The organism is Nitratireductor sp. B36, assembly GCF_020833685.1.
GTDB lineage: Bacteria > Pseudomonadota > Alphaproteobacteria > Rhizobiales > Rhizobiaceae > Nitratireductor.
The window spans coordinates 713,993-770,709 of the sequence record NZ_JACKZY010000003.1 but is presented as its reverse complement, the minus strand read 5'-3'; the positions used below and the strand labels follow the sequence as shown (position 1 = coordinate 770,709).

Here is a 56,717-nt window from a genome sequence, read left to right as displayed (position 1 = left end):
CCCACCGGGCTATTGGAGCCGGTGCCCGGCTTCTCCGCCGCCCTGCGCCAAAACAATTTCCGTAATTGCGATCAGTGTGTCCGCCCGGGTTTTCAGATCGGGTGCTTCCAGCAGCGCTTGTTTTTCGGCCGGTCCATAGGGCACCATCATCGACAGCGCATTCACAAGACTTGCATCTTCCGCTTGATGTACACTGTCCCAATCCGCTTCCAGATTGTTGGCATCGAGATAAGCGCGCAATGCCTTCAAAAGTGCGCTGCGGTCCACCTCTGGTTCATCCGGTCCATCATGCAGATCGGCCTCGAAAGGCAGTATGCGGCACTGGCGGAACGGCGTCTTGACCTTCAATTCCTCCAACACCCTGAAACGGCAGATCCCGATCAGCGTTATGAGATACCTTCCATCACCGGTTTCCGAAACCGAGCCGAGGCGCCCGACGCATCCCACATCACAGAGTTCAGGTTCACCATCCGCCTTTTTCGCCCCGTCGAGACGCGGCTGAACCATTCCGATCAGCCGCGATCCGGAGAGCGCGTGGTCGGTCATCGCGAGATAGCGCGGTTCAAAAATGTTCAGCGGTAATCGCCCACCCGGCAAGAGTAGGGCCGCCGACAGTGGAAACACAGGGATCACACTGTCGATATCCCGCCCACTGCGGTACGAGCTATTGCCTGCCTTCACATGATGTCTCCCGATCTTTCCCCGATATCTGGAGCAGTCCTCCCAATAGGCAAATAATCGAAAGGCTTATGAGAACAGCAATGACGAGAGTTTACGTCGTGCTGCCAGGGTCGCCGGGTCTGTGGCGCCCCATGCTTCAAAAAATTTGAGAAGCTGGGCCCGCGCGCCGTCATCCTGCCATTCTCGGTCGGTGCGTATGATGGTCAGTAGGCTTTCGGCGGCGGCCGCACGATCGCCCTTGGCATTCTGCAAAAGCGCCAGATCAAACCGCGCCTGATGATCGGTCGGGTCCGAAGCGAGGCGCTGCTCCAGCGCGGCGCTGTCACCCAGTTCGGCAACCTGTTCGGAAAGCGCGATCTTGGCCTGCACGGCGGCGATGGGTGCGGCCTCTTTGTGCTTTTCGGGAACCTGTGCGAGCACTTGCGCGGCCTGTTCTTTCTGGCCAGCCTCGAAGAGCAGATCGGCCAGTCCGCCGATCGCCTCCACGTTTTCGGCATCCCGTTGCAGCACAGCCGAGTAAATCTGCGCTGCCATCTGCTGGTCGCCATTGGCGATAGCTTCCTTCGCCGCTTCGAGCGCACCGGCGATTTCATCGCCGCCGGTTCCGGCTGTCAGCTTTTCGATGAATGCTTTGACCTGACTTTCCGGCAACGCCCCCATGAAACCATCCACCGGCTGCCCGTCCTTGAACGCAAAGACCGCCGGGATCGATTGAACACCCAGTTGTCCGGCGACGGCGGGATGCTCGTCGATGTTCATCTTCACGAGCTTCACCTTGCCGCCAGCCGCGCGCACAGCGTTCTCGATGATTGGGGTAAGTTGCTTGCAAGGGCCGCACCACGGAGCCCAGAAATCCACCAAAACGGGTTGATTGCGAGATTCCTGGATAACGTCGGCTGCAAAATTGGCGGTCGTCGTGTCCTTGATCAGGTCAGCGGCCGGTGGTTGCGGCGCGTCCGAAAGCGAAAACCCCTGACCGACCGGCGCGTCGGGTTTGGAAGCTGGCGCGCCCCCTCCAAAATCCACATTGGTTGTATATTGCCCACCCGCGGCACCATAATTCTCAGGCTTTCCGTATGGATTGTCGCCGTTGGTCATAAAGGCCCCTTCTCTGCTTTCCGTTCGGCGTGGTCCATGGCATCTGCCAGCTTGCCGATAAAGGTATGTGTCGTCGCCCCAGATGTGGCGATCACTCGGTCACTTTCAAGACAAGCGGCGGATGTCCAGCCGCTTCAAGAAAACGCATGAGATCATCGCGGCCGATCGAAGTGGTCGCTTCGTTGGTCAGCGGATGCGCATTGATGGTCTCATTGTCTAACAAATCCGCGTCGAGCACCACTGTTACCTTGTTCTGATCGTCATTCACGACCCCGAAGACGGTCACAGATCCTGGCTCGACCCCGAGATACTCCATCAACTTTTCAGGCTTACCGAAAGAAACCCGGCTCGCTGCGTCGATCTTGTGATGAATGGTTTTCAGATCCACCTGCGCGTCCTCATCCACGGTGACGAGAAAGAAATTGTCTTTCTTGTCCTTCAGAAAGAGGTTCTTCGTATGCCCACCGGGGATTTCTCCGCGCAATGACTGCGAATCGGCGACCGTAAACAGCGGAGGATGGCGATGGGTTTTCACCTCAATGCCAAGTTCCTGCAGGTATTCCAGCAGCGCCTCAGATGATTTTGCCACGACAGGGCCTCGCATGGTCGCTAATCATTGAAGAGGTTGGTAACCGTCCACAGCCTGTAAAGGCAAGTCCGGAAACACCGCAAACGCCCCTCTCCGCCAACCGTCTTCGTGCGTTGCGAACGGAATAAAAAAAACCGCAGCGGACCTGTCGATTTCCTGTTGCATTTGCCGGCGAGATCAGACTATAAGCGCGCCGTCGGAAGCGACAAGCCGAGCGGGCGTAGCTCAGGGGTAGAGCACAACCTTGCCAAGGTTGGGGTCGTGAGTTCGAATCTCATCGCCCGCTCCAGTTTTCCTTGCGACATGAACGGCTTACAGGCTCGGGTCTCCCGGGCCTTTTTGCTGTCTGGAGCATTTTGCAGTCAGGTGGGATCACCTGACGTCCGCGCAAATGCGGGAAAACTGATGGATTGAGCGGAGCAGCGCTTCCGTGAAACGGTGAACCGCTCTGGATGCCGGGGAGCGGGCGGGCGGGCCACTCAGACGGGCCCTTTTCCCCTCAGCGATAGCGACCGTGCTTCTGCAAAACTTCGATCTTGTACCCGTCAGGGTCCTCGACAAAGAAAAAGCGGGCGAGAAGTGAGCCCTCGCGCTCGAATGCCTTGATGTCGCGCGGCTTCAGGCCGGCCTCCTTGAAACGGGCGTGCTCAGCATCGAGATCATCCACGGCGACCGCCAGATGGCCATAACCGTCACCCAATTCATAAGGCTCAGTCCGTCCCTTGTTGACGGTCAGCTCAACTTCGAAATCGGCTTCCGCATTGCGCAGGTAAACAAGGGTGAAACCGTCGAAATCGAACCGATCGGCCACCTCCAGTCCGAACGCAGTCTTGTAGAACGCGACCGATTTCTCCTCATTCAGGACGCGGATCATGGTGTGAATGCACTTGGCCAAATTGCCTCCAATTCGCTCTTCCACAGAGACTTGCAGCGCGGGCAAGTCCCATTGTTCCGGTTCGAGACCCGGCTAGGCGGTGTCCCGGTGCAAATGTGATAGAACACATTAATGGGCTATCATCAAAGATTGATGGCTGGCACAATGAATGCTAGCTCATAGAGAGTTTCATTCTTATTGTCTGGGAGGATCCCGTGAACAGACGGCGTTTTGCGATTATTGGAGCGGTTTTGTGCGGTATTGCCGCAAGCGGCATGGCCCTTGCACAGCAGCCCCAGTTTTTCCGCATCGGCACCGGCGGCACCGCCGGAACCTACTACCCGATTGGCGGCCTCATCGCCAATGCGATCTCCAACCCACCCGGCTCCCGCCCCTGCGAGGAAGGTGGCTCCTGCGGTGTGCCCGGCCTGATCGCCACGGCACTTTCGGCCAATGGTTCGGTGGCGAATGTGAACGCAATTGCCGGCGGTTCGCTCGAATCCGGCTTTTCGCAGTCGGATGTCGCCACTTGGGCATACAGCGGCACCGGCATCTGGGAAGACCGTGAGCCGGTCGAGAAGCTGCGCGCGATCGCCAATCTCTATCCGGAGACCATTCACCTTGTGGCGAGCGCCGAAAGCGGCATCGACAGCGTGGATGACCTGAAAGGCAAGCGCGTCTCGCTCGATGAGCCGGGCTCCGGCACCCTCGTCGACGCCCGCATCATTCTCAACGCCTACGGCCTTTCCGAGGAGGATGTGGAAGCGCATTACCTCAAACCTGATCAGGCAGCGGAACGTATGCGCGACGGCGCGATGGACGCCTTCTTCTTCGTTGGCGGCTTCCCCGCTGGCGCCATTGCCGAGCTCGCCAGCCAACACAAGATCACGCTCGTCTCCATCGCCGGCGATGAGGCAGCAAAGGTCACGGGCGAGCATGGTTTCTTTGCCTCCAACACTGTACCCGGCGGCACCTATGAAGGCGTCGACGGCGACGTGACCACCCTTTCCGTCGGTGCTCAGTGGATCACCAGTGCGGATCAGCCTGAAGAACTCATTTATGAGATCACCAAGGCTCTGTGGAACGACAACACCCGCAAACTCCTCGATGCCGGCCACCTTAAGGGCCGTCAGATCACCAAGGAAACCGCGCTTGACGGTGTGGGCATCCCGCTGCATCCGGGCGCGGAAAAGTTTTACCGCGAAGCGGGCGTGCTGAGCGAATAACGCTCAGAAAACTCGATGACGATTCATGGACCCGACCTGTATGATCACAGGCCGGGTCCATCTCTATCCGCCATCGAAATGCAGTTATGATGATGTCCAGAGAGGCTTTGCAGGATGGCCCATTCACCTGATACCGATCGTGCCGAAGCGCTGACCGAAGAGGAAATGAAGGCGCTTGAAGAGCAGTTCGATTCCGAAGTCCGCTTCAGACCTCTGCCGTCACTGCTCGGCTGGGTGGCCGGCGGTGCCCTCTTCATTCTCTCTTGCTATCATTATTACACATCGGGATATGGCATCCCGCAGGCCACCACCCATCGCGGTCTGCATCTGGCCTTCACCCTCGCCCTGATTTTTGTCTTCTTTGCCGCATGGCATCAGCCGCGCGAACCCCGCCGCGGGTTGCTCTACCCGCTTGGGCTTCCCGTTCTCGACTGGATCTTCGCCATCGCGGGCGCTGTATCGGCGCTTTATGTTCCCTGGATTTTTAACGAGCTGGCCTTCCGCGTCGGCGATCCGCTGCCCATCGATGTCGTGATGGGCACCGTGCTGATCGCAGTGCTGCTTGAAGCGACGCGGCGTGCCATGGGTTGGCCCCTGCCCGTCATTGCCCTGCTTTTCATCGCATATGCATATTTCGGCCAGTCGATGCCTGGTATCCTTGCCCATCCGGGCGCGAGCTGGGACAACATCGTCAACCATCTATACCTGACCAGCCAGGGCATTTATGGCACGGCGCTCGGCGTCATCTCCACCTATGTATTCCATTTCGTTCTGTTCGGTGTGCTCGCCACCCGTATCGGCCTCGGGCAGCTTTTCATCGATCTCGCATCGGCTCTTGCCGGCCGCTATTCCGGCGGCCCCGCCAAAGTGTCCGTGCTCTCCTCCGCCATGCTCGGCTCGATCTCCGGTTCATCCATCGCCAACACGGTCACGACAGGCTCGCTCACCATCCCTGCAATGATCCGCATCGGCTATCCACGCCACTTCGCGGCAGCCGTCGAGGCGGCAAGCTCCACCGGCGGCCAGATCACGCCCCCCGTCATGGGCGCGGTTGCCTTCCTGATGATCGAATATCTGGGCGTGCCGCTCACCACCATCCTGACCGCCGCGCTGGTGCCCGCCTTCATGCACTTCTTCGGCGTTCTGGTGCAGGTGCATCTTGAGGCGCGCCGCCGTGGCCTGCGTGGCCTCACCAAGGATGAGCTGCCGGTCGCCTGGACGGTCTTCAAGGCGGGCTGGCTCACCACGCTCCCGCTCTTCGTGCTGGTTGCCATCCTTCTCTCTGGCAAAACCCCCTATCTGGCTGCCTTCTGGGGCATCACGGCTTGTCTGCTCGTGCTCGTCATTCAGAATTTCCTGCGCCACGATGTGAAAACGGCCATTACCGAAAGCATTCGCGAGACCTGGGAAGGCTTCGTGGTCGGCGCGAAATATTCGCTTTCCGTCACGGCAGCTGCCGCCCTCGTCGGCGTGATTATCGGCGTCGTCACGCTCACCGGCGTCGGCTTCAAGATCGCTTATATGGTCACTTCGGTTGCTGCTGGCTGGGCGCAGAGCGTGGCAGACAGCCTCGCCTTCCTGCCCTTCGAGCTCTTCAGCGTCGCCACGCTCACCCTGCTCTTCACGCTCATCATGACGGCCATCGTCTGCGTGTTGATGGGCTGCGGCATTCCCACCACGGCCAATTACCTCATCATGATCGCGGTCGCGGCCCCCATTCTCAGCCTGCTCGGCGTCGAGCCCATCGTGGCCCATTTCTTCGTGTTCTATTTCGGCGTTCTGGCAGACATCACGCCGCCGGTTGCACTCGCAGCCTACGCCGCGGCCGGCATTGCCGGCGCGAACGCCTTCAAGGCCGGAAACACGGCCTTCCGGTTGGGCATGGGCAAGGCGCTGGTGCCTTTCGTCTTCGTCTTTTCGCCTTCCATGCTGCTTGTCACTGACAGTTTCACCTGGAACGAGTTTTTCCTTGCAACGATCGGCGCAATGCTGGGCATCTGGATGCTCTCGGCAGCCTTCACCAGTTGGCTCTTTGCACCGCTACGCGTCTATGAGCGGCTACTTCTTGCCTTCGCTGCCATCCTGTTTGTCGCTCCGGATCTTTACGCCACATTGGCTGGGGCGGTCATGGTTCTACCGGTGTTCCTGCGGCAGATGATGGTCCGCAGGCAGGAAAGTCCCTCTTCTTCCTGAGACTGGTCAAGCCGCCGGCTTGCCGAGCCGGTGAAAGCTGATTACGCTTCCCCCCGCCCTTATCTGCATGGAACACAGAACAGGGCGGGAGGAGATTTATGCTGTCTGACGAGACAAACAGCCTGACATCGCTCGATGCTTTTCAGGCTGGTGTGCGCAATGTTTGCGGGCAGTTTCTGGTGTCGCCGCCAGAGGGCGCGCGCGACATGCGCGGCCTCATCACCTTGAAGCAACGTCAGGCGCTCGCAGTCGCCGTGGTGCGCAACAGCGCTGCACGCATCAACCGGGACTGGCGCTGCATCCGTCAGGATTCCGCCGAGCACCTCTTTCTCGTCCTGCAAAAGTCGGGACACTCGGTCATGCGTCAGGGGGATGCCGATGTGCGTCTGGCACCAGGCGACTTCATCATGATCGATTCGGCCTATCCCTCGCGCTTTCTCTATGGCGATAGCGGCAGCCTGCAATACTCCGTCCATCTGAACCGTTCCGAATTCGCGCACCGTTTTGGTACGGCAGCACTCGGCGGTTGTCCGATCCCCGGTTCCACCGAGATCGGCATGGCCCTTCGCGCCACCATCGACCGGCTTGTGAATGCGGAAGATGCAGCCGCCCAGCAACATTTCATCGGCGAAGCGTTCTTCAATCTGATGGGGGCCTATCTGTGCGGGCTTGAAGCCGGCAGCCTTGCTTCCTCTCGCACAAGCGATGAGCTGCTTGTCGCCAAGGCGCGCGCCTTTATCCGCCAGCGCTTCCGCGATCCTGAATGCACCCCGGCGAGCGTTGCCTCGGCAATGGGGGTGAGCCTGCGCGCTCTGCAGCGCCGGTTTCAGGCTGCGGGCTCCTCATTGTCGGATTGCCTGATCAGCACACGGCTCGATTATGTCTGCGACCGCCTCACGGGCCAGAAATATGCAGGCACCTCGGAGCGGATTTCCAGCATTGCATTCGATGCCGGCTTCAATGACCTGTCCTATTTCAATCGCCAGTTCCGGGCGCGTTTCAGGGTCCCACCCGGCGAATACCGCCTGCATGCAGCGACGTCATCGGCCAAGAACCCGACGCAATAGTCCAAGACCGTTGGCCTGATGCGCCTCCACTATGACCGATTGATGCCGCCTGGAAAGCGGCGCTGTCGGGAGGAGGAAAACAATGGCCGATACGGCACGGTTTCACAACATCATCAATGGGCGGGCTGCACCAGCCACCGAGGCACAGCCAGTGCTCGATCCGGCAACCGGCGCACCTGTCGGCCACATGCCGCTCGGCACACGCTCCGACTTGGACGATGCCGTCAAAGCCGCTCGCGCTGCCTTTCCCGGCTGGGCCGCAACCAGCGATGAAGAGCGCAAGGCAGCCTGCCTGAAGATTGCCGACCTCGTCGAGCAGAGCATTCCCGAGCTTGCTCCGTTGCTCACCGCCGAACAGGGCAAACCCATCGGCGGCTTTGGCTCGCAATGGGAAATCGGCGCCGCCGCCGCATGGACCCGCCACACCGCCGGCCTCGATCTGCCCGTCTCCGTCCTGCAGGACAACAATGAGGGGCGCGTGGAGGTCCATCGCAAACCCATCGGCGTGGTTGGCTCCATCACCCCGTGGAATTTCCCGGTGCTCATTGCCGCCTGGCACATCATTCCTGCCGTGCGCGCCGGCAATTGCGTGGTCATCAAGCCCTCGCCCAACACGCCGCTCGCCACGATCCGTTTCGTCGAGCTCATCAATCGGGTGCTGCCGGCCGGCGTGGTCAACATCGTCTGCGGCGCAGATGAAATCGGCGCGGCCATGTCAGCCCATCCCGACATAGACAAGATGGTGTTCACCGGCTCCACCGGAACCGGCCGCAAGATCATGGCCTCGGCCGCCGAAACCGTGAAGCGCCTCACGCTTGAGCTGGGCGGCAATGACGCCGCGATCGTGCTGCCCGATATCGACCCGCAAGCCATTGCCGAAGGGCTCTTCTGGGGCGCGTTTTTGAACAACGGCCAGACCTGCGCCTGCATCAAGCGGCTCTATGTGCATGAGAGCATTTATGATGCGGTGTGCGATGCGCTTGCCGGCCTCGCCGAGGCCATCCCCATGGGCGACGGGCGGCAGGAGGGCGTCGCTCTCGGCCCCGTCCAGAACGCGATGCAGTTCGAGCGCGTGAAGGAGCTGGTGGAAGAAGCGAAAGCACAAGGTGCCCGCATCCTTACCGGAGGTGCACCATCTGGCGGCAACGGGTATTTCTATCCCGCGACCATCGTCGCCGATGCCGAGCACGGCATGCGCCTCGTCGATGAGGAGCAGTTCGGTCCCGTCTTGCCGATCATCCGCTATAGTGATGTCGAGGCCGTGATCGCCCGTGCCAATGACAATCCGAACGGGCTTGGCGGTTCGGTCTGGTCTCAGGACACCGAGCGCGCAAAGGCGCTGGCCCTGAAGCTCGAATGCGGCACCGCGTGGATCAACAAGCATGGCATGATCCAGCCCAACGCGCCATTCGGTGGCATCAAGCAATCAGGGGTCGGCGTACAATTCGCCGAGGCGGGGCTGATGGAAAATACGGTCGGCCAGACCATCATCATGTGACAACCGGGACACAGGAGGAGCAGATAACATGAGAAGACACTTATCGACCACATGCGCAGCCCTCGCGCTCACCGCCTTATGTGGTGGCGCACTCGCCCATCCGCTGGATGGCCTCTCGAAAGAAGAGATCGCCGAGGTCGTCACCATCATGAAGTCCGATGATCGGATTTCCGACGAAGCCCGTTTTCCCCTGATTGAACTGAAAGAACCCGAAAAGGCCGATGTGCTTGCCTGGAAGGAAGGCGATGAAGGCCCCCGCGCCGCCACCGTCCATGTGATTTCCGGCAACGACACCTACAAGGCCGAGGTCGATCTGGTTTCCGGTGAAATCAGCGATTTCGGCCCCATTGGCGGCCAGCATATGGTCCTGCTTGAAGAGTTCATCGGTGCCATGGATCTGGCGCTCTCTGACGAAACTTTTGTCGCAGCGCTGGCAAAGCGCGAGCTCAAGCCGGATGACGTCTTCTGCCTGCCGCTCACAGCCGGTTCCTTCGACATCGAGGCGGAAGCCGGCCAGCGCCTCATGAAGGTACCCTGCTACGTCAATCCGACCGGTTCCAACTTCTACGCCAAGCCCATCGAGGGGCTCTATGCCGTTGTCGATCTCGCGGGCAAGTCTGTCGTCGAGGTTATCGACACTGGTGTCCTTCCAGTGCCGCAGGATGCCTGGGGCTACACCGAAGAAGAGGTGGAGGCCCGCACTGGCTCCCTGCGGACCAAGAGCAATCCCGCAGTCCTGCGCCAGGAAGGCGAGCCCAACTTCACCATTGATGGCAGCATGGTGAACTGGGACATGTGGCGTTTCCGCTGGCGCGTCGACAAGCGCCCCGGCGTCGTCTTGTCCAACATAGAGGTGAACGACCGCGATACATGGCGCTCGGTGCTCTATCAGGCCCATCTGTCGGAAGTCTTCGTGCCCTACATGGACCCGGACAAGGGCTGGTATTGGCGCACCTATATGGACAGCGGCGAATATGGGTTCGGCATCTTCTTAAGCCCGCTCAGGGCGGGTGTCGACTGCCCCTCCTACGCCCGCTTCCTGCCCGCCACCGTGCATGACGATATGGGCAATCCGATCGAGATCCCGGATGCGCTCTGCATCTTCGAGCGCAATATCGGCGACCCCGCATGGCGGCACTACGAGATCTTCGCCCAGAGCGAGGATCAGGCCGTGCCGGCAGAAGGTCGCCCGGCAAACGAGCTCGTGGTCCGTTCCGCCTCACAGGTCGGCAATTACGACTATCTCATCGACTATGTGTTCGAGCAGAATGGCCGCATCCGCGTGATGGTCGGTGCGACGGGTCTTGATGCGGTAAAAGGTGCGGCCTCTACCTCTATGGCGGACGCAACGGCCGAGCAGGAAACCCGTTACGGCACACTCATCGTGCCGAATCTCGTCGCGCCAAATCATGACCACTTCTTCAACTTCCGGCTCGATTTCGACATTGATGGCCAGGACAACGTCTTCATGCGCACTGGCCTTGTGAAAGGCGAGGTCGCAGACGATCTGCCCCGTCGGTCCATGTGGGTGACGAAAGCGGAGATGCCAAAGACGGAGATGGAGGCACGCTACCGGGTCAATCCGGCAACGCCGGCCATGTACCACATCATGAACATGAGCCGGAAGATCGGCGTCGGTCATGCTCCGGGCTACATGATTCTGCCGCAGAACAGCGTCGCATACAGCCCGCTCGACACCGAAAACGACATGCCGGCGAAACGCAACGCCTATATCGACTACACATTCTGGAACACCCCCTATGCCGCAGCCGAACGCTATGCCGGCGGCGAGTATGCGTTCCAGAGCGACGGTTCGGACACTTTGGCCGAATGGGTGAAGCAGGATCGCAGCATCGACAACACCGACATCGTGACCTGGTACACGATGGGCTTCCACCACGTGCCGCAGATGGAAGACTGGCCGGTCATGTCGACCATGTGGAAGGGCATTACTTTAAAGCCCTACAACTTTTTCCCGCACAACCCAGCCCTTACCGTGCGTCTGCCGAACTAGGCTGAGACCGAACGCAGAAGAGAGAAAAGGCGCGACCGAAAGGCCGCGCCTCTTTTGTTCAGCTCGTATGGGTTATTATTCGGCGCCGATGGCGTCGAGACCCGCGCGGGCGCAGGTCGCGTCAATGTCGCCCGAGGGCGCACCGCCAACACCGATGCCCGCCACCAACGCGCCGCCGATGCGCACAGGAAGACCACCGGCCTGGATGACCAGGCGGGAGTCCATGTCGCGCAGGCCGTCATTCTGCGGGTTCTCGCCAATGAAATTCGCCAGACCCGCCGTGTCGCGGCCAAGACTTGCAGAGCTGAAGGCCTTGCCGACACTGCTGCCAGTCGTGTGCGGGCCTGAATTGTCCGCTTTCACCAGCACCTTGGTCGCACCGCTTCGTTCCACCACGGCAACGCTCACCGCATAACCTTCGGCAGCGCAGGCCTCGAGTGCAGCTTGAGCGGCCTTTTGTGCCATGTCGAGCGGGAGATAGGGCGCGGTCGGCAGATCCTGGGCCGATGCCGCGGTTGCGGCCATAAACGTGGCGGAAAGAACAATCGATCGGATCATCGGGGACTCCTTGGTTTTCGATGTCCGATCTCTAGCAACCCGCGCATTGGCGATGCATCGGTAGGTTTGCCGCCGATATCCGTAGTTCTACGGAGTTTGGCCCGCCTGCAGCCAGAATCGCGTCATCTCTGCTGCCGAGGTCGTTCCAAGTTTCGCACCAATAGACGCGCGGTGGCTTTCCACCGTGCGTGGCGACAATTCCAGCGAAGCGGCGATCTCCCTGGTGGTGAACCCGCCTGCAATGCGTTCCAGAATCTCCTGTTCGCGCGCCGTCAGACTTGCCAGAAGGTCAGCCGTCTCAGCGCGTTCGGCGGCGACCCGTTCGGCGTGGTCCAGCATGTTCTGCGCTTTCTGGATCGCATCGATCAGATCCTGCTCATCCACCGGTTTGCTCAGAAAATCCACCGCGCCATTGCGAAAAGCCTTACGGCAGGAATCGATATCTCCATGCCCACTGATCACCACCGTCGGCCACTCCACGCCGAGTGCCAGAAGCCGCTCCTGCAGCTTCAACCCGGATATCACTGGCATGCGAATATCAAGCACCAGACAGCCCGGCGGCAGTTTTCCAAGCGCCGCGAGAAAAGTTTCCGGGTCGGGAAATGCCTTTACTTCCACACCCACCGTATTGAGAAGCAGTACGAGTGCTCTGCGCACCGCTTCGTCGTCATCCACCAGATAGACAGGCCGGCTCACGCTGCGACCTCCGCTTTCATATCCACGAGGTTCAGCCGAACCTGAAACCAGGCTCCTTCCTGCGAAGGCTTGAGCTCGATCTCCCCATCCATCCGCTCTGCGAGCCGCTGCGAGAGCGCCAGGCCGAGCCCCGTGCCATGGCTCTTTCCGGTAACAAAGGGCTCAAAAATCTGGGCGCGGATCTCGGCATCCACACCGGGACCGTTGTCGCGTACATCAAGAACCGCCAGGCCCGCCTGCCGGCTGCTTTCGATCATCACCTCGCCTCGCCCCTTCGGCATTGATTCCAGGGCTTCAAATGCATTGCGAACGAGATTGAAGATCACCTGCTCCAGTTCCGTCTGATCGGCGCGCACCGGCAACGCGTCGCGCTCGAGAATAAGCCTCAAGGTCATCGCACGCTTGCGCGCCTCCGGCATCAGGAGTGCTTCCACGCCGAGTATGGCCGCATTGAGATCGGTCACCGCCACCGGGTTGCTCCGCACCGGCCTGATCCACTCACGCAGATGCGCAAGGATATCCGCTCCCCGCCGCGCCTGGCCGATCAGTTCGTCAAGCACCGAGGCGACGGCCCCTGTATCGCCATTGCGCAGAAGCCGCTTTCCTGCCTGAGCCTGGCTCAGCATCGCCGTCAGTGGCTGCGTGAGTTCATGGGCGATGCCGCTTGCCATCTCGCCCAGCGCGTTGACGCGGGAGGCGTGGGCCAGACGCGTTTCCTGGGCGCTGAGTTGTGCTGCCTGTTCAGCCTGACGCCGCCGGGCCCACTGCTGCCACAGGACAAGGCCTGCCAGGAAAACCGCCGACATCAGGATGAGTGCCGGTGCGAGCTTGGCAGGAGGAAACAACGACGCCAATGTCTGTGGAACGGCAATCTCGAGGACAAGCGGCTGTGAAGCGCTCCCCAGCCGCTGCCGGAAGGCCGTATCGCCCGCGGTTTCCTGCCCCACAAGCTGTGTTCCATCGGGAAGCGCCAGCGAGAGGTTGACCGACGGTTCCAGCCCATGACTGCGTTCTGGTTCAAGCAACCCCCGACCGTCGATGTCGAGCGCCAACCCATAACGCGCAGCATCCGTGTTCGGACTGCGCTTGACGAGCAGGTAGCGCCCCGCCGCCCCTGGCGTCGGCCTTAGAGCCAACTCACCTTGGGATGTCAAAGCGGCCTCACGAATAGCGTCCGTCACCGCCGGATTGCCCCGATCAAGCGTGTTGACTCCCGTCTCGCCGACCTTCAGCGGAACAAGTTCGATCGCCACGATCCTTGGGTAGAAACGATGGATCGTTTCGGCCACTTCCAGGAAGAGATCAAAGCGGTTTTCCCCCGCCGAAACAGCAACTGCCGATAGCGCGGTCAGGTGCGCATCGTGTTGGTCTGCCCGCTGTGAGGCTAGGCTGTGCAGAGCCCTGCCTTCGGCCGCCAACCGCGAAGACAACCGCCAACGCTCATTCGCAACAACGGCCGCGACCGTCAGAACAGCGAGCACAAGCCAGGCACCGGCGATCCTGAGAGACCTGCTTGCCTGGGGGCTTTGTTCGGGCGCATTCTGCTTCATGCGCGCGATTTTGAGGAACAATCCGTCTTTTTCAAGCTCCGTGCTCCGGAAACATTTCGACAATGATATCAGCCAGGTGATGCAGCGCCGCACTCGCGTTGGCACTGCGCCAGGCAAAACCGATCTCGATCTCGGGCTGCTTTTCTGCCACCCTGAAATAGGCCACACCCGGCCGGACCAGCCGACGCATTGTGCTCGGCACGAAAGCAATACCAAGCCCAGCCGATACGAGATTAATGATCGTCTGCATCTGCACGGCCTGTTGCCCCGCAACCGGCACTGCGTCGCGCTCAGCGAAGTAACGCGTCACCAGATCATGAAGCGCAGGTGCGCTTTGTCGCGGGAACAGAATAACCGGCAGATCGCACAAAGCGTTGAAATCGAGCTTCCCTCCCTGCGGCACCACACGTCCGGAGATCACCCATTCCTCCGGCACCGCAACCACCAGCTTCTCCCTTTCAATCGCACGATAGCGCAGAGGCGAGTGCAACGCTCCGCGCGGCGGAGTGATGATGATGCCGGCATCCAGTTTCCCCTCAAGCAGTTCGGCAATCTGGACATCGCTGGTGGCTTCGTGCAGCACCAGTTCCACTTCCGGAAACCGCTCTTTGAAGCGGCGCACAAGTGCAGGCAGGAAGCTGTAGCTGACGAAGCTGATGAAAGAGAGGCGTATCGTACCCACTTCACCGCGCGAAAGCCGCTGTGCCACCTGCGGCAATGCATTCGCTTCCTCAAGCACGCGCCGGGCGTGAGGCAACCACTCCTGTCCCACCGGTGTCAGCATCACGCTTCGCCGTGTCCGCTCAAACAGCGTCAGCCCCAGATCGGCTTCCAATGCCTGTATGCTCTGGCTGAGCGGAGGTTGTGTCATGCCAAGACGTTCAGCCGCGCGGCCAAAATGAAGCTCCTCGGCAACGGCAACGAAATGCCGGATCTGGCGAATATCCATACAATCTCATTCGAAAAACAAATCAATAAGATACGATATATATATTTCTCATATCTTTCAAACTCTCCTAGCCTTTCGCGCACATTGAGTATGCGCCGGGAAAGAGCCATGACAGCCAACGACCGATCGAAGACCATCACGCAGGGCATCGAACGCTCGCCCAACCGCGCCATGTACTATGCGCTCGGCTATCGGGAGGAAGATTTTTCTCGTCCGATGATCGGCATCGCCAATGGCCACTCCACCATCACGCCTTGCAATGCGGGCCTCCAGCCCTTGGCCGATGCTGCCGTCGAGGCTGTCCGCGAAGCTGGCGGTAACCCGCAGACCTTCGGCGTGCCCACCATTTCCGACGGCATGTCTATGGGGACCGAAGGCATGAAGTACTCTCTGGTCTCCCGCGAGGTCATCGCTGACTGCGTGGAAACCACTGTGCAGGGCCAATGGATGGATGGTGTTCTCGTCATCGGCGGCTGCGACAAGAACAAGCCCGGCGGCATGATCGGTATTGCCCGGGCCAACGTTCCCGCGATCTACGTCTATGGCGGCACAATTCTCCCCGGTCGGCTGAATGGCAAAGATCTCAATCTCGTCTCTGCCTTCGAGGCCGTCGGAGCATTCAAAGCCGGCAGGATCACCCGCGAAGAGTTCGATGCCATTGAACGCAACGCCATCCCCGGCACTGGGGCCTGTGGCGGTATGTACACCGCCAACACGATGAGCGCATCCTTCGAGGCTCTGGGCATGTCCTTGTTGGGGTCCTCAACGATGGCCAATGTCCACGAAGAGAAGCGCCAATCCGCCGCCCGTTCGGCCCATGTCCTGCTTGATGCAGTGCGGGCGGGCCGCAGACCCCGCGACATCATCACCCGCCAGAGCGTCGAAAATGCCATCGCCCTCGTCATGGCAACGGGCGGGTCCACCAATGCCGTGCTGCATTATCTTGCCATCTGCCGTGCCGCCGAAATCGAATGGTCACTCGACGATTTTGAGCGGGTGCGCCGCAAAATACCGGTCTTGTGTGATCTGAAGCCATCAGGCCAATACATGGCAGTCGATCTCCATCGCGCCGGTGGTGTCCCGCAGGTGCTCAAGATTCTGCTTGAAGCCGGCCTTCTGAATGGAGATTGCCTCACGATCACCGGGCGCACCCTCGCACAGGAGCTTGCCGGAATTCCTGACAGGCCTTCCGAAGCACAGAACGTCATTCGCCCCATCGAGAAGCCGCTTTATGCGCAAGGCCATCTAGCCATTTTGAGAGGCAACCTTGCCGAAGACGGCGCGGTCGCCAAGATCACTGGCCTTAAATCCACCAGCATCACTGGTCCTGCCCGCGTCTTTGAAGATGAGCAATCGGCCCTTGATGCAATTCTATCGGACAGGATCCGCCCCGGCGACGTGATGGTTCTGCGCTATCTTGGCCCAAAAGGCGGACCCGGCATGCCCGAGATGCTTGCCCCCAGTTCTGCTTTGATAGGACGCGGTCTGGGCGAAACGGTAGGCCTCATCACAGATGGTCGCTTTTCCGGCGGGTCCTGGGGTTTTCTGGTCGGTCATGTAACTCCTGAAGCTTTTGAAGGCGGCACCATCGCACTCGTCGAGGAGGGAGACAGGATCACCATCGATGCAGACCGGCACCTCCTTCATCTGGACGTGAGTGAGGAAGAGCTTGCACGGCGGCGCGCCGGCTGGTGTCAGCCCAAGCCGCGCTACCACACCGGCGTTCTGGCCAAATTCGCCAAACTTGCTGGTCCTGCCAGCCACGGTGCATTGACTGAATAGCCGCGATAGGCCACAGCCTTTCAGCGAATGGGAGACCTGAATCGCAACGAAATTTTACAACGGGAGAGAGAGATGAAATTTTCCGCAAGATATACGGCGCCGTTAGCGGCAATTGTAACCGCGCTTGGCATCGTCGCCGGCACATCCGCCGCTCAGGCCCAGCAGGAAATCAAGATCGGTTACGCGCTCGCACCCACCTCGCATTATGGTGTCGCAGCCGAGAAATGGCAGGAAGTCGTCGAGGCAAAGACCGATGGCCGCTATTCCTTCCGTCATTTTCCGTCCTCCGGTCTGGGTGGTGAACGCGAAGTAATCGAGGGCCTTCAGATCGGCACGATCGAGGCCACCATCGTGTCTTCCGGAACGCTCAGCAATTTCGTGCCCGAAACCGGTGTGTTCGACATCCCGTTCCTGTTCCGCGACCTCACCCATGCACGCAAGGTGCTGGACGGCGAAATTGGTCAGAACATCCTCGCGAAGTTCGACGACGTCGGCCTCGTGGCCCTCGCCTGGGGTGAACAGGGGTTCCGCCATATCACCAACAATCGCAACACGATCGGCAAGCCCGAGGATGTCGCCGGGCTCAAATTGCGCACGATGGAAAACCCGATCCACATCACCGCGTTTGAGACGCTGGGCGCGGCGCCGACACCGATGGCATGGCCGGAGGTCATCTCGTCACTTCAGCAGGGCACGATCGACGGCCAGGAAAATCCCCTTTCCGTCATCACCTCCGCTAAGCTTTCCGAAGTGCAGAAATATCTGACGCTCTCCGGCCACGTCTATTCGCCGGCGATGCTGCTTGTTTCCCGCCAGCTTTGGGACGGTATGAACGATGAAGACAAGAAAGCTTTCGAGGAAGGCGCAACCGAGGCCGTCAAAGCCATGCGCGCCTATGTCGACAATGTTGAGTCCTCGGGCGTGAAGCAGCTCAGGGAAGAGGGCATGGAAGTCGGCGAACTGACCGCCGAGCAGAAAGCCGCCTTCCAGCAGGCCGTTCAGCCGGCCTACGAAAAATACTATGAACAGTACGACAAGGCGCTGATCGACCAGATCATCGCGACCGAATAACACTCCCAGAGTTTGGAACTCCGGGCGACGGTCCGCGCGACTGCCGCCCGGAGTTTTTGCTTTATGCCGCATTTTTCGCCTTAGGCTGGTTTCCACGCTTCATCATGTTGGTCTAAACAGGATGGGTTCTGCATGCTGTGGTGCTGCGGGGACAGCCGCAGGACGCGCAGGTCGGGGAGGATCGGTGAAAACTTTTGAGCGATATTTCATAGCCCTCAACAAATGGGCTCTGGTGCTGTTGCTGGGCGCCATGGCGGTCATCGTTTTCGCAAACGTGACGCTGCGCTATCTCACAAATTTCTCCATCACCTGGTCAGAGGAAGTCGCCCGGTACCTGATGATCTGGATGACCTTCCTCGGTGCCGGCCTCGCGCTGCGCACGGGTGGTCACGTGGCCGTGAGCAACTTCCAGGAGATGCTCGGGACAAAAGGCCAACGCGCCGTGCGCATTCTCATCCTGTGCCTTCTTCTTGCTTTCTTCGCCATCATGATCTGGATGGGAATGAATTACATGGATCGCGCCCGTTTTCAGCTCACGCCGGCGACGCGCGTATCTTTCAGCTATATCTACGCTGCCATGCCGATAGGCTTTGGCCTTCTTATCGTGCATCTGCTTTTGATCGCCCGTCCCTTCGTGATGGAGAACCGGTTCGCTGAAATCGAAACCGATACGCCGTCGGCCGCCCTACTTGAGAGCGGGGACACTCATATCGTGGCCAACCGGGACTAGACGCCGTGGCATTGATCCTCTTCGCTTCTTTTTTCGCCCTGCTTATCATCGGCATGCCGGTGGCCTTCTCGCTGGCGCTTGCTGTGTGGGCGGCGATCAGCCTCGGCAGCACCTATCCGCAGATCGTCATCGTCAAGGAGATGTTTTCCGGCCTCGATAGTTTTCCGCTGATGGCCGTGCCGTTTTTCATCCTCGCAGCGGAACTGATGTCGAGCGGCGCTATGACCCAGATCCTGCTGCGCTTCGCTTCGCAGTTTGTCGGCCATTTCCGAGGCGGGCTGGGTTATGCAAATGTCGTCTCCTCCACCATGTTTGCGGGCATTTCGGGCTCTGCCCTTGCGGATGCCGCCGGCCCCGGTGCCATGATGATCCGCATGATGGAAAAGGATGGCTACGACAAATCCTATGCGAGCGCGCTGACCGCATCCGCGTCGGTTGTCGGCCCCATCATACCGCCATCCATCATCATGATCCTCTACGCCATGCAGGATGAGAACGTGTCCGTCATCGCCCTGTTCATGGCTGGCATCATTCCCGGGATACTGATTTCGCTCTCGATGGCCGCAACCAATTGGTATGTCTGCCGCAAACGGGGATTCCGAAGCAGCGCCCCGCGCCCCACCCTGCGCGAGATGATGCGGACAAGTGTTCAAGCCCTACCGGCCATCTTTCTTATTGTCCTTATCATCGGTGGTATCCGCAGTGGATTGTTCACACCCACAGAGGCCTCTGTGGTGGCCGTGTTCTATGCGCTTTTGTGCGGCATGTTCATCTATCGTTCGTTGAGAGTGCGCGACCTTCCCGACATTCTCTTTCGATCTGCATTGGTCACGGTCGCGATCCTGTTGATCCTCGCTGCCGCACGCGCATTTGCTTGGATCATCATTATCGAAGGCATTCCTCAGGCCATTGCTTCGACAATTGTCGCTTGGGAACTGAGTCCAGTCCTCTTTCTTCTGGCGGTAAACGTGCTCCTGCTCGCCTTTGGGCTGTTCATGGATCCCCTGCCCGGTGTCATGATCCTTGTTCCGATCCTTGGCCCTATCGCCTATTCGCTGGGCATAGATCCCATACACTTCGCCATCGTGGTCATCGTCAACCTGACGCTCGGGCTCCTCACTCCACCGGTCGGCGCGCTGCTTTTCGTGGTGTCATCGGCCGTGAAAATTCGTGTCAGTGAAATGATCCGGGAAATGCCGCCGTTTCTGGTGGTTCATCTTGTCGTGCTTCTCGCCCTGACCTTCATCCCGGCGCTATCCACCTGGCTCCCGCATCTCAGTGGATACTGAAACACGGAGAAACCATATCAGCCGATAAGAACGTCGGGTTCGAGTTTGCCCATCGGCTTGCCCAGATCACCCAGGAATACGCTGCCGGCAGAAGCGCCATCCGCACTGTCCGGGTCTACGTCGATGGAAGCGGATGTAACCAGAAGCTTGTCAGCCTTGGGTCCAACGAACGCCGGACAGGTGATGAGTGCTGCCGGCAGATCGACCTTGCGAAGCAGCACACCCTGTGCCGAATAGATCTCCACGCCATGACCACCCCACCGGGCAACCCAGAGATTGCCCTCGGCATCGACCACCGCGCCATCCGGCTCGCCGTCACTGGATGGTTTTGCAAAGGGAAACGGCTCGCCCGCTGGAAATCCCGTCTCAGGGTCGAGCGGCACCTGCATGATCTGAAGTGTCGGTGTGTCCGTAAAGTACCCCACTCGGCCATCAGGCGAGAAGCAGATCGCATTGGTGACCGTAATATCGGAATAGAGCCGCCGCACCTCGCCCTTCCGATACCAGTATATCGAACCGGCACCCTTTTCCGCATTCTTTCCCATCGTCCCGATCCAGAAGGCTCCGCTGGGATGAACACGGGAATCATTGGACCTGGTTCGCGGGTTGTCTTCCTCCAATGAACGGTGGAGCGTCAGGCTTCCATCCTCGACGTTCCGCAGATAAAGACCGCTTTCGGTGACGAGCAATTGTCGCGCGTCATCAACGCGGGCAACCGCAGACGAAAGCTCTGGAAGATTATGTGAGCGCGTCACCCCGTCAGCGAAACGGTGCTCGAACAGAACCTTGCCCAGAATATCGAACCACCACGCCGTATCGCTGTGCCGATCGTAAGTCGGCCCTTCGCCAAGCACACAGCGTTCCGCCTCCAGGCGCATCCAATCTGTTCCGGCCACGGTTTCCCTCCCGATTGATCCATCAAGGATTGCCTTACCCTTCTTTCACAAATCCATTCAAGGAGCCGACAGAAAGGAAAATATCTGATCGTTCGATCACAATCCTGCGATCTATGGGCATTTCAGGCCCCCGAAAGATGCCAGCGTATTGATATGGCGGTCCCGATCGGCCTAAAAATCGTGTTGGGGGCCTTTCTATCAAGGCAAATCACACGGTGAAGAGACAGACAGACGAAGGTAGTAGCAGCACAGTCGCTTTAAAAAACGGACTTGGATTGGTTCGGTTGCTTTCGGATGAAGGCCCGATGACGACCAATGAACTGGCCCGGCGTTTATCGTTGAGACACGACACCGCCGCCAGGCTCTTAAAGACGCTGGAAATTCACGGCTTCGTAGAACAATCCAGATTTGCAGAACGCTTTCAGCCTGGCCGCACCGCCAGCGCTCTTTCCGAAAAATTCCTGAGAGAAACCCCGGTCAGCGAGATCGCACGTTCGGTCCTGCAGGCCCTTGCTGACAGGCACAATGCCACGTGCATCCTGGCCGTGGATGATGCAGGTGAAGCGCTTTCTCTTGTTGTTTGCAACGGCCTAAATCGCGTGAGCTCGCCTTGTTGCCATGTCGGCTCAGCCTACCCGCTCACAAAAACAGCGGCAGGTCATGCTCTGCTTTTCACCACTCGGGGCGAAGCAGAAGATGTCGAACAGATTGAGGAACCAACCACCACCGACACCGAGGCTCTTCGGGAGAGCTTTTGTTTTTTTCGGGCATCCGGCTGTTTCAGATTGATGCTTGAGGAAGAAAACGTCCTCCTTATGGCCGCCCCCTTGCATCTCAACAACGCGGTTCTGGCACTGGAGATCGTCTTGCCAGCGAGCGCTCGCTCCGAAAGGGATTCAGCCGGTCCGATGAAGGACCTGCTTGCAGCGGTCGAGCTGATCCAGCGCAAATGCGCGGCAATGGGCGTTCGATACCTGGAAGACTCCTGATACAAGCCCCGCCGGGAATGTGGCGTTTCTTGCGGATACGATTCAGGCGCTCGCGCGCCCGGATGTTAAGGCTGCCGAAAGCCTCACAAGCTCCTGGCCGAGCTCCTTTAACATTGGAAGCGGCATTTGCCCCCGGGGAGCACCACAGCCGAGCGACATGACAGCAGGCTGGTCGGAAGGCTTGAGCGGCACCGCCACGCCGTGGATATCAGGATGCCATCCTCCCAGTGAAAGCGTAAACCCGCTACCGGCGATCTCGGCCAACCCCTGTTCGACCTGAGGCTCAAGCATATGCCAGTCTTTGCCGTGATGCCGTGCAAGATCGCTCAAAAAGGAGTGGCGCTGCTCCGGCTCCAGACCAGCAAGCAATGCATGCCCCACCGGCGTTCCGGCAATCGACACTCTGGAGCCCGCCTCCAGCCGCAAGGTCACAAGGGTCGCTGTGCTGTGGCAAACCTCCAGATGCAGGGCTTCGATCCCGTCCAGAACCGCAAGTGCTGTATGCACACGAAATCTGTCTGCGACATCTTGGAGATGAGGGCGTATGAATTCGATGATTTGCGTCTCGCTCCGAGCGCCATAACCAAGCCGAACAACACCGGGTGCAAGGCGGAAACGCCGACGACTGCTGCTGTAGTGTAGCAACCCCATCCCTGTCAGCGATTTCGTCAGTCGGGCGACAGTTGCCGCGGGAAGCTCAGTGCGCCCGGCGATATCCGAATTGCTGAGCCATACAGGTGCATCGGCGAACACAGAGAGCAAACGCAATCCGCGCGATAAGGCAGGCGAAACCGAGGGTTCCCTTCGGTCCCCTCGCTGCAACAATTTTGTGGTCGCCATACCTTCCCCCTCAGGTCAACGGCCATGAACGAGCCCTGAGCCTATCAAAAACTCTGCTTCTCCGGCAACGCCCGCCAGGCACGGGCAGGTTTCGCAGCCTCCCCGATTTTTCCACAGGCGCGGATCACCACGACCCGCCAACTGGCCCTGCCGCACGCTGCGGGCGCGAGCTATGCTGGACGGGAATTCAACACACACACACACACACACACACAACGGAGCCCGTTCGTGTCCGAAATCGACAAGACACCGGTGCAGGCCATACTGACAGGCAAGATTGCCCCGCTGGGTGACCGAAACGTTCCCACCGGGATCGACAAGCGCGTCGTCCAAGGTCCATTATGGTTGAGCACGACGGGCTTCGTCGGCGACCATCAGGGCGACACCAAGGTCCATGGCGGCCCGGACAAGGCCGTTCACCATTATCCGCGCGACCATTACGCTAGCTGGTGTCAAGAGATCGGCAACCATCCCCTCCTCGCATCTGCCGGCGCCTTCGGCGAGAACCTGTCCACCTACGGGCTGACAGAGGAGACCGTGGCTCTTGGCGATGTTTTCCGGCTCGGAAACGCGGTGGTGGAAGTCTCTCAGGGCCGCCAGCCCTGCTGGAAACTGAACAGCCGCTTTGGTGTCAACACCATGGCCCACCAGGTTCAGAAGACCGGCCGAACCGGCTGGTATTATCGGGTTCTGGAGGAAGGCGAGGTTTCATCGGGAGATATTCTCGAGCGCATTGAGCGACCCTTGCAGGACTGGCCGCTCAAACGCCTTTGGCAGATCCTTTACGTAAAAACCCTGGATCGTGATGAACTCGAACAGATGGCAGCGCTCGAAAAACTTCCGGACGGATGGCGGCGCTATGCCCAACGCCGCCTCGCGTCGGGCAAGGTCGAAGACTGGGATCGTCGCCTGAAGGGTGATAAGCCGGTTTGAAGGATGAGAACCCGAGTCCCGCGTTCAGACGGGCAATCACGAATTGTCCGGAGAGTTGTGTGGGAGACCTGTAAATGGTGCCGCTTGTCAGACTCGAACTGACGACCTCCGCATTACGAATGCGATGCTCTACCAACTGAGCTAAAGCGGCCCTTTTCTCGCACCCCGCCAAACCCGGTTTCGAAAGGTCCGCGAAGCACTTCACCGTGCACATACCCGCCCCGGCAGGCTTTCGCAACCAAATTGTCGAGCGAGTCTGCCAATCAAACCGGAAGACCGGTCCTCAAACCCAATGGGCCCGGCGAGCGGCCAGCCTGATAGCCTCATTCGCTTACCAGATCAAGCGCCCGAGTTGAATTTTCGCGCTTTCCATCAAACGCTACAACACGCGCAACCGGATAACACTTTAAGCATAAATCGAAAATTATTGAATATTTTTACAAGTTCATACAAATTTATTGAAGGAGGATGCGATGCATAAATCAGCGATAATTCTTTCGATGCTCATCTCCATCGGCGCTCAGGAAGTCAGAGCTTCGGACATGATCTTCCATTGCCGCGCGTTTGGTGCGATTCTTGAAATACAAAGCAGTTCCCCATGGCGAGCGTACACAGAGGCTTACAGTTTCCTCATCCAAAAAGGCTTTCCGCGCCACCCTCAAACCCTTCGGGCCATTAGCTGCCGGCTTCACCGTGCTTGAATTGCTGCAGGGCATGGACAGGACAGCTGCATAGGTTAAGTTGATAACCAACCAGCGTATCAGCCACCGAAAATTCCAGTAGGCAGGTATTCCATGACAGACGTGACGATGACGGTGAACGGAAAAACGGTTTCGGGCACCGTCGAAGGCAGAACCCTGCTCGTGCAGTTTCTGCGCGACAATCTTGGACTGACCGGAACGCATGTGGGATGTGAGACGTCGCAGTGCGGAGCTTGCACGGTTCATATGGACGGTCAGTCGGTCAAGTCTTGCTCCATGCTCGCTGTGCAGGCCGAGGGCGCATCGATCACCACCATTGAAGGTTTGGCCAAGGGCGAGGACCTTCACCCCGTTCAGGCCGCTTTCAAGGAACACCATGGTCTCCAATGTGGTTTCTGTACGCCGGGCATGATCATGGCCGCGACAGACATGATACGGAGGCACCCTGAGGGGCTCGACGAAAAGACGGTGCGTGAAGAGCTCGAAGGCAATATTTGCCGCTGCACCGGCTATCACAACATCGTCAAGGCAATCATGGCTGCTTCCGAGGCGATGTGCAGCACCGCCAACAAAGCTGCATGACCCGGAGACCAGACAATGTATGACGTCAATTATCACCGCGCTGGGTCGATAAACGAAGCCCTGAGCCTGCTCGAAACCGCCGAGGACGGTAAGTTCTTAGCAGGCGGACAGACCCTGATCCCCGCCATGAAAACACGTCTGGCCGCACCATCCGACCTCGTGGATTTGCGTCACGTGGCCGAACTGAAATCAATCTCCATTACCGATAGAGAAATCACTATCGGTGCGGGCGTCACGCATGCGGAGGTCGCTGCGAGCAGCGAGATCCGAAGCACATGCCCCGCTTTGTCTTATCTCGCCTCCTTCATTGGCGACCCTCAGGTTCGTCATATGGGGACGATCGGCGGCTCACTTGCAAACAATGACCCCGCCGCCGACTATCCCGCAGCAATGCTCGCCCTGGCCGCAACCATCATCACCAGCCAGCGCGAAATCGCAGCAGAAGATTTCTTCACTGGCCTGTTCGAAACGGCTTTGGATGACAATGAGTTGATCACCGCCATTCGCTTTGAAGCTCCGGAGAAAGCCGGCTACGGCAAGTTCCCCAATCCCGCTTCGCGCTATGCGATGACCGGCGTTTTCATTGCACGGAAGAGGGAAACCGTCCGTGCCGCTGTTACTGGCGCCGGTGATGACGGCGTGTTCCGCTGCTCCGAACTGGAAGACGCCCTGAGCACCGATTTTAGCGCAAGCGCGTTGGATAGCCTCACTGTGCCGGCGGAAAATTTGATGACCGATATCCACGCAAGCGCGGACTATCGTGCCAGCCTCATCGTCGCCATGGCAAAGCGTGCTGTCACGATGGCAAACGGTTGACTGCGGAAGCTGCTCCTTCCAGGCATCTGCTTGATCCTGCTGCCCCGCACGATTGTCACGGGGCAGAGTGACGCGTCAGCCTGACAGGGGCGAGTGCTGTCCGCCCTCAGCCCAGTGCGTCAACGAGACGCGCAGCGCCCTGACGGAACGGATCAGCCGTGGGAAGCCCCATACGAGCTTCGATCTCCTCAAGGCAGGCCTTTGCCTCGGCGTCGCTCAGCGCTGCAGTGTTCACCGAGATACCCACCACCTTGACGTCCGGGTTGACCACACGCGCTGTCTGCAGCGCGAGATCGCGCAATGCCTCCAGCGTGGGAAGCTGATAGTGCGGCAGACCTCGCATGTGAGTGCGCGTCGGCTCGTGACAAAGCACCAGCGCATCGGCCTGTCCGCCGTGGATCAGGGCCATGGTCACGCCGGAGAACGAGGGATGGAAGAGACTGCCCTGTCCCTCGATGAGATCCCAGTGATCGGCATCATTGTCCGGCGTGATGTGTTCGACAGCCCCGGCCATGAAATCGGCCACCACCGCGTCAAGCGGAACGCCCGAGCCGGTTATCAGAATGCCTGTCTGGCCTGTAGCACGGAACGTGGCTTTCATACCGCGCTCACGCATTTCACGCTCCATGGCGAGTGCGGTGTACATCTTGCCGACGGAGCAATCCGTTCCAACCGCCAGACACCGCTTGCCAGTCCGTCTTTTGCCGTCCGCGATAGGGTACTCTTCCTGAGGCACGCGAACGTCAAAAAGTTGCGTCCCCGCTTTCTCGGCGGCCGCCACCAGAGCAGGCTGCGCTGTCAGCCGGTTGTGCAGTCCAGAAGCGATATCCATGCCGGCCTCAGCCGCTTCCACGAGGGTCGCCATCCAGCTCTGTGAGATAACGCCGCCGCGATTTGCGGCCCCCACCACGAGCGTCTGAGCGCCGGCTTCCTTCGCTTCGGCGATGGACATTTCCTTGAGTCCCAGATCCGCCTTGCAACCATCGAGACGGAGCTGGCCCACACAGAACTCCGGGCGCCAGTCCTTGATCCCTTGGGCGACCTTTGCAGTCAGGGCATCGGGGGCATCACCAAGAAACAGGAGATAGGGCGTCTTAAGCATGAGCGGGCGCTCCCTTAGAGTTGTTTACCGGCTCATCAATGATCCAGACACCCCTTGTCAAGCTGCGGTGGACCAGACAGGGCCTTCTGGATCAACACTTGAGCAGCGGCTGAGCCAGCTTTCACTGGCTTTGGCCTAAAAGATCGTTCCGGGCAGCCAGGTCGAAATCGACGGCAGCAGCCAGATCACGCCCATTCCGACGATTTGCAGGATGATGAATGGAATGACGCCGCGATAAATCTGTCCGGTGGTGATTTCTTTGGGTGCCGCCGCCCGCAAGTAGAACAGCGAGAAACCGAAGGGTGGGGTCAGGAACGATGTCTGCAGATTGATGGCGATCAGGATCGAAAGCCACAGCGGATCATGTCCCATGAGGATCAGGATCGGCGCCACCAGCGGAAGGACGATCACCGAGATTTCCACGAAATCGAGGAAGAAACCGAGAATGAAGATCATCGCCATCACGAAAATCAACGCGCCCTGTGGTCCACCCGGCATCGAATGAAGAATATCCTCCACCCGGGCATCTCCACCCAGTCCCCGAAAAACCAGCGAAAAGACGCTTGCCGTCAGGATCGTGGCAAAGATCATCGCCGTCACCGTCATGGTGGAGGTGACAATGGGGGTAAGAATACCTCGCCTGCGCGCCCTGCCGATGGATATGACGATGGCAATGACGCCAAGCACCAGTAGCCCGGTCGTGAGCGCCGCCATGCCCCACTCGAACAAACCGGCATCGCTGCGCTGCAGACGCACGGGAAAAAGGCCGGCAAGCACGGCCACAGCGCCAAGGGCAGCCGCGCCCAGCACAATCAGGCGGTCATTTCCCTCACTGCGGACACCGGCCAGAAGCAAGGCGCCGATCGCGCCCACACTGGCCGCTTCGCTTGGTGTGGCAACCCCACCGAGAATGGAGCCCAATACAGCAACGATAAGCAGAACAGGAGGAATCACCGCGCGCTGCACCTCTTGGCGGCCGGGTCTGTCACCGGCCTCCATTAACGCGGGAGCCGTTTCCGGTTTCAGTGCAGCCCGCGTCATCAGGTAGGCGATATAGACAGCGACAAGCGTCAGTCCAGGCAACAGGGCTGCGGCGAAGACCTGTCCCACCGAAATCGTTTCAATGGTGAACTTGCCCTGCTCATACTGCGCCTGCTGATAGGCGGTGGACATCACGTCGGACAGGATGATGAGCAGCGTCGAAGGCGGTATGATCTGGCCAAGCGTTCCGGATGTACACACAACGCCTGAAGCAAGCTTGGGATCGTAGCCGTTGCGCACCATGGTGGGCAGCGCAATAAGCCCCATAGCCACCACCGTCGCGCCCACAATCCCGGTGGAGGCGGCAAGCAGCGCTCCCACCAGCACCACCGAAACGCCAAGACCTCCACGTAAGCCGCCGAAAAGCCGGCCCATCGTCTCGAGCAGTTCTTCCGCGATGCGGCTCTTTTCAAGCACCACGCCCATGAACACGAAAAGGGGGATGGCGATGAGCACTTCATTGGTAAGCGTGCCGAACACACGCTGCCCCAGCGCCCCCAGTAACCCGACGTCGAACTGCCCCGTCATCCAGCCCAGGAAGGCGAATAACGCAGCGGTTCCAGCCAGCATGAAAGAAACCGGATAGCCGATCAGGATCGCGACGATGAGGGCCGCAAACATCAGGATGTCGAGGGGTAAGGTCATGCGCCGGGATTTTCTTCACGAAGACGCGCAAGATCGCGCAGAATGCAGGCAAGCCCCTGAACGATGAGCAACGCACAGAACGCGGGAATCAGCGACTTGAGCAAGAAGGAGGCGGGAATGCCGCCGACGGAAATCGCCCCCTCCATGATTGACCAGGAGTTGCGAACCGAAGGCCAGGAGAACCAGGCGATCATGACTGTGGAGGGGATGAGGAAACAGAGCGCCCCGAAAATGTCGATGCGCGCCTTTCCGCGTGGTCCCAGCAGGCCGTAGAAGATATCCACGCGTACATGGCCGTCGACCAGAAGCGTGTAGCCGGCTGCGAGCATGAACAGCGTGGCATGCAGATAAAGCACGGTCTCGTTCATGAAGATGAAGCTGATGCCGTACACATAGCGCAGCACGACCGTTCCAAACTGAACCAGCACCATGGCAAGCGCCAGCCAGCGCACGGCCGCACCCACCGCCCGGTTGATCTGGTCTAATCTGTCTGCAAGCCCCAGCATGAAGAGCATCCCCGAATTGAAAGGGGCCGGGCGCCAAAGCCCAGCCCCGTCGTTGGCATCAGCCGCCGTAATTATAGTCCAGCGCCCGGGCGTTCATCTGCCCGTTGTCCGCGTAGACCATGTAATCGGCAATGCCGGAACGATATTCGAGGAAGCTCTCGACAATGCGCTTCACCAGCTCGTCGTCATCTTCGCGCAACTCGGCGATCACCTCGCCCGCCGCATTGCCCATGGCGACGATCACATCCTCGGGAAGCTGCTTCACCTGCACGCCCTGCTCGGCCACAAGCTGCTTCAGCGCAGCGGCATGCTTGGTCGTGTATTCGGTCCAGACGGGATTGTAGAGCGATTCACAGGCATAGGCGACAGCCTGCTGGAGATCCTCCGGCAGCGCATCATAGGCGGCCTTGTTCACCGCGCATTCCTCCGCTGAGGAGGGTTCGCCGACACCCGGCCAGTAGTAGTTTTTCGCGACCTGATAGAAGCCAAGCGCCGAATCCGTCCATGGGCCGATGAATTCGCCCGCATCGATCGTCCCGGACTGAAGGCCCTGGAACATGTCGCCGCCACCCATGGCTTGCACGGCCATACCGAGCTTGGCGCACATTTCGGAGGCGAGACCGGTGGTGCGGAAACGCAGGCCCTTGAGATCGTCTACTGAATTGATCTCATTGCGGAACCAGCCCTGCCACTGCGGGCCGGAGTTGCCGCAAAGGAACGGCTTCAGCCCGAAGCGGCCATACATCTCGTCATAGAGCGCCTGTCCGCCGCCGTGGATCAACCAGCCGAGCTGCTCGTCCGCGCGCAGACCGAAAGGCTGCGAACCGAACAGGAGAATGCCGCGCGACTTGGAGCCCCAGTAGGAGGGAACCGCGTGGTAGAGCTCTGCCGTGCCTTCAGACACGGCATCGAACACACCGTTGCCAGGCACCAGTTCGCCAGCGGCATAGAGCTTCACTTCCAGCCGCCCACCGGAGAGCGCGGTGATGCGATCAGCCAGCATCTGCGCCGCAACACCCGGGCCCGGCAGGTTCTTCGGCCAGGCCGTAACCATCTTCCAGGTGATTTTATCCTGCGCGATCGCCGGCGCTGCAAGCCCCGTCGCCACACCGGCAACGCCGGCAGTTTTCAGAAATTGACGTCTTTTCATTTTAGACCCCTCTGTGCTGTTGTTTTGTTAATTTCCAAGAATCCCCGGCAGCCGCAAGCCTTTTTCCTTGGCCCAGTCGAGCGCAATGTCATAGCCCGCGTCGGCATGGCGCATCACGCCGGTTGCCGGGTCGTTCCACAGCACCCGCTCGAGGCGGCGCGCTGCATCCTCCGTGCCGTCGGCACAGATCACCATGCCCGAATGCTGGGAAAAGCCCATGCCCACGCCGCCGCCATGATGCAGCGACACCCAGGTCGCTCCGGAGGCACAATTGAGCAATGCATTGAGCAGCGGCCAGTCAGACACGGCATCCGAACCGTCCTTCATGGCCTCGGTCTCGCGGTTGGGTGAGGCTACGGAACCGGAATCCAGATGATCGCGCCCGATCACCACCGGCGCCTTCAATTCACCCTTGGCTACCATTTCGTTGAAGGCCAGCCCCAGCCGGTGCCGGTCGCCAAGCCCGACCCAGCAGATGCGCGCCGGCAAGCCCTGAAACGCGATGCGCTCCTTCGCCATGTCGAGCCAGCGATGCAGATGTTCATTGTCGGGCAGAAGCTCTTTCACCTTCTCATCGGTGCGGTAGATGTCTTCCGGGTCACCCGAAAGCGCCGCCCAGCGGAACGGGCCAACCCCACGACAAAAGAGCGGGCGGATATAGGCCGGCACGAAACCGGGGAAAGCGAAGGCGTTCTCCAGCCCCTCTTCCAGCGCCACCTGACGGATATTGTTGCCATAATCGAGCGTCGGGATGCCCTCATTCCAGAAGGCAACCATCGCCTCCACATGCTCGCGCATCGAGGCACGGGCCGCCTTCTCCACGGCCTTCGGATCGCTCTCGCGCTTCTCGCGCCACTCGGCCACAGTCCAGCCCTTGGGCAGATAGCCGTTCACCGGATCATGCGCGGATGTCTGGTCGGTCACCATGTCCGGCCTCACCCCGCGCCGCACCAGCTCCGGCACGATCTCAGCCGCATTGCCGACCAGACCGACCGACTTTGCCTCGCCCGCCTTCGTCCAGCGATCGATCATCTCCAGCGCCTCGTCCAGCGTCTGGGCCTTCTCGTCCACATAGCGGGTGCGGATGCGGAAATCGATGCGCGTCTCATCGCATTCGATGGCAAGACAGCAGGCACCGGCCATCACCGCCGCCAGCGGCTGCGCACCGCCCATGCCGCCCAGACCTGCCGTCAGGATCCACTTGCCTTTCAGGTCGCCGCCATAATGCTGGCGCCCAGCCTCGACAAAGGTCTCATAGGTGCCCTGAACGATGCCTTGCGAGCCGATATAGATCCACGAGCCGGCCGTCATCTGGCCGTACATCATCAGACCCTTCTTATCGAGTTCGTTGAAGTGATCCCAATTGGCCCAGTGCGGCACGAGATTGGAATTGGCGATAAGAACACGTGGCGCATCCTTGTGGGTGCGGAACACGCCCACCGGCTTGCCGGACTGGACAAGCAGCGTCTCATCCTCCTCAAGCGTCTTGAGGGTCGAAGCAATGCGGTCGAAATCGTCCCATGTGCGGGCAGCCCGCCCAATGCCGCCATAGACGACCAGCTCATTCGGGTTCTCGGCCACATCGGGATCGAGGTTGTTCATCAGCATCCGGAGCGGCGCTTCCGTCATCCAGCCCTTGGCATTCAGATCGGCCCCGCGCGGTGCCCGGACTTCACGAATGTTGTGACGCGGATTGGTCATGCTTCATTTCCCCTTCAAGGACGGCGCGATCTCGGTAAGACGCGCCAGAATGGCTTTGAGATGCGGCCGCAGGCGCGCCGCCTTTTCCTCGGAATAATCGAACGGGACAGCCTCGCTCTTCAGATGCGTTGCCTGCGCCAGCTCCATCTGGATGGCATGTTCGCCGTGCTCCGGCCTACCGTAGTGTCGCGTTGTCCACCCGCCGACAAAGCGGCCATTGAGCACGCTCGAATAGCCGTCCGCCGCAGCGCAGATATCCGCTGTCGCCGTCTCGATTTCCGGTGCACAGGTCTTGCCGTGATTGGTGCCGATGTTGAAATCGGGCAGCTGCCCTTCAAAAAGGAATGGGCAGTGAGAGCGGATGGAATGGCAATCATAGAGGATCGCCACGCCATGAAGCGCTTTCACCCGCGCGATCTCCGCCTCAAGCGCCGCGTGATAAGGCCGATGAAAGGCATCCACCCGGTGTCTGACATCCTGTTCTGTCGGCTCTTCGCCCTCGCGCCAGATGGGTCGGTTGTCGAAGTCCGTCAGCGGCACGAGGGTCGTGGTGTTCTGCCCCGGATAAAGGCTCTCGCCCGACGGGTCGCGATTGGCGTCGATCACATAGCGGTGGAACGTCGCCCGCACTGTGGTCACGCCATCAAGAAGGCCATCATAAAGCCTGTGCACATGCCAGTCGGTATCCGTCAGAAGCTGGCCCTGTTCGTTAAGCCGGGCTTTGATCGCCTCCGGCACATGAGTGCCCGTGTGCGGCAAGCCCAGAATGACGGGCGACGAGCCTTGATGCACTTCGACGGGGTTCATGGGTGGACCTCCGATGATGGCGCCGACGCCCAAAACGACAAGCTCCGCATCAAACCTCACTCCTCAATTCAGGCAGAATGTTTTCGGGGATGCTGGCATTCAGCGCGCCCGAGCGCACCAGCTCGATCGCCCGCTCCAGATCGGGCGCCAGATAACGATCCTCCTCCAGATCAGGCACCGCCTGCCGGATTGCGGCATGGGCGGCGGAGAGCGCTTCGCTCGTCTTCAGGGGCGCGCGGAAATCGACGCCCTGTGCCGCCGTCACCGCCTCGATGCCGATAATGCCGTAGAGATTCTCCGTCATCGGGATAAGCCGCCGCGCGCCATGACACGCCATGGACACATGATCCTCCTGATTGGCGGACGTGGGCGTCGAATCCACGGATGCCGGATGCGACATCTGCTTGTTCTCGCTCATCAGCGCAGCCGATGTGACCTCGGCAATCATCAGCCCCGAATTCAGCCCCGGCTTCTTCGCCAGAAACGCCGGCAGACCGAAGCTCAACGCCGGATCCACCAGAAGCGCAATGCGCCGCTGCGCAATCGCGCCGATCTCGCAGATGGCAAGCGCAATCTGATCAGCGGCAAGCGCCACCGGCTCGGCATGGAAATTACCGCCCGAAACCACCGTTCCGTCCGACAATACCAGCGGATTGTCGGTCACCGCATTGGCCTCGATGGTCAGCGTGCGTGCCGCCTGACGCAAGAGATCAAGGCACGCGCCATCCACCTGCGGCTGGCAGCGTATGCAATAGGGGTCCTGCACCCGCTCATCGCCTTCCAGGTGGCTTTCGCGGATCTGCGACCCCTCAAGCAATGCCCAAAGTGCCGCCGCCGTGTCGATCTGCCCCTGATGGCCGCGCAATGTGTGGATTTCCGGATGAAACGGCGCGGAGGAGCCCATGGCCGCATCGGTCGACAATGCCCCGGTGATGAGTGCAGAGCGTGCCGCACGGTGCGCCCGGAACAGACCGGTCAGCGCCAGCGCGGTGGAAACCTGCGTGCCGTTGATCAGCGCCAGCCCTTCCTTGGCTTTCAGCACGATTGGAGAAAGCCCTGCCTTGCGCAATGCCTCGGCACCCGTGAGCCGATCACCCTCAAAGAAGGCCTCCCCCTCACCCATCATGGCCGCAGCCATATGCGCAAGCGGCGCGAGATCGCCCGAGGCGCCAACAGAGCCCTTCTCCGGGATCACCGGCATCACGCCACGCGCCAGCATTTCCTCGATCAGCGTGACAACATCCATGCGCACGCCAGAGGCTCCACGTCCGAGCGACAGAAGCTTGAGCGACATGATCAGCCGCACAATGCTTTCATCAAGCGGTGCACCGACACCGCAGCAATGCGAGAGAATGAGATTGCGCTGAAGCGTCTCGACATCGTGCGGCGGAATGCTCACGCTGGCGAGCTTTCCAAAACCCGTGTTCACGCCATAAACTGCCGCATTCCCCCGCGCGATCTGATCGATCCGCAAGGCCGCCGTCTCAATGCCGGCGTGGCAACCCTTGTCGAGACGGACAGGCACGCCATCGCGCCAGATGCGCTCCAGATCCTGGATCGTCACCGCGCCGGGCGTCAAAACAAGCGTCATGCCAGCTCTCCAGAAACAAGGCGGTGAAGCGGGTTGAAACCAATGCGATAGGCAAGCTCGGCCGGATGTTCGACATCCCAGATGGCAATTTCCGCGCGCTTGCCGGGTTCGATCGTGCCTATTTCCTCGGCCAACCCAAGCGCCCGCGCGCCTTCACGGGTCGCGCCCGCCAGCGCCTCTTCCGGGGTCATGCGGAACAGTGTGCAGGCCATGTTGATGGTCAAAAGCAGGGAAGCAAGGGGCGAGGAGCCGGGATTGCAGTCAGTCGCAACCGCAATTGGCACACCATGTTTCCTGAGCGCTGCAAGTGGCGGATGCTGCGTCTCACGCAAAGTATAGAATGCACCCGGCAGAAGCACGGCCACCGTTCCCGCAGCAGCCATGGCCGCGACGCCCTCCTCATCCAGATATTCCAGATGATCGGCCGACAGCGCACCGTAGGATGCCGCCAGTTTTGCACCACCCAGATTGGAAAGCTGTTCGGCGTGGAGTTTCACAGGGAGGCCAAGCGACTTCGCCTTGTCAAACACCCGCGCCATCTGTTCCGGCGAAAAGGCAATGCCTTCGCAGAACCCGTCAACCGCATCGGCCAGCCCCTCGGCATGGGCCACCTCCATGCCCGGAAGCACAACCTCATCAATATAGGCGTCTTCCTTGCCGCGATACTCGGCAGGAACCGCATGGGCGGCAAGATAGCTCGTCCTGATTCGCACGGGGCGCAGCGTGGCCAGACGGCGCGCGGCGCGCAGCATCTTCAACTCATCTTCTATGGTCAGCCCGTAGCCCGACTTGATCTCGACCGTCGAGACACCTTCGGCCAAAAGCGCGTCGAGACGTTTCAGCGCATCTTCGACCAGCGCGTCCTCACTCATCGCGCGGGTCGCCGCGACGGTAGAAACAATGCCGCCACCCGCGCGCGCCACTTCCTCGTAGCTCGCACCCTCAAGGCGCATCTCGAACTCTTTCGCCCGGTTGCCACCAAAAACAATATGGGTGTGACAATCCACCAGCGCAGGCGTTGCCAACCGCCCCTCGAAACCCACTCGCTCCCAGTCGAGAAATGCGTGGGGCAATTCGCTCAACGCGCCGACCCAGGCAATTTTCCCATCTTGTATCGCGATCGCGGCATCCTCGATCATCCCGTAGGAGCCTGCATCCTCGCACATGCTTGCCAAGCGGATACCGCTGATGACACTCTGCTTCATGACAGGAAGCCCCCTCCATCCTTGTGCAGGGCATATTGCCTAAGCGCGCTTTATTGTCTAGTATTATCCATATATGTATAGACATAATTAATCTAGGACCGGCACGCGATGCAAGCCATTTTTGCGCAGAATGCTCTCACACCGGACGGTTGGCAAAAAGATGTGCTTGTCGAGCTCAATGATTCGGGCCGCATCAGCAATGTGAGCATCAACGCGCAACCGGCCGATGGCAGAACCACCCACGTTCCGCTGCTCCTTCCGGCCATGTGCAATCTTCACAGCCATACCTTTCAGCGCGCCATGGCTGGTCTCGCAGAGCGGCGTGGCCCGGCTGGCCGCGATAGCTTCTGGACCTGGCGCGAGATCATGTACCGCTTTCTCGACCTGCTATCGCCGGACGATATAGAAGCCGTTGCCGCCTTCGCGTTCATGGAGATGCAGGAGGCGGGCTTTGCTGCCGTCGCCGAATTTCACTATGTCCACCACCAGCCGGGCGGCGCGGCCTACAGTGACGTTGGAGAACTGTCAGCGCGCATCGCCAACGCTGCCGAGCAGACAGGCATAGGTCTCACACTTCTACCAGTCCTGTATCGTTATGGCGGCGTTGACCAGCGCCCACTTCAAGGCGGCCAGCAGCGGTTTGGCAACGATCTCGACCGATACCAGAAGCTGCTTGCCCGCGCTGAGGAGTGTGTTGCCAATCTGTCCGCGGACGCGCATCTCGGCGTTGCACCGCATTCGCTTCGTGCGGTCGGTCTCGACGATCTTCGCGAGGCTCAGTCCATGCGCCCGCACGCCCCCCTCCACATGCACATTGCTGAGCAATTGCCGGAAATCGACGAGGTGCGCGCGGCCTACGGGCAGCGCCCGGTGGAGTGGCTACTCGACAACTGCCGCGTCGACGAGCGCTGGTGCTTGATCCATTGCACCCACATGACCGACGAAGAAACCGCAAATCTGGCTGAAACCGGCGCCATTGCCGGCCTGTGCCCGGTCACCGAAGCCAATCTGGGCGACGGTATTTTCAACGGACCGCAATACCGGCAGGCCGGCGGCGCGCTGGGTGTCGGTTCCGACTCCAACATTCGCATCACCGTTGCCGAGGAGTTGCGTCAGCTCGAATATTCCCAGCGCCTGCGCGACACCGCCCGGGTGGTGCTGGCCGACCATGGACAGTCCTGTGGCCGCACACTTTACGAGGCTGCTCTTGCAGGCGGGTCACAGGCACTCGGCCGCGCCTCCGGTGCGATCCGGCAGGGGTGCTGGGCCGACCTCGTCGCAATCGATCAAACACGCTTCGCAGGTGCTGCCGCCGAGGATGGTTTGTTGGACGGCTGGATCTTCACAGGCGACAATGGCGCCGTTAGCGACGTGTGGTCGGCAGGGCGCCACTGCGTACGCGAGGGCATCCACATCGAACGTGAAACAATCGCCGCACGCTACACGCAGACTATTCAAAAACTGATGGGGTTGCTGTGACCAGCCGACGCGCTTCATTTCGCACCATACGCGACGAGCTTTCCCGGCGCATCGCCGAGAGAATCTGGCTTCCGGGAACGCTCATACCCGGCGAAGAGGCGCTGGCCGAAGAATTTGGTGCCGCCCGTGCGACCGTCAACCGGGCTTTGCAAGAGCTGGCCCGCGCCGGCATCCTCGAGCGAAAACGCCGCGCAGGCACCCGCGTCGCCCTCCACCCGGTTCGGGAAGCCCGCTTCGTCATTCCACGCATCCGCCAGGAGATCGAAGCGCGCGGTTCCGAATATCGATACCGGCTTTTGAGCGTGGAAGAAGCCAATGCACCGGAAGTCATCTGTGCGCGGTTGAGCCTGCTGACGAAGTCCAACATGCTGCATGTTCGCTGCCTCCATCTGGCAGACCGCGTCCCCTATCAGTTCGAAGATCGCTGGATCAATCTGAACACCGTCCCCGATGCCGGCAAAGCGGATTTCAGCACGATAGGGCCGAACGAATGGCTCGTCGGTCATGCCCCGTTTTCCAATGCCGAGTTTACGTTCATGGCTGGTGCAGCAAGCGCCGATGAGGCTTCCCTTCTGCAGATCCGGGAAGGCGATCCTGTCTTTATCGGCGAACGCATCACCTGGATGAAGGGCGCGCCCATTACGCTCGCTCACCTCGTCCATCCGTCCTCCCATCGCATGGTGACACATCTGTAAGGCACCTCGACAAGCGCGGACAGAGGCGTTAGGGCAGGCCAGTCTCATCGTTCCGGGAAACCGCCATGACCGCGCGCAACACGCTCATCGCCCCTTCCATTCTCGCTTCGGATTTCTCTCGTCTCGGCGACGAGGTCGAAACCGTCGCCAAGGCCGGCGCTGACTGGATACACCTCGATGTGATGGACGGCCATTTCGTCCCCAACATCACCTTCGGCCCACCAGTTATCAAATCCATCCGCGATCGCACCGACAAGGTATTCGACTGCCACCTGATGATCACGCCGGCAGATCCCTATCTCGCTGCCTTCGCCGATGCTGGCTGCGACATCATCACCGTTCACGCGGAGGCCGGTCCTCATCTGCACCGCTCCTTGCAGACGATCCGAAATCTCGGAAAGAAGGCCGGCGTCTCGCTCAATCCCTCCACCCCGGAGAACGTCATCGAATATGTGCTCGATGAGCTCGACCTCGTGCTTCTGATGACCGTGAATCCAGGCTTCGGCGGTCAGGCCTTCATCCCGTCCGTGGTCGAAAAGGTACGCCGCATCAAGGCGATGATCGGCGACCGACCCATCGATATCGAGATCGATGGCGGTGTCTCACCTGCAAACGCCGGGGAACTCACTGCCGCCGGCGCCAATGTGCTTGTCGCCGGATCCGCTGTTTTCAAGGGTGAAGGCGAAGAAGCCTACGCGAAGAATATCGCAGCGATCCGCAATTCAGCAAACGGCTGACCCAAAGCTCCTTCAACAAAAAAGCCGCGCGGACATAGTCCGGCGCGGCTTTTTTTATTCGTGGAGGCTGAAGCTTAGCTGCTGCCGCCGTTCAGCACCGTGACGGCACGGCGGTTCTGCGACCAGCAGGAGATATCGTCGCAGGTCGCGACCGGACGCTCCTTGCCGTAGGAGATGGTGCGAATGCGGTTGGCCGCAACGCCGCGTGCCACCAGGAAGTCGCGCGCAGAAGCTGCACGGCGCGCACCGAGCGCGAGGTTGTACTCACGGGTGCCGCGTTCGTCCGCATGGCCTTCGACGGTGATCGAATAATTCGTGTACTTGTTCAGCCACTGTGCCTGGCGCGTCAGCACCTGCTGCGCGTCCGCACGGATCACCGACGAGTCGAGGTCAAAGAATATCCGGTCGCCGACGCTAACGGTAAATTCCTGCTGTGAACCGGGAGGTCCTCCCGCACCGCCCAGACCGATATCTGCCGCGTTGTTGGGAACCTGTTTATTGGCGCAACCGGCCAAAGCAAGGGCCGCTACCAGAGCGATGCCAACCGGGTTTTTGGCGATAGCTGCAATCGACAGCATTGCCACCTCTCCTTCAGATTAGAGATATTTTGTTCAACGATCAGTAACCACGTTGCCGTTAAGGACCCCTCAAGAAACGCGGTTAACAAACCCCTATCGGTGCAAATCAGAACCGTTATTTCGCGCAAACTAGCTTAAAATACGGCGGAAACGCGGCGTTTCAGTCCGAGACAGCGGCTATCCTACTCAAGGAGCGGCGACCAGGCCGGGTCCGAACCGTAATTCGCAGTCGGGATCTTCTGCTCGTTGCGACCCGTCAGGTCGATAGAATAAAGCTGCGGACCAGCCGAGCCCGCGGGCTGACGGAAGAACATGATCACGCGACCGTTCGGTGCCCAGGTCGGCCCTTCCTGAAGGAAGCCGGAGGACAGAATGCGTTCGCCGGAACCGTCCGTCCGCATCACACCGATCTGAAATTGACCGCCCGTCTGCTTGGTGAAGGCGATCAGGTCGCCGCGCGGCGACCACACCGGCGTTGAGTAGGTGCCATCACCGAAAGAAATGCGCTTCGCATCGCCGCCACTGGCGCTCATCACATAGATCTGCGCCCGCCCGCCACGGTCGGAAGTGAACACGATCTGCGAGCCGTCCGGCGAATAGGAGGGCGATGTGTCGATGGCATTGGAGGTCGTCAGGCGCGTCGTGTTGCGGCTTCTCAGATCCATGGCAAAAATGTTGGAGTTGCCGTCGTCGCGCAGAAGGCTCATCACGATCTGCTGACCGTTGGGCGAGAAGCGCGGCGCAAAGGTCATGCCGGGAAAATTGCCGACAAGCTCGCGCTGACCGGTCTCTAGCTGCAGAAGATAAACCTGCGGCTGCCCACCCTCGTAGGACATGTAGGTGATTTCCTGGCGCGTCGGCGAGAAACGCGGCGTCAGAACGATGGCGCGCCCGTCGGTCAGGAAGCGGTGGTTCGCCCCGTCCTGGTCCATGATCGCAAGCCGCTTGACCCGGTTGTTGCGTGGGCCGGACTCGTCCACATAAACGATGCGCGTGTCGAAATACCCGGTCTCACCAGTGAGCCGCTGGTAGATCGCGTCGGCGATGATGTGCGCCACACGCCGCCATTTGTCCTTGCTGGTGAAAAACTGCTCGCCGATGAGCTGCTGCCCTGCATAGGTATCCCACAGTCGGAACTCCGCGCGCAGCCGCCCGTCAGGTGTCTCCGAAACCTTGCCGGTCACCAGCGCCTGCGCGTTGATCACCGTCCAGTCCTGAAAGCGTGGTGCCGCATCCGGATTGGATATCTTCTCGATGAATGCGCCCTTCTCAATCGGCGCGAACAGGCCGGAACGCCGCAAGTCTGCTTCGACAACGCTGGCGATCTCCGCACCTTTGCCATCCGCGGAGATAAACTCCGTGATCGCGATTGGCAGTGGTTCAACCACACCCTTGTTGATGTCGATCTCGACCACTGCCCGTGCCGGCAGCACCGCTACGCCAAGCCCTGCGACCAGCGTCGCGATCAGGAAGGTCGCTCTCATGATCATCTGCATTTGCTCCTGCCTCTCCCGCTTTGGTTAGGCTCCAGCCCCCATCGCCTTGCGAATGGTGCTCAGGTTAAAACATGTCGCTTGGATCGAAGTGGACGATGACTTCGGACCAGGTATCGTATTTCGCTGCCGGCAGATTGTAGGGCGCACACTGCAGAACAGCACGCCTGGCGGATTCCGCCGCCGCGCGCTCCACCATGGTCCCATTGCCGCCGGCAATAATGCGCGGACTGCCCTCGATGTTCCCGCTCGGGTCCAGTTTCATCTGAACGGAAACCTTGAGGTTTTCCGCGTCCAGCGCCCCGGCGGGCACGTTCCAGCATCGTTGGATCTGGCCTCGCAGCGCATCCATCTCACTCTGTGAAAGCTTCTCGCCCGGCGTGCTGCGGCTGCCGCCGAGAGACGCCTGCTCTTGCGAGCGCTTTGCGCCTCCGCCAGATGCCTTGTCCTTGTTCAGGAGGGCCGCAACCTCATCAAAAAGTTCATCGGAATTTTGCGATTTCGGCTTGGAAGCGGTCTTCTGTGCCGGCTTGTCCGCGTCCTTGCGCTCAGGTGCCTTGGCCGTGCTTGCCTTGGGGGGCTGAGGGCGCGACTGCGGAACCGGCGCGCTGTTGGGCAGCGCAACGCTCTCGGTCGCTTCGGGTGCTTCCGCCACCACCGTCTCTTCAGGAGCGGGGTCCGGCTTCACCTCCTGCTTGGGTTGAGGCTCCGGCCGCACTTCCGTCGCAGGCACCGGCGTTGGCTCGGCCGCCGCCTGCTGCTGCTCTGGTTCGGGCTTTGGTTCCGGTTTGGGGGTGGGTTTGGGCGCCGGCGGCGGCTCCGCCGTCTTCTCCACCTCGCGGTTGCGCGGTTCGGGTGTGGGCGGCGTTTTCAGGTCGACATCATTGTCGCCTGTGTTCTGCGCGTTCTCCACCGGCTCCGGACGCTTGGTCGGCGTCGGCGCGGGTTTCTCGGAGAGCGCAGCCTTCTTGTCGCCTTCCTGCACCTGCGTCATCGATTCGATCGGGATGATGTCGACAGGCAGCGCTTCGACATCCGCCACCTCAAAGGCGCGCGGCGCCGACAGCGAGAACAGGCCGAACCCCAGCAGCGCCGCGTGCATGGTCACCGATGTAACGAGACCCGCCTTCATTCGGTCAATTGCCTTCTTCCTGCAGCGTGACCAGGCCGAGATTGCGATATCCAGCCGCCGAGATGCGCGCCATCACGCGCATCACCGTGCCGTAGTCGGCCGCGCGGTCGCCGCGCACATAGATGCGCTCGTCATAGCCCGAGCGCGCAATCGCCTGCAGCTTCGGCACCACTTCTTCGATCGGCACCTCGGTCTCCTGCAGATAGATCTGGCCCTCATTGTTGACCGAAACCGTGATCGGCTGTGTCTCGGAGTTCAGCGCCTTGGCCTGTGTCTCCGGAAGATCGATCGGCACGCCGACTGTCAGAAGCGGCGCCGCCACCATGAAAATGATGAGCAGCACCAGCATCACGTCCACGAAAGGCGTCACGTTGATCTCGGAGATCAGGCCCGAGCGCGAGCCGCGGCGGCCACGCCGCCGTCCGTTTCTTCCGCCCGCCGATCCGACTGACATACCCATTGTGCGCTCCTAAGCTGCCTTGGCGGCGACCTTCTCGTCGATCTGGCGTGAGAGGATGGTCGAAAACTCGTCCGCGAAGCCTTCCATCCGTCCGGCAAGCTTGCCCGCGTCCGATGACAGCTTGTTATAGGCAATAACGGCGGGAATTGCGGCCAGAAGGCCGATGGCCGTGGCCAGCAGAGCCTCGGCGATACCCGGTGCCACAACAGCCAGATTGGTGGATTTGGAACCGGCAATCGCCTGGAAGGAGGTCATGATACCGACCACCGTGCCAAACAGGCCGATGAATGGTGCCGCCGAGCCAATGGAGGCAAGGAAGCCGAGCCGACTCTCAAGCCGCTCCATCTCGCGCGTCAGCGCCAGGTCCATTGCCTTGTCGATGCGTGTCTGCAGGCCAATGGGCGAGCGCGCACCTTTCTCGAAGCTTTTTTTCCATTCCCGCATGGCAGCCACGAAGATCGAGCCCATGCCGGTTGTCTTGCGCTCCGAAAGCGCACGATAGAGTTCCTCGAGCGACTGGCCCGACCAGAAGGTCTTTTCGAAACGATTAAGGGCCGTGCGCATGCGCGCATAGGCAATCAGCTTGTCAACGATGATCGCCCAGGTCCAGACCGATGCGACAAGCAGACCGATCATGACCAGCTTGACCACCCAGCCTGCCTGCCAGAACAGAGCCCAGATCGACAACTCCCCACCCGGTGCGGCGAGCGTAACACTTTCCATGGATCAACATCCTCTTAAGATCAGGGCGGCGTACATCTCGGTCTCGGCCGCGCCCCTGCTTGCGTGCCGTTGCCTGCGTCCGATCCGAGGCGTCCCCGCAAGATGCTTCAACGCCCCTTTATCCGGTAAATTTTGGTGAAAGGAAGGCGCACGGATTCGCTACGGATTTCATGGTTTTCTTCATGAACCGTTATGGTTAATTAAGCGTTAGGAAATAGGACCGCGACCAGGGATTCCGTATGGAATCAGTGCTGGGTGCATAAAAGCACCCACCGATATGGTTCATGCCCCCTTTGGCTTGAAGGCGGCGATCCACTCTTTCGGAAACCGCCGTGGCCGCCCGGAAGCGCTGATGATTGCCGCTTCGACTTTCGCCTCCACCAGCACGTTCCCGCCGCGCAGCAGCCGTTGCGCCATTTGAATGCGCGCTCCCGATATCGCCTCTGTGCGTGTCTCCACCGTCACGATATCGTCCACCCGGGCTGGCTGGCGAAAATCGATCTCCATTCGCCGCACCACCCAGGAAAGCACCTCGCCATGCTTTCCATCGGCCAGTTCGGTGTGGTGCACACCGGCCAGCCGCAGGAAATCTGAGCGTCCCCGCTCCAGAAACTCCAGATAGCGGGCATGATAGACAACGCCGGTGAAATCCGTATCGGCGAAATAGACCCGCGCCACGAGCCGATGTCCGAAGTCAGTCAGTTCACCGGAAAGCGCGACGTTCAAACTCCCGTCAGCAGCTTCGTTCATTCCCCATTCCCCTCCTGAAACAGGCTGATCTGCGCTTCCGCCACTTCCTTCGGTGGCTGAAGCCCCATGTGCCGCCAGGCCTTGGCGGCCAGCACACGCCCGCGCGGGGTGCGCTGGATGAAGCCCTGCTGGATCAGATAGGGTTCGATGATATCTTCGATGGCGTCGCGCGGTTCGGAGAGTGCCGCCGCTATCGTTTCGATGCCCACCGGCCCGCCACCGAAGTTCTCCACGATCATGGTGAGGTAGCGCCGGTCGAGCTGATCGAGGCCAAGCGCATCGACTTCCAGCCGAGACAACGCCTCGTCGGCCACTTTCCGCGTCACCTCGCTCGCGCCCGCCACGGTGGCGAAATCGCGCACCCGGCGCAAAAGACGCCCGGCTATGCGCGGGGTACCCCGCGCCCTTCGTGCGATTTCCTCTGCCCCGTCCGCGGCCAATGGCAGGCCAAGAATGCGCGAGCCGCGTGTCACGATCGATTGCAGTTCGTCGACCGTGTAGAAATCGAGCCGCACGGGAATGCCGAAACGGTCGCGCAGCGGTGTCGTCAAAAGGCCAAGCCGCGTCGTCGCCGCCACCAGCGTGAACTTGGCCAGATCGATCTTCACCGAGCGCGCGGCCGGCCCCTCGCCAATGATCAGGTCGAGCTGAAAATCCTCCATCGCCGGATAGAGGATCTCCTCCACCGCCGGGTTCAGCCGGTGGATTTCATCGATGAAGAGCACATCGCGCTCTTCGAGATTGGTCAAAAGCGCCGCCAGATCACCCGCCTTTGCGATCACCGGACCGGAGGTGGAACGGAAATTCACCCCCAGTTCGCGCGCCATGATCTGCGCCAGCGTGGTCTTGCCAAGGCCGGGCGGCCCGACAAAAAGCACATGGTCCAGCGCCTCGCCGCGTCCACGCGCAGCTTCAATGAAAACTTTCAGATTGGCGCGCGCCGCCTTCTGCCCAACGAAATCGTCCAGCGACTGCGGACGCATCGTCGAGTCCAGGTCCTCACCGCGCTTGTCGGCTGCAATCAGCCTGTCGCCATCCGTCATCCGCAGACTTCCATTTCACAATCATACAGCGCAAACAGCGCGCTCATGGCCCTGACTAACGCGCCAGTTCCTTCAGGCCAAGCCTGATCAGCGTGCCGGCATCCGCCCCCTCGCCCGCTGCCTTCATTGCGGCAGCGACGGCATTCGCCGCCACGTCGCGTGAATAGCCGAGATTGGAGAGCGCCGATACGGCATCGGCGACAGGCGCAGGCGCAGCCCCTTCACCCAGTTCCTGCTTCAGGCCGATCGTGCCGGTTGCCTCTCCGGCATAGGCAGGGGCCTTGCTCTTCAGTTCGGTCACGATCCGTTCGGCAACCTTCTTGCCCACGCCAGGCGCGCGCGCCACGGTGGCCGCATCCTTGAGCGCAATCGCATTGGCCAGTTCCGAAGCCGAAAGTGTCGAAAGCACCGAAAGCGCCACCTTGGCCCCCACGCCCTGCACATTGTTTTGCAACAGCCGGAACCATTCGCGCTCCAGCGCGGTGCGGAATCCATAAAGCCGGATCATGTCCTCGCGTACATAGGTCTCGATGAACAGCGTCACAGCCGTCCCCTCGCCGTCGAGCGCCGCCAGCGTCCGCGCCGGACAATAGGCGACATACCCGACGCCCCCCACATCTATAATGCAGTGGTCTTCGGCGATCTCGTCGATGATGCCCTTGAGTTTACCGATCATTTGAGTGCTTCCATGGCCAGTCGGGAGGTGGCGGATTGCCGGTGATGGGCATGACATATGGCAATGGCAATCGCATCCGCCGCGTCATCCGTGTCAAACCGCGCCTTCGGCATCAGCACCTTCACCATCATGTGGATCTGTTTCTTGTCGCCGTGACCGACCCCGATAACGGTTTTCTTCACCGCATTGGGCGCATATTCGGCCACCGGCAGACCGGCCCGCGCCGGCACCAGCATGGCGATGCCCCGCGCCTGGCCGAGCTTCAGCGTCGCCGAGGCATCCTTGTTGACGAAGGTCGCCTCCACCGCCGCTTCATCCGGTCGATGGTCATGCAGAATGGCATCGAGACCATCATGCAGCTGGCACAGTCTGGAGGCCAGATCGGCCTTGCCGTCGGACGTCACGGTGCCAGCGCCCACAAAGCGCAGGGAGTTGCCCTGCGCATCGATGATGGCCCAGCCTGTGCGCCGGAGCCCCGGGTCGATGCCAAGAATGCGAATCGGTGTGTTCATGGCACTAACATAGCTGTGGGCAGGCCCATTGCCACGCACAAGCAGCACGAGCGAAGAAGCGGGCTCGCCACCGCCCTTTTCAGGAGATGGAAGTCTGCCCGAATTCGACCTCAGTCTCGCCCTTCTGACCGCCACCGTGCTGGCAGCCGGTGTTGTGCGCGGGCTTTCGGGTTTCGGCACCGGGCTGATCGTCGCCCCGATCGCCGGAGCGCTCTACGATCCTGTCACGGCGGTGGTCCTGCTCGTCATCATCGATTCGCTGCCCACCCTTCCCGTGGCGCTTCCCGTCGTAAAACTCGCCCGCTGGCGCGAGGTTCTGCCGGTGCTTGCCGGTCTGGCGCTGTTCGTCCCGCTCGGGGTCTATATCCTGAAAAACGGAGACGAGACCGTGTTGCGCTGGGTCATCTGCGTGATCATCCTCGCCTGCGCACTCACTCTGCGCAGCGGCTGGCGCTATCATGGCCCGCGCAGCCTGCTCCTCTCCTTTGGCATTGGCGGCATTGCCGGAACCCTGTCGGGCATCGCCGCCATTCCCGGCCCGCCCGTCATCATATACTGGATGGCGTCAACGCTACCGGTCGCGGTTGTGCGCGCCAATCTGATGACCCTTTTCCTGATTTCGGAAATCTTCTCCGCCGGCAATCTGTGGGCAGCCGGCCTGTTCGAGCATTCGCGCGTCATGCTGGGGCTTCTTATGATCCCGCCCTACATGCTCAGCCTGCTCGTTGGCGGCAGGCTCTATGGCATCGCCAGCGACACGACCTACCGCCGCATCGCCTTCACGCTCATCATCGCTTCGGCGCTGATTGCGCTGCCGCTCACCGAGATCGTGTTCGACTGGCTGTTCAGCGGTGGCCGAATGCTGTTTTCAGGAGAGTGATCTGCTCATAAACCGGATTGTTGCTGAAAATATCCGTCCCTTCAGCCCGTGCCGGTTCGCCACCATAGATTTCCTCATCCATCCGGCGGACCAGATCCTGAAGCCGCATGGAGCGCACGACGAGGCTCTGGAACTTCTCCGGAAGATCCGACCAGCCCGGCGCCTGTTCCTGCGGTGAATGCGTGTCGAGGCGCACCTTGGATTTTTCCGCCGCTACCTGCTCACGGGTCATCTCGCCGGAGTTTGCAGCCCGCTGCAGAAGAAGCCATGAGGCAAGCTGCATGAGGCGTGTCGTCAGGCGCATGGATTCAGCCGCGTAGAGCGCAGCGCCAGCGCGCGTCAGATGTTTTGCATCGGCCCGCCCATCGCCGTCGAGATATTCCGCAGCTTCCTCCACCAGGCTCATTCCCTGGTTGTAGAGAGGTTTGAATGAATCCGAGAACACGCGATGCTCGGCCAGCTTGATCGTGGTCGCGCGACCGTTCCCGTTTTCAATCATTGTGCCTACGCCCCACCAGATACAATTGTTCCGGCCACCGCCGGTTGATGCGTTCAATCACAAGTGCGCCTGACTCTCAATGCCGGCACGTCACTCAAGAATGGGCTTGTGCACAGCTGTTGGCAAGTTCTTCCTTAACGGAGGGTTAACAGTGAATTTGGACAAAAAAAGAGCCGCGAAGGCGGCTCTCAGGAGTTTAAACAGGGAGGCGTCAAACAGAATGGCTCCAGCCACTCGGTAAGAATCCAGATCACTGGATACACACAGTAAACACGCGTAATGCTTAATGGGTGGTTAACGTCCCGGCTATTTCTTGAAACGAATCCCGCGCATCAGCGCCTGCTCACGGCAGCTCCTTGGCCTGTTCCCGCAGACGGAACTTCTGGATTTTCCCCGTGGACGTCTTCGGAATCTCGGAAAAAACAACCGTTTTCGGACACTTGAAATGCGCCAGCAGCGAGCGGCAATGCGCGATGATCTCTTCCGCGCTCGCTGTTCTTCCCGGCTTCAGCTCCACGAAGGCAACAGGCGTTTCGCCCCACTTCTCATCCGCTTTCGCCACCACTCCGCAAGCCGCAACGCATGGATGCTTGTAAAGCGCGTCCTCCACCTCGATGGAAGAGATGTTCTCCCCGCCGGAGATGATGATGTCCTTTGATCGATCCTTGAGCTGGATATATCCATCCGGATGCATCACCCCCAGATCACCGGAGTGGAACCATCCGCCGGCAAAAGCTTCCTCTGTCGCTTTCGGGTTCTTCAGATAACCCTTCATCACGATATTGCCGCGAAACATCACCTCGCCGATCGTCTCGCCATCATGCGGGGTTTCGGTCATCGTCTCCGGATCCATCACGGTCAGCCCCTCGAGCGCCGCGTAGCGCACGCCCTGACGTGCTTTGCGCGCTGCCTGCCCGGCACCGTCAAGCGCGTCCCACGCGCCCTTCCATTCATTCACCACCGCCGGACCATAGGTTTCGGTCAAACCATAAAGATGGGTCACCGCAAAGCCCGCCTCGGCCATGGCCGAAAGCACCGTCTCGGGAGGAGGCGCGGCCGCAGTGTTGAACGTCACCGTGTGCGAAAAATCACGCTTCTCATCGTCGGGTGCGTTGAGCAGCGCCGACATCACCACCGGCGCACCGCAAAGATGCGTAACGCGATGGTCGGCAATCGCATCGTACATCTGCCTCGCCCGCACCCAGCGCAGACACACATGCGTGCCGGCGGTGAGCGCCAGCGTCCACGGAAAGCACCATCCATTGCAATGGAACATCGGCAGCGTCCACAGATAGACCGAGCCCCGCGCAAGAGCCGCGTGCACCGTGTTCGCATAGGCCATCAGCGCAGCGCCACGATGGTGATAGACAACCCCCTTGGGATTGCCGGTCGTACCCGACGTGTAATTCAGCGCGATTGCATCCCACTCGTCGTCCGGCATGGACCAGGCAAAGCTCGCATCCCCCGATGCTACGAACGCCTCGTAATCCAGGCTGCCGATACGCTCCCCCTTCGGATAAGGCGCATCGTCCGGATATTCGGGATCGTCATAATCGATCACCAGCGGCTTGACCGAGGCCAGCGCCAGAGCTTCCTTCATCACTGCGGAAAACTCGCGGTCGACAATCACCACCTTCGTCTCTGCATGGTCGAGCTGAAAGGCGATGATCGCCGCATCGAGGCGCGTGTTCAGCGAATGCAACACGGCCTTCGTCATTGGCACGCCGTGATGCGCTTCCAGCATGGGCGGCGTGTTGGAGAGCATGACCGTCACCGTATCGCCCTTGCCGATACCGTGGCTGGCAAGCGCTGAAGCCAGCCTGAGCGACCGCTCCCAGAAACGCGCATAGGTTACACGCTGATTGCCGTGAATGATCGCCACCTCTTCGGGAAATACCTTTGCGGCACGTTCCAGAAGCACAAGCGGCGTCAGCGGCTGAAAATTGGCGGGATTCCTGTCGAGATCCCGATCATATGCGTTCCCGGTCACAAACATCCTCCCGCAGTTTTTGACTTATAAAGCATAGGCTCTGGAGATCGTCACCATCCCATGAGATCAAAAACCCCATCGTGTATCAGCTTCAGGGACACGATCAGAACCATCACATACATGAATGGATAAAAGACCGAAGGCTTCATCCGTTTGATCACCCACACGCCGGCAAGCGTGGCCAGTGGCGCAAGCGGGATCAGCATCAGCGAAGCCATCAGGTTGGCACGGTCGAACTGGCCGAGCGCAAAATAGGGAACGAGCTTGACCGCATTGACAATGGCGAAAAACACCACGCTCGTTCCCGTGTAAACCCGTGGGTCGTGCCCGAGCGGCAGAGCATAGACCTGGTAGGGCGGTCCGCCCGCATGCGCGACAAAGCTGGTGAAACCCGCCACGCCACCCCAGAAGGCGCCGCGTGGCCGGCTCTGTTCTGCAATGCGCGCTCGCCCGGCCAGCTTCTCGAACGCCCATCGTAGAAAGAAGGCGAGTGTCACCAGACCGACGATGAGGCGCACATGACCTTCCGTCACGATGGCCGCCGTCGCCCAGCCAATGGCGATGCCCACGAAGGCGCCAGGCAGCATGATCCAGAGTGTCCTTCGATCCATGAAACCCCGCCATGCCCAGAGCGAGACTATATCCATCACGATCAGGATCGGCAGGAGGATAGCCGCTGCCTGCACAGGTGAGACAACGAGAGACAGCAACGGGACGCCAAGCAGAGCCATGGCGCCACCAAACCCGCCCTTGGAGAGCCCTACAAGGATAACGGCAGGTATCGCTGCAATGTAGAATGCCGGATCGGAAAGAAGTGAAGTCATGAAACGCGTCTGCGCCCCGCTCGTCGGGCCTCACCCCTCATAGCGCCGTTGCTGTGATTTGGCGAGACTTGCAGGAAATGCTTCAATTTTCCTTGTCGTTCACCCCGCTCGTCGTCTATGCCGCATTCAAACCAAATTGACCGGCAAGAAACGGTCCCGACGAGGTTCCGCGCGGACCAGCGCCCAACAATGAGACGGAACCTTTTCGCCACGCGGGTAAATCTCGAAAAGGTTTGAGGAGTTCCTGTATGACCAACCGCTGCCGCCTCGTATTGATCGCACCGCCGCCTGAAACGGCGGCCAATGACGAAGCTCATCTGGAAGCCGCGCTGGCCGCCGGCGATGTCGCCTCACTCATCATCCCCGATTACGGGCAGGATGAGGTGAGCTTTCAGGCTCGCGCCGAGCGCCTCACCCCGCTCGCTCAGTCGCGCAATGTTGCCGTGATGATTGCTGGCGCTCCCCGCATCGCCGCCCGGGTCAAGGCAGATGGCATTCACTTCGAGGGCGCGCTCGAGGACCTTGCCGAGATCATCGAAAAATATCAGGATCGCATGATGATCGGAGCCGGTGGCGTCAAAACCCGCGATGACGCCCTCCAATATGGAGAGTTGCAGCCCGACTATCTGTTCTTCGGGCGTTTTGGTTACGACAACAAGCCCGAACCGCATCCCCGCAATCTTGCGCTCGGCGCCTGGTGGTCGGAGATGGTCGAGATTCCCTGCATTGTAATGGCCGGCAATACGGTGGCCTCTGTCGAGCCTGTTGCGGCATGTGGTGTGGATTTCACCGCACTCAGCGCTGCCGTGTTTGCTGATGAGGCTGATCCCGCGGCAGCCGTCTCGGAAGCCAATGCCATTCTTGACCGGACCACACAGCAGGCTGAGGGAGCCTGAGCATGCGCCCACGGACCCTTGCTGCATCAGCTCTTGCGGCCGCATTGTGCGGGCTCGCTGGAAACGCCTTGTCTGCCGGCAATGCCACGGGGGAAACGGCGGAATCCGAAGCGCTTCAGACGAGCGATCGCCTGCAACCGCCTGGCGATCGGCCACTTTCAGCTCCCACTGTCGACCAGGTAGATCCTGATCGGTTCGGCAAGCTACCGGACGCAGCCTATGGCGCATTCCAACGCGGCTACTACATCACCGCACACAACCTTGCCCTACCCCGCGCAGAGGCCGGCGACGCTGCGGCACAGACACTCGTCGCGGAGATCTACGCGCGCGGTCTTGGCATGCCCCGCAACGCGAAAAAAGCCGCGGAATGGTATTCGAAAGCAGCTCAGCAGGGTGTTCCCGAGGCCCAGTTCCAATACGCGCTGATGCTGCTTGATGGAACTTTCGTCGAGAAAGACATCGATCGCGCTTTCGAACTCATGCAAATCGCGGCAGACAAAGGGAATCGGCTTGCGCAGTTCAACCTCGCGCAACTCATCCTCGACCGGCAATCGAGCTTCGAAAGCCAGCAGCGGGCGGTGAGCTATTATGAAAAAGCCGCAAATGCGGGCTTGGCGGATGCTCAGTACGCGATGGCGCAGGTTTATGCCAACGGCTTTGGCGGCCGGCAGGTCGATGAAAAACTCGCGCGGAGCTGGCTTGAAAGGTCGGCTATGCAGAATTTTGACACCGCGCAACTGGATCTCGGCACATGGCTGGTGGAAGGAAGGGGCGGCCCTCGCAACATGGAGGCCGGTTTCAACTGGTTGAAGCGTGCGGCCGAGGGGGGCAATGTCGCAGCGCAAAACCGGCTTGCCAAGCTTTACCGCGCCGGCGTGGGTGTCGAGGCGAACACCATTGAAGGTGCAGCCTGGTATGTCTCCGCCCGCCGGGCAGGTCTGATCGACCCCGAGAACGAGGATTTCCTGGCTGGCCTCACGCCCGAGGAAATGAAGGAAGCAATCCAGCGCGCAAACCGCTTGCGCTGAGATTTTCCTTGGCCACAATTTGGCCCGCGGCTTGCCTTGACCCGCATTTTATGGTCTTGGAAGCGCCGAATTGCGCGAGACTGCGCGCTTGAGACCCGCAGGACGATCACATGAAAATCAACGGCAACGAAATCCGCCCCGGTAACGTCATTGAGCACAATGGCGGCCTTTGGGTTGCAGTGAAGACCAACGCTGTGAAACCCGGCAAGGGCGGCGCATACAACCAGGTCGAGCTGAAAAATCTGATCGACGGCACCAAGCTCAACGAGCGCTTCCGTGCGGCAGAGACGGTCGAGCGCGTGCGTCTCGAGCAGAAAGACTTCAGCTTTCTGTATGAACAGGAAGATGCTCTGGTGTTCATGGACTCCGAAACCTATGAGCAGCTTGAACTGCAGAAGGATTTCGTCGGCGACCGCGCCGCGTTCCTGCAGGATGGCATGACCGTCACCGTGGAACTCTATGAGGAAAAGCCCATCGGCATTTCCCTGCCCGATCAGGTCACCCTCACGATCGCCGAAGCGGATCCCGTGGTGAAGGGCCAGACGGCGGCCTCTTCCTACAAACCTGCTGTTCTGGAAAATGGTGTACGCGTCATGGTCCCGCCCTTTATCGAGGCCGGTGAAAAGATCGTGGTCGACACCAACGAACTTACCTATCTGCGCCGCGGCGAATAATTCCGCTCCGGCACGCTTACCGAAACTTCAAGTCACAAAGGCTCTTCACCCATGGCCCGTTCGGCGATCATCAATGTCATGGTTCAGGCTGCCATGAAGGCAGGCCGCTCCCTCGCACGCGATTTTGGCGAGGTGCAGAACCTGCAGGTTTCGCTGAAAGGCCCCGGTGACTATGTAAGCCAGGCCGACCGCAAGGCCGAGGACATCATCCACTCGGAGCTGTCGCGTGCCCGACCGGGCTATTCCTTCCTCATGGAGGAGAGCGGTACGGTCGAGGGTGACGACCCGCAGCACCGCTGGATCGTCGACCCGCTCGACGGCACGACGAACTTCCTGCACGGCATTCCGATCTTCTCGATCTCGATTGCGCTTGAGCGGCAGGGGCAGCTCGTCGCCGGCGTGATCTACAATCCGGCCATGGATGAGCTCTACACTGCCGAGCGCGGCGGCGGCGCCTTTCTCAACGACCGCCGCCTGCGTGTTGCAGCACGCAACAGGCTTTCCGATGCGGTGGTCGGCACCGGCATTCCGCATCTGGGTCGTGGCCACCATGGTACCGCGTTGCTCGACCTGCGCAATGTCATGGGCGAAACGGCAGGCATCCGCCGGCTCGGATCGGCGGCACTTGATCTCGCCTATGTTGCCGCAGGGCGCATGGATGGCTTCTGGGAGGAATGGCTTTCCCCCTGGGACACGGCGGCAGGCATCATCCTCGTGCGCGAGGCGGGCGGTTTTGTCACCGACAAGAACGGCGGTGACAAAATGTTCGATACCGGCCAGGTCGTCGCCGGCAACGAAGCCATTCATCGCGCTCTGCTGAAGACGCTTGCCAAGCCGGCTCCTCAAAAATCCTGACCCGCGCACTGGCGTTCATATCCGCAATCCCCTCACTGCGAGCACATCGAGCGGTGGGGGACTGCGTATTGCCTGCCCGATATGACAGGCGAAAAACAGTCATCTCGCCAGCTTCAGGATAGCTATCGCAAGACAAAAGCTGATGCCTGCATCACAAGACGCTGCGTGCGGCTTTCAATTTCGTCATAATTTCGATTAGAATCCCGCGCGATACAGGAATCATCACTGGTTCCGCATCGCAATGGATACGAGGAGCTGATGGCCTTGCTGAAATCGCGTGAGGACGCCGAACCATCCGTTGGGCTTGATTACGACCCGCATACACTGTCGAGCCCGCAGGTCTTCCTCTATTCCATGCTGGTGTTTCTCGCGATAGCAGGTTTCGTTGCTGCCATCCTTTACCGGCAGATCGCTTCCGCTTTTCAAACGAACCCGGGATTGAACGGTCTGATACTTGGCGTTCTCCTGATAGGCATTCTGCTTGCCTTCATGCAGGTAACACGCCTGTTCCGGGAAGTTCGGTGGGTGAATTCCTTCCGGGCCGGTTCGGACGCTTCGGACCCCGTCCTTCTGGCACCCATGAAAGCGCTCCTGAGCCGAGCGTCCACCATGGCGTTGTCCACCAGCTCTATGCGGTCAATTCTCGATTCCATCGCGACACGTCTTGATGAAAGCCGTGACATCTCGCGCTACCTGATTGGCCTTCTCGTCTTTCTCGGCCTGCTCGGCACCTTCTGGGGCCTGCTTCAGACGATCGGCTCCATCGGGGACACGATCCAGTCGCTCGACCCCGCCTCGGGCAATGCCAACGACGTTCTGGACGCGCTGAAGTCGGGGCTTTCGGCTCCTTTGGAAGGCATGGGAACGGCGTTCTCCTCCTCGCTCTTTGGCCTCTCCGGCTCGCTGATCCTGGGCTTTCTTGACCTGCAGGCTGGTCGGGCCCAGAACCGGTTTTACACAGAGCTCGAAAACTGGCTTTCCTCCGTCACGGATCTCAGCTCCGATCTTTCCGAAGCGCGCAATGGTGCATCAGAGGAAATGCAGCAGTTGGCCGACAAGCTGCGTGCCGCTCAGGAGGAGGGCTCCTCCAATCCGCGCCTGACCGCCTCCATGGCCAATCTCGCCGAGGGCATATCCGGCCTCGTCAAGAATATGCGCCAGGAGCAACAGATGATGCGCGACTGGGTGGAGGCCCAGGCCAATGAGCAAAAGGCCATGCGCGCCACCCTGGAAAAACTGTCTGTAGCATTGAAAAAGCGGGATAGCTGACATGGCGCTGGCCCGCGCACGCCGCACCGACCGCCGGGTCGATTACTGGCCGGGCTTCGTGGATGCGATGGCGACGCTTTTGCTTGCCATCATGTTCCTGCTGTCTGTTTTCGTCCTCGCGCAATATTTTCTCAGTCAGGAGATTACGGGCAAAGATGCCGTTCTTGATCGGCTGAATGCGCAGATCAACGAGTTGACGCAACTTCTCGCGCTGGAGCAGGCCAACAGCCAGGACGCCGAGGACACCATCGCCAGCCTGCGCGCTTCGCTTGAGGATGTACGGGCCGACCGCTCAAGACTGGAACAGCTTCTGGCCAGCGGCAGTGGACAGAGTGAACAGGCACAGGCACGGATCGGCGAGCTTTCGGGTGCTCTTGATGAGGAGCGACAGGTCAGCCAGCGTGCGCTCTCACAGGTGGAATTGTTGAACCAGCAGATTTCCGCCCTGCGCAAGCAGATCGGCGCGCTGGAAGCAGCCCTGGAAGTCTCGGAAGAACGGGATCGCGAATCCCGCACCAAAATCGCCGATCTCGGGCGCCGCCTCAACGTCGCGCTGGCCCAGCGCGTTCAGGAGTTGAACCGCTATCGCTCCGACTTCTTCGGTCGCCTGCGCGAAATTCTCTCCGACCGCGAAAACATCCGCATCGTCGGCGACCGCTTTGTTTTCCAGTCGGAAGTTCTCTTCCCTTCTGGCGCAACGGAAATCAACCCGAACGGCCAGACCGAAATGCAGAAGCTGGCAGATGCTATTCTCGAATTGCAGAAAGAGATTCCGCCAGAAATCAACTGGGTGCTGCGCGTCGATGGCCACACCGACGATGTGCCTCTTTCCGGTACTGGTCGCTTCCGCGACAACTGGGAGCTCTCGACAGCGCGCGCCACGGCGGTGGTCAAATTCCTCATCGAAAACGGCGTGCCGGCCAACCGACTCGTTGCCGCCGGCTTCGGTGAGTACCAGCCGCTGGACACCGACGACACTGCCGAAGCCCGCGCCCGCAATCGCCGCATCGAGCTGAAGCTCACCGAGCGTTGATCTTATTCCACTGCGGAGCAGCCCCTGCTCTGTTTCCACGCGTATGAGGAATTCCATGTCCTTCCAGAAACTCGATGATCTTGGCCACAGGCTGGAAGCGCTCGGCCATGCGCTTGCGATCCTTGGTGCCGACGAGGCAACGCATATGGCGCCCGGCGGCGGCGAGGCACGTGCCGAAGCCATGTCCACGCTGGCCGGCATGGCCCATCGCCAGGCTACGGCACCGGAAATCGCCGACTGGATCGAAGCGGCAGAGCAGGAAGATCTGAACGCCGATCAGAAAACGGCAGTCGCGGAATTCCGCCGCCACTACATCAACCTCACCTGCCTGCCCTCGGATTTCGTGGAACGCCAGACCCGCACCCGCATGCGCTGCGAACAGCTTTGGCGCGAGGCGCGCCCGAAGGGCGATTGGGCCGGCTTCCTGCCAGCACTCGAAGGCGTTATCGAGATGGCGAGGGAAGAGGCTGCTCGTCGCTCCGACGTGCTCGGCCTTGATCCGTATGATGCCCTGATGGAGCAGTTCGACCCCGGCAACAGAACGGCGGAAATCGCTCCCATTTTCGAGAATTTGAAGGCGTTTCTGGTCGATTTCGTCCCAAACGCACTGGAAATCCAGAAAAAGAAACGGGCGAAGAATCCGCTGCGTCCGCTGTCTGGAAATTACCCTGTCGAGCGGCAGCGCGAGCTCGGTCTGGCGATGATGGCAGCGGTCGGTTTCGATCTCACACGCGGCAGCCTCTCTGTCTCGCACCACCCGTTCTGTGGCGGCGTTCCAACCGATGTCCGCATCACCACGCGCTATCGGACCGACGAGTTTCTCTCTTCGCTGATGGGCATCCTGCATGAAACCGGCCACGCGCTTTATGAGCAGAACCTGCCATCCGAATGGGCGCATTGGCCAGTCGGCAAGGCGCGGGGCATGGCGATGCACGAAAGCCAGAGCCTGTTTGTCGAAAAGCAGATCGGCAGAAACCCGGCCTTCTGGGAATGGGCATTGCCGGTGGTGGAGAAGCATCTCGGCGAAAAATGGTCGAAAGACGAAATCCTCGCCCATGTGCACCATGTCGAGCGCGGGCTGATCCGCGTCGACGCGGACGAAGTGACCTATCCGCTCCATG

54 protein-coding genes, 2 tRNA genes and 1 pseudogene (1 of these 57 cut by a window edge) are annotated in these 56,717 nt (G+C 60.2%); 25 read left to right on the top strand and 32 right to left on the bottom strand.

Annotation, left to right across the window (positions count from 1 at the left end):
• Nucleotides 1-9 precede the first annotated feature (9 nt).
• From H7H48_RS15445 to H7H48_RS15435, 3 genes are all read right to left on the bottom strand, one after another.
• Nucleotides 10-681 (bottom strand): LON peptidase substrate-binding domain-containing protein, encoded by a 672-nt coding sequence (locus H7H48_RS15445; protein WP_229449920.1) that lies wholly within the window; start codon nt 679-681, stop codon nt 10-12.
• A gap of 66 nt (nt 682-747) precedes the next feature.
• Entirely contained in the window at nt 748-1,779 is a 1,032-nt protein-coding gene (gene trxA, locus H7H48_RS15440; RefSeq protein ID WP_229449919.1) for a thioredoxin, read from the bottom strand.
• Nucleotides 1,780-1,870: 91 nt separating this feature from the next.
• The gene (locus tag H7H48_RS15435; RefSeq protein ID WP_229449918.1) at nt 1,871-2,383 is read right to left on the bottom strand and encodes a prolyl-tRNA synthetase associated domain-containing protein; all 513 of its coding nucleotides are present in this window, start codon (nt 2,381-2,383) and stop codon (nt 1,871-1,873) included.
• 199 nt (nt 2,384-2,582) lie between these two features.
• Between H7H48_RS15435 and H7H48_RS15430 the strand changes: the two genes are divergently transcribed.
• Nucleotides 2,583-2,657, top strand: a tRNA-Gly gene (locus H7H48_RS15430).
• A gap of 210 nt (nt 2,658-2,867) precedes the next feature.
• Here the strand turns inward: H7H48_RS15430 and H7H48_RS15425 are convergent.
• Nucleotides 2,868-3,263 carry a VOC family protein gene (locus tag H7H48_RS15425; protein ID WP_229449917.1) on the bottom strand — a complete coding sequence of 132 codons (396 nt, stop codon included), beginning with the start codon at nt 3,261-3,263 and terminating at the stop codon, nt 2,868-2,870.
• A 194-nt stretch (nt 3,264-3,457) separates the two neighbouring features.
• On the opposite strand from H7H48_RS15425, the gene H7H48_RS15420 reads away from it, so the two are divergent.
• From H7H48_RS15420 to H7H48_RS15400, 5 genes are all read left to right on the top strand, one after another.
• Nucleotides 3,458-4,468, top strand: coding sequence for a TAXI family TRAP transporter solute-binding subunit (locus H7H48_RS15420; protein ID WP_370633395.1), 1,011 nt, complete (start codon nt 3,458-3,460; stop codon nt 4,466-4,468).
• 114 nt (nt 4,469-4,582) lie between these two features.
• Complete coding sequence (locus H7H48_RS15415; RefSeq protein WP_229449916.1) at nt 4,583-6,661, top strand: TRAP transporter permease; 2,079 nt, start codon at nt 4,583-4,585, stop codon at nt 6,659-6,661.
• Nucleotides 6,662-6,759: 98 nt separating this feature from the next.
• On the top strand, nt 6,760-7,728 hold the full coding sequence (locus tag H7H48_RS15410; RefSeq protein WP_229449915.1) for a helix-turn-helix domain-containing protein: 969 nt from the start codon (nt 6,760-6,762) through the stop codon (nt 7,726-7,728).
• A gap of 82 nt (nt 7,729-7,810) precedes the next feature.
• Nucleotides 7,811-9,226, top strand: coding sequence for an aldehyde dehydrogenase family protein (locus tag H7H48_RS15405; RefSeq protein ID WP_229449914.1), 1,416 nt, complete (start codon nt 7,811-7,813; stop codon nt 9,224-9,226).
• 28 nt (nt 9,227-9,254) lie between these two features.
• Nucleotides 9,255-11,240: a tyramine oxidase gene (locus H7H48_RS15400; protein ID WP_229449913.1), complete on the top strand. Its 1,986-nt coding sequence runs from the start codon at nt 9,255-9,257 to the stop codon at nt 11,238-11,240.
• Nucleotides 11,241-11,315: 75 nt separating this feature from the next.
• On the opposite strand, the gene H7H48_RS15395 is transcribed toward H7H48_RS15400, so the two are convergent.
• The 4 genes from H7H48_RS15395 to H7H48_RS15380 all read right to left on the bottom strand — a co-directional run bounded on the left by H7H48_RS15395 (nt 11,316) and on the right by H7H48_RS15380 (nt 14,993).
• Nucleotides 11,316-11,798 (bottom strand): heme-binding protein, encoded by a 483-nt coding sequence (locus H7H48_RS15395; protein WP_229449912.1) that lies wholly within the window; start codon nt 11,796-11,798, stop codon nt 11,316-11,318.
• A gap of 87 nt (nt 11,799-11,885) precedes the next feature.
• Nucleotides 11,886-12,494 carry a response regulator gene (locus H7H48_RS15390; RefSeq protein ID WP_229449911.1) on the bottom strand — a complete coding sequence of 203 codons (609 nt, stop codon included), beginning with the start codon at nt 12,492-12,494 and terminating at the stop codon, nt 11,886-11,888.
• Entirely contained in the window at nt 12,491-14,065 is a 1,575-nt protein-coding gene (locus H7H48_RS15385; protein ID WP_229449910.1) for an ATP-binding protein, read from the bottom strand. The genes H7H48_RS15390 and H7H48_RS15385 overlap by 4 nt, the downstream gene beginning before the upstream one ends.
• A 10-nt stretch (nt 14,066-14,075) precedes the next feature.
• Nucleotides 14,076-14,993 carry a LysR family transcriptional regulator gene (locus H7H48_RS15380; protein WP_229449909.1) on the bottom strand — a complete coding sequence of 306 codons (918 nt, stop codon included), beginning with the start codon at nt 14,991-14,993 and terminating at the stop codon, nt 14,076-14,078.
• Between the two features lie 108 nt (nt 14,994-15,101).
• Between H7H48_RS15380 and ilvD the strand changes: the two genes are divergently transcribed.
• The 4 genes from ilvD (at nt 15,102) to H7H48_RS15360 (ending at nt 19,865) form a co-directional block, all read left to right on the top strand.
• Complete coding sequence (ilvD, locus tag H7H48_RS15375; RefSeq protein ID WP_229449908.1) at nt 15,102-16,775, top strand: dihydroxy-acid dehydratase; 1,674 nt, start codon at nt 15,102-15,104, stop codon at nt 16,773-16,775.
• A 72-nt stretch (nt 16,776-16,847) separates the two neighbouring features.
• Nucleotides 16,848-17,846: a TRAP transporter substrate-binding protein gene (locus tag H7H48_RS15370; RefSeq protein ID WP_229449907.1), complete on the top strand. Its 999-nt coding sequence runs from the start codon at nt 16,848-16,850 to the stop codon at nt 17,844-17,846.
• 184 nt (nt 17,847-18,030) lie between these two features.
• A complete protein-coding gene (locus tag H7H48_RS15365) occupies nt 18,031-18,576 on the top strand; it encodes a TRAP transporter small permease (RefSeq protein WP_229449906.1) in 546 nt (181 codons plus the stop codon).
• Between the two features lie 5 nt (nt 18,577-18,581).
• Complete coding sequence (locus H7H48_RS15360; RefSeq protein WP_229449905.1) at nt 18,582-19,865, top strand: TRAP transporter large permease; 1,284 nt, start codon at nt 18,582-18,584, stop codon at nt 19,863-19,865.
• Nucleotides 19,866-19,882: 17 nt separating this feature from the next.
• Here H7H48_RS15360 and H7H48_RS15355 read toward each other — a convergent pair whose 3' ends face one another.
• Nucleotides 19,883-20,761, bottom strand: coding sequence for an SMP-30/gluconolactonase/LRE family protein (locus H7H48_RS15355; protein ID WP_370633394.1), 879 nt, complete (start codon nt 20,759-20,761; stop codon nt 19,883-19,885).
• 215 nt (nt 20,762-20,976) lie between these two features.
• On the opposite strand from H7H48_RS15355, the gene H7H48_RS15350 reads away from it, so the two are divergent.
• Nucleotides 20,977-21,750: a helix-turn-helix domain-containing protein gene (locus H7H48_RS15350; RefSeq protein ID WP_370633392.1), complete on the top strand. Its 774-nt coding sequence runs from the start codon at nt 20,977-20,979 to the stop codon at nt 21,748-21,750.
• A 42-nt stretch (nt 21,751-21,792) separates the two neighbouring features.
• Here H7H48_RS15350 and H7H48_RS20180 read toward each other — a convergent pair whose 3' ends face one another.
• Together H7H48_RS20180 and H7H48_RS20175 are read right to left on the bottom strand one after the other, a co-directional pair.
• On the bottom strand, nt 21,793-22,257 hold the full coding sequence (locus tag H7H48_RS20180) for a hypothetical protein (protein ID WP_229450105.1): 465 nt from the start codon (nt 22,255-22,257) through the stop codon (nt 21,793-21,795).
• Nucleotides 22,258-22,395: 138 nt separating this feature from the next.
• A pseudogene (locus H7H48_RS20175) lies at nt 22,396-22,590 on the bottom strand (helix-turn-helix domain-containing protein); the annotation flags it as partial.
• Nucleotides 22,591-22,827: 237 nt separating this feature from the next.
• Here H7H48_RS20175 and H7H48_RS15335 point away from each other — a divergent pair.
• Complete coding sequence (locus H7H48_RS15335; RefSeq protein WP_229450095.1) at nt 22,828-23,523, top strand: MOSC domain-containing protein; 696 nt, start codon at nt 22,828-22,830, stop codon at nt 23,521-23,523.
• Between the two features lie 75 nt (nt 23,524-23,598).
• On the opposite strand, the gene H7H48_RS15330 is transcribed toward H7H48_RS15335, so the two are convergent.
• Nucleotides 23,599-23,674, bottom strand: a tRNA-Thr gene (locus H7H48_RS15330).
• 643 nt (nt 23,675-24,317) lie between these two features.
• Between H7H48_RS15330 and H7H48_RS15325 the strand changes: the two genes are divergently transcribed.
• Both H7H48_RS15325 and H7H48_RS15320 read left to right on the top strand, forming a co-directional pair.
• Nucleotides 24,318-24,806, top strand: coding sequence for a (2Fe-2S)-binding protein (locus tag H7H48_RS15325; protein ID WP_229449903.1), 489 nt, complete (start codon nt 24,318-24,320; stop codon nt 24,804-24,806).
• Between the two features lie 15 nt (nt 24,807-24,821).
• On the top strand, nt 24,822-25,622 hold the full coding sequence (locus tag H7H48_RS15320; protein WP_229449902.1) for a xanthine dehydrogenase family protein subunit M: 801 nt from the start codon (nt 24,822-24,824) through the stop codon (nt 25,620-25,622).
• Between the two features lie 106 nt (nt 25,623-25,728).
• Here H7H48_RS15320 and dgcN read toward each other — a convergent pair whose 3' ends face one another.
• The 8 genes from dgcN to hutI all read right to left on the bottom strand — a co-directional run bounded on the left by dgcN (nt 25,729) and on the right by hutI (nt 35,370).
• Nucleotides 25,729-26,724 carry an N-acetyltransferase DgcN gene (gene dgcN, locus H7H48_RS15315; protein WP_229449901.1) on the bottom strand — a complete coding sequence of 332 codons (996 nt, stop codon included), beginning with the start codon at nt 26,722-26,724 and terminating at the stop codon, nt 25,729-25,731.
• Between the two features lie 135 nt (nt 26,725-26,859).
• Complete coding sequence (locus H7H48_RS15310; RefSeq protein ID WP_229449900.1) at nt 26,860-28,410, bottom strand: TRAP transporter large permease subunit; 1,551 nt, start codon at nt 28,408-28,410, stop codon at nt 26,860-26,862.
• On the bottom strand, nt 28,407-28,916 hold the full coding sequence (locus H7H48_RS15305; RefSeq protein ID WP_229449899.1) for a TRAP transporter small permease subunit: 510 nt from the start codon (nt 28,914-28,916) through the stop codon (nt 28,407-28,409). Before H7H48_RS15305 ends, H7H48_RS15310 begins: the two co-directional genes overlap by 4 nt.
• A 58-nt stretch (nt 28,917-28,974) precedes the next feature.
• Complete coding sequence (locus H7H48_RS15300) at nt 28,975-30,066, bottom strand: TRAP transporter substrate-binding protein (RefSeq protein ID WP_229449898.1); 1,092 nt, start codon at nt 30,064-30,066, stop codon at nt 28,975-28,977.
• Nucleotides 30,067-30,093: 27 nt separating this feature from the next.
• Nucleotides 30,094-31,767 carry a urocanate hydratase gene (hutU, locus tag H7H48_RS15295; RefSeq protein WP_229449897.1) on the bottom strand — a complete coding sequence of 558 codons (1,674 nt, stop codon included), beginning with the start codon at nt 31,765-31,767 and terminating at the stop codon, nt 30,094-30,096.
• Between the two features lie 3 nt (nt 31,768-31,770).
• Nucleotides 31,771-32,574, bottom strand: coding sequence for an N-formylglutamate deformylase (gene hutG / locus H7H48_RS15290; RefSeq protein WP_229449896.1), 804 nt, complete (start codon nt 32,572-32,574; stop codon nt 31,771-31,773).
• Nucleotides 32,575-32,623: 49 nt separating this feature from the next.
• A complete protein-coding gene (hutH, locus tag H7H48_RS15285) occupies nt 32,624-34,165 on the bottom strand; it encodes a histidine ammonia-lyase (protein ID WP_229449895.1) in 1,542 nt (513 codons plus the stop codon).
• Complete coding sequence (hutI, locus tag H7H48_RS15280) at nt 34,162-35,370, bottom strand: imidazolonepropionase (RefSeq protein WP_229449894.1); 1,209 nt, start codon at nt 35,368-35,370, stop codon at nt 34,162-34,164. Before hutI ends, hutH begins: the two co-directional genes overlap by 4 nt.
• A gap of 108 nt (nt 35,371-35,478) precedes the next feature.
• Here hutI and H7H48_RS15275 point away from each other — a divergent pair, with 108 nt between their 5' ends.
• The 3 genes from H7H48_RS15275 to rpe all read left to right on the top strand — a co-directional run bounded on the left by H7H48_RS15275 (nt 35,479) and on the right by rpe (nt 38,281).
• Nucleotides 35,479-36,849: a formimidoylglutamate deiminase gene (locus H7H48_RS15275; protein WP_229449893.1), complete on the top strand. Its 1,371-nt coding sequence runs from the start codon at nt 35,479-35,481 to the stop codon at nt 36,847-36,849.
• Nucleotides 36,846-37,544, top strand: a complete 699-nt coding sequence (locus H7H48_RS15270; protein WP_229449892.1) for a GntR family transcriptional regulator — start codon at nt 36,846-36,848, stop codon at nt 37,542-37,544. The genes H7H48_RS15275 and H7H48_RS15270 overlap by 4 nt, the downstream gene beginning before the upstream one ends.
• A gap of 65 nt (nt 37,545-37,609) precedes the next feature.
• Nucleotides 37,610-38,281: a ribulose-phosphate 3-epimerase gene (rpe, locus tag H7H48_RS15265; RefSeq protein WP_229449891.1), complete on the top strand. Its 672-nt coding sequence runs from the start codon at nt 37,610-37,612 to the stop codon at nt 38,279-38,281.
• Nucleotides 38,282-38,355: 74 nt separating this feature from the next.
• Here rpe and pal read toward each other — a convergent pair whose 3' ends face one another.
• The 9 genes from pal to ruvC form a co-directional block, all read right to left on the bottom strand.
• The gene (pal, locus tag H7H48_RS15260) at nt 38,356-38,859 is read right to left on the bottom strand and encodes a peptidoglycan-associated lipoprotein Pal (RefSeq protein WP_065818148.1); all 504 of its coding nucleotides are present in this window, start codon (nt 38,857-38,859) and stop codon (nt 38,356-38,358) included.
• 182 nt (nt 38,860-39,041) lie between these two features.
• Entirely contained in the window at nt 39,042-40,349 is a 1,308-nt protein-coding gene (gene tolB, locus H7H48_RS15255; protein ID WP_229449890.1) for a Tol-Pal system beta propeller repeat protein TolB, read from the bottom strand.
• Between the two features lie 70 nt (nt 40,350-40,419).
• Nucleotides 40,420-41,484: a hypothetical protein gene (locus H7H48_RS15250; protein WP_229449889.1), complete on the bottom strand. Its 1,065-nt coding sequence runs from the start codon at nt 41,482-41,484 to the stop codon at nt 40,420-40,422.
• A gap of 4 nt (nt 41,485-41,488) precedes the next feature.
• Nucleotides 41,489-41,944, bottom strand: coding sequence for a protein TolR (gene tolR, locus H7H48_RS15245; RefSeq protein WP_007007070.1), 456 nt, complete (start codon nt 41,942-41,944; stop codon nt 41,489-41,491).
• Between the two features lie 9 nt (nt 41,945-41,953).
• The gene (tolQ, locus tag H7H48_RS15240) at nt 41,954-42,667 is read right to left on the bottom strand and encodes a protein TolQ (RefSeq protein WP_065818145.1); all 714 of its coding nucleotides are present in this window, start codon (nt 42,665-42,667) and stop codon (nt 41,954-41,956) included.
• 282 nt (nt 42,668-42,949) lie between these two features.
• Entirely contained in the window at nt 42,950-43,417 is a 468-nt protein-coding gene (gene ybgC, locus H7H48_RS15235) for a tol-pal system-associated acyl-CoA thioesterase (protein WP_229449888.1), read from the bottom strand.
• Nucleotides 43,414-44,460, bottom strand: a complete 1,047-nt coding sequence (gene ruvB, locus H7H48_RS15230; RefSeq protein WP_229449887.1) for a Holliday junction branch migration DNA helicase RuvB — start codon at nt 44,458-44,460, stop codon at nt 43,414-43,416. The genes ybgC and ruvB overlap by 4 nt, the downstream gene beginning before the upstream one ends.
• Nucleotides 44,461-44,515: 55 nt before the next feature.
• Complete coding sequence (gene ruvA, locus H7H48_RS15225) at nt 44,516-45,136, bottom strand: Holliday junction branch migration protein RuvA (RefSeq protein ID WP_229449886.1); 621 nt, start codon at nt 45,134-45,136, stop codon at nt 44,516-44,518.
• Nucleotides 45,133-45,648, bottom strand: a complete 516-nt coding sequence (gene ruvC / locus H7H48_RS15220; RefSeq protein ID WP_007007075.1) for a crossover junction endodeoxyribonuclease RuvC — start codon at nt 45,646-45,648, stop codon at nt 45,133-45,135. Before ruvC ends, ruvA begins: the two co-directional genes overlap by 4 nt.
• A 28-nt stretch (nt 45,649-45,676) precedes the next feature.
• Here ruvC and H7H48_RS15215 point away from each other — a divergent pair, with 28 nt between their 5' ends.
• The gene (locus tag H7H48_RS15215) at nt 45,677-46,528 is read left to right on the top strand and encodes a sulfite exporter TauE/SafE family protein (RefSeq protein WP_229449885.1); all 852 of its coding nucleotides are present in this window, start codon (nt 45,677-45,679) and stop codon (nt 46,526-46,528) included.
• Here H7H48_RS15215 and H7H48_RS15210 read toward each other — a convergent pair.
• From H7H48_RS15210 to H7H48_RS15200, 3 genes are all read right to left on the bottom strand, one after another.
• Entirely contained in the window at nt 46,494-47,027 is a 534-nt protein-coding gene (locus H7H48_RS15210; protein ID WP_229449884.1) for a DUF1465 family protein, read from the bottom strand. The genes H7H48_RS15215 and H7H48_RS15210 overlap by 35 nt on opposite strands.
• Nucleotides 47,028-47,370: 343 nt before the next feature.
• Nucleotides 47,371-49,023, bottom strand: coding sequence for an acyl-CoA synthetase (locus H7H48_RS15205; protein WP_229449883.1), 1,653 nt, complete (start codon nt 49,021-49,023; stop codon nt 47,371-47,373).
• 44 nt (nt 49,024-49,067) lie between these two features.
• Nucleotides 49,068-49,841, bottom strand: a complete 774-nt coding sequence (locus H7H48_RS15200; protein ID WP_229449882.1) for a sulfite exporter TauE/SafE family protein — start codon at nt 49,839-49,841, stop codon at nt 49,068-49,070.
• Nucleotides 49,842-50,089: 248 nt separating this feature from the next.
• On the opposite strand from H7H48_RS15200, the gene H7H48_RS15195 reads away from it, so the two are divergent.
• The 7 genes from H7H48_RS15195 to H7H48_RS15165 form a co-directional block, all read left to right on the top strand.
• The gene (locus tag H7H48_RS15195) at nt 50,090-50,737 is read left to right on the top strand and encodes a thiamine phosphate synthase (protein WP_229449881.1); all 648 of its coding nucleotides are present in this window, start codon (nt 50,090-50,092) and stop codon (nt 50,735-50,737) included.
• 2 nt (nt 50,738-50,739) lie between these two features.
• Nucleotides 50,740-51,765: a tetratricopeptide repeat protein gene (locus H7H48_RS15190; protein ID WP_229449880.1), complete on the top strand. Its 1,026-nt coding sequence runs from the start codon at nt 50,740-50,742 to the stop codon at nt 51,763-51,765.
• A gap of 110 nt (nt 51,766-51,875) precedes the next feature.
• The gene (efp, locus tag H7H48_RS15185) at nt 51,876-52,439 is read left to right on the top strand and encodes an elongation factor P (protein ID WP_229449879.1); all 564 of its coding nucleotides are present in this window, start codon (nt 51,876-51,878) and stop codon (nt 52,437-52,439) included.
• A 51-nt stretch (nt 52,440-52,490) separates the two neighbouring features.
• Nucleotides 52,491-53,294 carry an inositol monophosphatase family protein gene (locus tag H7H48_RS15180; RefSeq protein ID WP_229449878.1) on the top strand — a complete coding sequence of 268 codons (804 nt, stop codon included), beginning with the start codon at nt 52,491-52,493 and terminating at the stop codon, nt 53,292-53,294.
• A 258-nt stretch (nt 53,295-53,552) separates the two neighbouring features.
• Nucleotides 53,553-54,563, top strand: a complete 1,011-nt coding sequence (locus H7H48_RS15175) for a MotA/TolQ/ExbB proton channel family protein (RefSeq protein WP_229449877.1) — start codon at nt 53,553-53,555, stop codon at nt 54,561-54,563.
• A gap of 1 nt (nt 54,564) precedes the next feature.
• Complete coding sequence (locus tag H7H48_RS15170) at nt 54,565-55,596, top strand: peptidoglycan -binding protein (protein WP_229449876.1); 1,032 nt, start codon at nt 54,565-54,567, stop codon at nt 55,594-55,596.
• Between the two features lie 55 nt (nt 55,597-55,651).
• On the top strand, nt 55,652-56,717 hold the 5' portion of the coding sequence (locus tag H7H48_RS15165; RefSeq protein WP_229449875.1) for a carboxypeptidase M32. Its footprint extends 419 nt past the window's final position; the window shows 1,066 of its 1,485 coding nt (coding positions 1-1,066); its start codon is at nt 55,652-55,654; the stop codon falls past the right edge of the window.

Bases quoted from the DNA above. Each gene is read 5' to 3' on its own strand.
- trxA (WP_229449919.1), bottom strand. From the start codon at position 1,779: ATGACCAACGGCGACAATCCATACGGAAAGCCTGAGAATTATGGTGCC.
- H7H48_RS15435 (WP_229449918.1), bottom strand. From the start codon at position 2,383: ATGCGAGGCCCTGTCGTGGCAAAATCATCTGAGGCGCTGCTGGAATAC.
- H7H48_RS15415 (WP_229449916.1), top strand. From the start codon at position 4,583: ATGGCCCATTCACCTGATACCGATCGTGCCGAAGCGCTGACCGAAGAG.
- H7H48_RS15410 (WP_229449915.1), top strand. From the start codon at position 6,760: ATGCTGTCTGACGAGACAAACAGCCTGACATCGCTCGATGCTTTTCAG.
- H7H48_RS15405 (WP_229449914.1), top strand. From the start codon at position 7,811: ATGGCCGATACGGCACGGTTTCACAACATCATCAATGGGCGGGCTGCA.
- H7H48_RS15400 (WP_229449913.1), top strand. From the start codon at position 9,255: ATGAGAAGACACTTATCGACCACATGCGCAGCCCTCGCGCTCACCGCC.
- H7H48_RS15395 (WP_229449912.1), bottom strand. From the start codon at position 11,798: ATGATCCGATCGATTGTTCTTTCCGCCACGTTTATGGCCGCAACCGCG.
- H7H48_RS15380 (WP_229449909.1), bottom strand. From the start codon at position 14,993: ATGGATATTCGCCAGATCCGGCATTTCGTTGCCGTTGCCGAGGAGCTT.
- ilvD (WP_229449908.1), top strand. From the start codon at position 15,102: ATGACAGCCAACGACCGATCGAAGACCATCACGCAGGGCATCGAACGC.
- H7H48_RS15370 (WP_229449907.1), top strand. From the start codon at position 16,848: ATGAAATTTTCCGCAAGATATACGGCGCCGTTAGCGGCAATTGTAACC.
- H7H48_RS15325 (WP_229449903.1), top strand. From the start codon at position 24,318: ATGACAGACGTGACGATGACGGTGAACGGAAAAACGGTTTCGGGCACC.
- H7H48_RS15320 (WP_229449902.1), top strand. From the start codon at position 24,822: ATGTATGACGTCAATTATCACCGCGCTGGGTCGATAAACGAAGCCCTG.
- dgcN (WP_229449901.1), bottom strand. From the start codon at position 26,724: ATGCTTAAGACGCCCTATCTCCTGTTTCTTGGTGATGCCCCCGATGCC.
- H7H48_RS15310 (WP_229449900.1), bottom strand. From the start codon at position 28,410: ATGACCTTACCCCTCGACATCCTGATGTTTGCGGCCCTCATCGTCGCG.
- H7H48_RS15305 (WP_229449899.1), bottom strand. From the start codon at position 28,916: ATGCTGGGGCTTGCAGACAGATTAGACCAGATCAACCGGGCGGTGGGT.
- H7H48_RS15300 (WP_229449898.1), bottom strand. From the start codon at position 30,066: ATGAAAAGACGTCAATTTCTGAAAACTGCCGGCGTTGCCGGTGTGGCG.
- hutU (WP_229449897.1), bottom strand. From the start codon at position 31,767: ATGACCAATCCGCGTCACAACATTCGTGAAGTCCGGGCACCGCGCGGG.
- hutG (WP_229449896.1), bottom strand. From the start codon at position 32,574: ATGAACCCCGTCGAAGTGCATCAAGGCTCGTCGCCCGTCATTCTGGGC.
- hutH (WP_229449895.1), bottom strand. From the start codon at position 34,165: ATGACGCTTGTTTTGACGCCCGGCGCGGTGACGATCCAGGATCTGGAG.
- hutI (WP_229449894.1), bottom strand. From the start codon at position 35,370: ATGAAGCAGAGTGTCATCAGCGGTATCCGCTTGGCAAGCATGTGCGAG.
- H7H48_RS15275 (WP_229449893.1), top strand. From the start codon at position 35,479: ATGCAAGCCATTTTTGCGCAGAATGCTCTCACACCGGACGGTTGGCAA.
- rpe (WP_229449891.1), top strand. From the start codon at position 37,610: ATGACCGCGCGCAACACGCTCATCGCCCCTTCCATTCTCGCTTCGGAT.
- pal (WP_065818148.1), bottom strand. From the start codon at position 38,859: ATGCTGTCGATTGCAGCTATCGCCAAAAACCCGGTTGGCATCGCTCTG.
- tolB (WP_229449890.1), bottom strand. From the start codon at position 40,349: ATGATCATGAGAGCGACCTTCCTGATCGCGACGCTGGTCGCAGGGCTT.
- H7H48_RS15250 (WP_229449889.1), bottom strand. From the start codon at position 41,484: ATGAAGGCGGGTCTCGTTACATCGGTGACCATGCACGCGGCGCTGCTG.
- tolR (WP_007007070.1), bottom strand. From the start codon at position 41,944: ATGGGTATGTCAGTCGGATCGGCGGGCGGAAGAAACGGACGGCGGCGT.
- tolQ (WP_065818145.1), bottom strand. From the start codon at position 42,667: ATGGAAAGTGTTACGCTCGCCGCACCGGGTGGGGAGTTGTCGATCTGG.
- ybgC (WP_229449888.1), bottom strand. From the start codon at position 43,417: ATGAACGAAGCTGCTGACGGGAGTTTGAACGTCGCGCTTTCCGGTGAA.
- ruvB (WP_229449887.1), bottom strand. From the start codon at position 44,460: ATGACGGATGGCGACAGGCTGATTGCAGCCGACAAGCGCGGTGAGGAC.
- ruvA (WP_229449886.1), bottom strand. From the start codon at position 45,136: ATGATCGGTAAACTCAAGGGCATCATCGACGAGATCGCCGAAGACCAC.
- ruvC (WP_007007075.1), bottom strand. From the start codon at position 45,648: ATGAACACACCGATTCGCATTCTTGGCATCGACCCGGGGCTCCGGCGC.
- H7H48_RS15210 (WP_229449884.1), bottom strand. From the start codon at position 47,027: ATGATTGAAAACGGGAACGGTCGCGCGACCACGATCAAGCTGGCCGAG.
- H7H48_RS15205 (WP_229449883.1), bottom strand. From the start codon at position 49,023: ATGTTTGTGACCGGGAACGCATATGATCGGGATCTCGACAGGAATCCC.
- H7H48_RS15200 (WP_229449882.1), bottom strand. From the start codon at position 49,841: ATGACTTCACTTCTTTCCGATCCGGCATTCTACATTGCAGCGATACCT.
- H7H48_RS15195 (WP_229449881.1), top strand. From the start codon at position 50,090: ATGACCAACCGCTGCCGCCTCGTATTGATCGCACCGCCGCCTGAAACG.
- H7H48_RS15190 (WP_229449880.1), top strand. From the start codon at position 50,740: ATGCGCCCACGGACCCTTGCTGCATCAGCTCTTGCGGCCGCATTGTGC.
- efp (WP_229449879.1), top strand. From the start codon at position 51,876: ATGAAAATCAACGGCAACGAAATCCGCCCCGGTAACGTCATTGAGCAC.
- H7H48_RS15180 (WP_229449878.1), top strand. From the start codon at position 52,491: ATGGCCCGTTCGGCGATCATCAATGTCATGGTTCAGGCTGCCATGAAG.
- H7H48_RS15175 (WP_229449877.1), top strand. From the start codon at position 53,553: ATGGCCTTGCTGAAATCGCGTGAGGACGCCGAACCATCCGTTGGGCTT.
- H7H48_RS15170 (WP_229449876.1), top strand. From the start codon at position 54,565: ATGGCGCTGGCCCGCGCACGCCGCACCGACCGCCGGGTCGATTACTGG.